Origin of the sequence: Noviherbaspirillum aridicola, from assembly GCF_019656455.1 — a bacterium.
GTDB classification, from domain to species: Bacteria; Pseudomonadota; Gammaproteobacteria; order Burkholderiales; family Burkholderiaceae_D; genus Noviherbaspirillum; species Noviherbaspirillum aridicola.
Genome location: NZ_BPMK01000011.1, coordinates 1 through 55,803 on the forward strand (window position 1 = coordinate 1; position 55,803 = coordinate 55,803).

The following is a 55,803-nucleotide window of genomic DNA, read 5'->3' on the forward strand; positions in this document are numbered from 1 at the left end:
CCCTGGCGCTGCCGTTCTTCGTCTACCCGGTGTTCCTGATGAAGGTGCTGTGCTTTGCGCTGTTTGCCTGCGCCTTCAACCTGCTGATCGGCTTTACCGGGCTGCTGTCGTTCGGGCATGCGGCGTTCTTCGGCGGCGCGGGCTATGTGGCCGGCCACATGCTCAAGGTGTGGGGCCTGCCGTTCGAACTCGGCCTGCTCGGCGGGGTGGCGGCGGCCGCGCTGATCGGCCTGCTCATGGGTGCGCTGGCGATCCGGCGCCAGGGCATCTACTTCACGATGATCACGCTGGCGCTGGCGCAGATGCTGTTCTTCGTCTGCCTGCAGGCGCCGTTCACCGGCGGCGAGGACGGCCTGCAGGGCGTCCCGCGCGGCAAGCTGCTGGGCCTGGTCGATCTCGGCAGCGACATGACGATGTACTACGTGGTGCTGGCGATCTTCGTGGCGGGCTTTGCGCTGATCCTGCGCACCGTGCATTCGCCGTTCGGGCAGGTGCTCAAGGCGATCAAGGAGAACGAGCCGCGCGCGGTGTCGCTCGGGTATGACGTGGACAAGTACAAGCTGCTCGCGTTCGTGCTCTCCGCGGGTCTGGCGGGCCTGGCTGGCGCGACCAAGACTGTCGTCCTCGGCTTCGAGACGCTGACCGATGTGCACTGGTCGATGTCGGGCCTGGTGGTGCTGATGACGCTGGTCGGCGGTCTCGGCACGCTGACCGGTCCGGTGGTGGGCGCGATCGTGATCATCGCGCTGGAGAACAAGCTGGGCGACTTCGGCAACATGCTGGCGGCGATCACCGGCATCGAATGGTTCAACACCATCGGCGAGTCGGTCACCATCGTCACCGGCTTCATCTTCATCGTCTGCGTGCTCGCCTTCCGCCGCGGCATCGTCGGCGAACTGGCCGAGTTCGCCAGGCGACGCAAGACCGAGACGGCGCCGGTTCGCCCGACGGTCATCAAGACGGTGGAGGGCTGACGTGAAGGCACTTGCCTGGTTGCGGTTCGCGGTTGGATGTGCGGGAGCGGCCTTCTCGGTCGCGGTATCGGCGGCTGACGAAATCGTGATCGGGCAAGTGGCGCCGCTTTCCGGCGTGCTGGCCGAGACCGGCAAGGACATGGTGCTCGGCGCGAAGATCTACTTCGATCACGTCAATGAGCAGGGCGGGGTCCACGGCAAGCGGATCCGCCACGTGATCAAGGACGATGGCTACAAGGTCGACGAGACCCTGCGGCTGACGCGCGAAGCCATCGACAAGGATGGCGCGCTGGCGCTGATCGGCTTTGCCGGCACCGGCAATGTCGGCGAGCTGCTGGCGCAGAAGGTGCTGGAAAAGGCCGGCATCGCGCTCGTGGCGCCGTACACGGGCGGCGAGATTCTGCGCACGCCTTTCAATCCCTACATCTTCCATATCCGCGCCGGATACGCCGACGAGGCGGAAGGCATCGTCAACCAGCTGGTGATGCTGAACATGAAGCGCATCGGCGTGATGTACCAGGACGACCCCTTCGGCAAGGCGGGGCTCGCCGGCGTCGAGGCGGCGCTGAAAAAGCGGGGGCTGGAGCTGGTCGGCACCGGCGCCTACGAGAAGAACACCGACAAGGTGGAACAGGCGGTGGCGCAGCTGGCCAAGGCCAATCCGCAGGCGATCGTGATGATCTCGGTGAACCGCAGCACCGCCGCGTTCAGCAAGCAGATCCGTGCGGCCTCGACGGTCGCGCAGCTGGTCAACATTTCCGTCGTCAATCCGAAGGAAATCGTGCGTCTGGTCGGTCCGGAGAGCGCGCGCGGTATCGGCGTCGCGCAAGTGATGCCGTATCCGTACACCGCAAACATCCCGGTGGTGAAGGAATACCAGCAGCTGATGAAGAAATACGCGCCGCAGGGCAGCGAAGTGTCCTACACGAGCTTCGAGGAATTCGTCGGCGCCAAGGTGCTGGTCGAAGGCCTGCGCCGGGCAGGGCCGAATCCGACGCGCGAGAAAGTGCTGCGCGCACTGGAGACCCTCAATCCCTATGACGGGGGCGGTTTCACCCTGCGCTTCTCGCCGACCAACCGGGTGGGATCGAATTTTGTCGAGATCACGGTGATCGGCAAGGACGGCCGCCTGCTCAGATAGTTTGTTGTGTTGTGGTAGTGGTTGTAGTTTGTTGTTCCCCAGCAGTTGGGGCCACGCGCGCGTGGCCCCTTTTTTCGTCGGCGGCGAGACATCAGATGCCGGAAGGCCAGGTCTCCGGCGCCTCCTGATCGTGAATCGCGGCGGTGCGCTCGAGCGGATGCAGCGCATGCGTCTCATCGAAATGCACGACGGCGTCGAACTGCTCGGCGAGCGCCGCTTCGAAATAATGACTGAAGCGTTCGGTCTGCGGCAGATAGATCACGCCGATGGCCCGCTCCAGCCGCCGTGGACGCAGCACGTCCCGGGCAGCAGGCGACGCGCGCAGCGGCAGGAAGAAATTGGGCAGCCCGGTGTCGTGGAAGAGCCGCTCGAAACTCTGGTCATGCGACGGGCGCACCTGTTTCAGCTCGGCGGGGCTGTCCCATTCCGAGGCTGCCGTGACCGTGCCGGCATGCGTGGAGAACCCGAGCAGGAAGCAGCGGTCGCGGCCCACACGCTGCCGCACCAGCTGGCCGAGGTTGTGCTGTCCTTCGTCGCCCATCTCGGTGGCGGACGCATCGCCGATGTGCGAGTTGTGCGCCCAGACGATGATGCGCGCCGGACGGCCGCGGCGGCCGCCGATATGTTCCTGCAGCGCCGCCAGCGTGTCGTCCATGTGCGAGTCCCGCAGGTTCCACGAGACGCTTCCGCCCTGGAACATGCTGCGGTAGTAAGCCTCGGCGTTGGCCGCCACGCGTGCGTTCTGCTGCGCATGGAACAGCTCGTCCAGCTCATCCGCGCCGGCGCCGGCCAGCAGGCGGTCGCGGTCGCTGGTCAGCGCCACCAGCTGCCGCACGACCTCGTCTTCGCAATCCTTGCGCATGCCGAAGTTGGCGGCATAGCCATAGCGCTGCGGGTCCTCGGCGAGATGGTCGAAACAGGCATACCGGGCGCGCGCCTGGCGCGCCGCCTCCGGGTCGACCTCCGACAGGTAGCGGATCACGGCGTCGATCGATGCGCGCAGGCTGTACAGGTCCAGCCCGTAAAACCCGATCTTGCCTTCGCGGTCGGTGCGCTGCTTGTTCTGCAGGCGCAGCCAGCTCACCAGCTCCACGATCTCGGTATTGCGCCACATCCATTGCGGAAAGCGCTCGAAACCGTTGAGCGCCTCGTGAGCGCTGTCGGCATTTTCGGCGGGGCGGATATAGCGGTTCACTCTCAGCGCGTCCGGCCAGTCCGCCTCGACGGCGATCGCGTCGAAACCTTTTTCGGTGATCAGCCGTTTTGAAATTTCCGCGCGCAAGCGGTAGAACTCGCGCGTGCCGTGCGTCGCCTCACCGAGCAGCACGACGTCGGCATCGCCGATCGCGTCGATCACGCCATCGACGTCGGTATCGTCGCGCAGAACATGCGCGGCGGCGCGCAGGGTGTCCAGCGCGGCCTGGTTTGCATCGGGACTGTCCATGGCTCGCATCCTCCGTATCGCAGGTTCGGCGGCCGCCGCCGCCGATAGTTCCGGCGCCGATGTCAAAAAAACACTGCACCCCGCGGCGCGGATCTTGTCTACCGAAGAGCAGGGCACCCGGCCCTTCAGACCTCAGACAGGAGAAGATGATGCAGAGAATTGCAGACATAATGACCCGCGACGTGCGCAGCATCGCGCCCCAGGAGACGATACGCCGCGCGGCCGAGATGATGGACGAACTCAACGTCGGCGCCTTGCCGGTGTGCGACGGCGAGCGCCTGGTCGGGATGATCACCGACCGCGACATCACGGTGCGCGCGGTCGCCGCCGGCACCGCGCCGGAAGCGGGGCAGGTGGGCGAAGTGATGTCGGCGCAGGTGCGCTGGTGCTTCGAAGACCAGCCGGTGGACGAAGTGATGGCGCAGATGAGCGACAGCCAGATCCGGCGCGTGCCGGTGGTCGACCAGCAGACCCACAGCCTGGTTGGCATCGTCTCGCTCGGCGACCTGGCGACCAAGCATTCGGCGCAGGTGGACCGGACGCTGGAAGAGATATCGAGTCCTTCCGAACCCGACCGCTCGGGCCTCAATTCCTGAGGAGGCGGCTGGCGCGCGCAGCCGTTCTGATGCGGCGCGCGCGTGCCCGGAAGACGGGCAGGCCGTGCGGCCCGTATCGCGATAGGCAAAAAAGATTGCCGGCGGCCACCGAAACCGCTTCCATTCGCGCTGCAGTTCTGGCTATAATGCGCGCCTTCCCATCGCCCAGATGGCGGAATTGGTAGACGCACTAGGTTCAGGTCCTAGCGGTGGCAACACTGTGGAGGTTCGAGTCCTCTTCTGGGCACCAGATTTTTTCCCTCTTTCGAGAGGGCGCGAGCGGGCCGCAGGCCGCCTGCGCATCCTTCCCGGCGCATCCGGCGTCGGCGGCATTCAAGATTCCAGGCTGATCTCCCGCGACCACGCTGCGTGCGGCCGTGCGGCGATGTCGCTTGATGAAGACAGGCTTCATCCGCCAGCCGTTCCGGCAATAAATTAACCTTGAAGCAGCCCATTCCCCGCTGGTAACATAGCTGACCTGTCACGCCCTCCGCTTCTCCGCTTTTTTATGGACAGAAGAGCGCCGGAAGCGGTTGTTTCTGGATACTTTGCAAGAAGATCGACACCATGACTCCCGATAGCGCCGTCTCTCCCGACCTTTCGCTGCAAACCGAAGTCGCCGAATTGATCGTCGAGGCGCTCAACCTGGAAGTCAGCGCCGACCAGATCAATCCTGACGATCCCCTCTATGGCGACGGCCTCGGCCTCGACTCGATCGACGTGCTCGAGCTGGCACTGGTGGTGTCCAAGCGCTACGGCCTGCAGCTTCGCGCCGACGACGACAACAACCACCGCATCTTCAGCTCCCTGCGCAGCCTGAGCCAGTACATCGGCGAACACCGGGCGTCCTGATGCGGGCACTGGTGCGCCACGCACGCCGGGCCGGCATCCTCGTCCTCGCGCTCGGCTATGCGCTGCTCGCCCACTACACCAACATCCGCGGCACCGAAACCCTCGGCACGCTGGTGGCGCTCGCGCCGCTGATCTTCCTGTCGGTCTCGATGGCCTGGCATGCAGAGCGACGTGGCGTCGCGCTGACATTGCTGGGCGCCGGTTTCGCCGCGCTCGGCGTCGGCTGGGACCACGTGACCCGGCTGTACAGCACCATCTACTGGATCGAACACGCGGGCACCGAACTGCTGCTCTGCCTCGGCTTCGCGCGCACGCTGGGGCCGGGGCGGGAGCCGATGGTGACCGGCTTTGCGCGCATGATGCACGGCGAGCTGTCGCCTGAACTCGCTGCTTACACGCGCAGCGTCACCCGGGCCTGGGTCTGGTTCTTCGGCGCGATGGCGACGCTGTCGACCGCGCTGTTCCTCGCCGCGCCGCTCGTTGTCTGGTCCGCCTTCGCCAATTTCTTCACCGCGCCATTGATCGCGCTGATGTTCGTCGTCGAATACATCGTGCGGCGCCGCCTGCATCCACGGATGCGGCATGCGCACATCATGGACGGGGTCAAGGCCTTCTGGAAAACGCAGGCGCGCTAGCGACGCGGGCAGCGCCGGATTTCTCAATACCATGGCTTCACTTCCCCTGATAACCCATCCCAGCGCCGACAGCATCATCGCCTGGCGCGACGGCGAGCCGGTGACGGCGGCGCAATTCCTGGCCGATGTCGAGCGCCTGCGCGGCCTGCTCCCGGCGGGCGGCCACATGCTCAATGCCTGCGGCGACCGCTACCGTTTCATGGTCGGCCTGTGCGCCGCGCTGCTGTCCGACAAGATCAGCCTGCTGCCCTCGACGCAGACGCCGGAAATGATCCGGCAGATGCTGGCCTACGCGCCCGATGTGTTCTGCCTCACGGATGCGGCGGACTGCGCGATCGCGCTGCCGCAGGTACGGTTCCCCGAAGGCGGCGCGCGGCCTGAACCGACCGCATTCGCCGTGCCGTCGATCAGCGTGGAGCAGATCGTGGCCCAGGTATTCACATCCGGCTCCACCGGCACGCCGATCCCGCACCGCAAGACCTGGGGGGCGCTGGTGCGCAACGTGCAGGCCGAAGCGCAGTTGTGGGGCCTGAACGACGGCCGCCGCCACGCGGTCATCGGCACCGTGCCGCCGCAGCACATGTACGGTTTCGAGTCGACGGTGCTGGTGGTGATGCAGAGCGGCAGCGCCATGGTCGCCGCGCGGTCCTTCTATCCGGCGGACATCGTCCATGCGCTGCAGGCGGTGCCGCGTCCGCGCACGCTGGTGTCGACGCCGGTGCATCTGCGCGCGCTGCTCGCCGCCGGACTCGACCTGCCGGCCGCAGACCTGGTGGTGTCCGCCACGGCGCCCCTGTCGGTCGGCCTGGCGGTCGAGCTCGAGGCGGCTTTCGATGCGCCGCTGCTGGAAATCTACGGCAGCACCGAAACCGGCCAGATCGCGGTTCGCCACACGGCGCGCACGCAGGAGTGGCAGCTCTTTCCCGGCGTGCGCTTCCGCCAGGACGGCGACATGACCATCGCCCACGGCGGCCATGTCGAACAGCCGACCGAGATGCAGGACGTGATCGAACTCGTCGGCGAGGATCGCTTTCTGCTCCACGGTCGGCGCGCGGACATGCTCAACATCGCCGGCAAGCGCAATTCGCTCGCCTATCTCAACCTGCAGCTCACCGCAATTCCGGGCGTGGCCGACGGCGCATTCTTCATGCCGGACGAGCATGACATCGATGGCGTCACCCGGCTCGCCGCCTTCGTGGTGGCGCCGGGGCTGACGGCCGCCGCCGTCTTGCGCGCATTGCGCGACCGCATCGATCCGGTGTTCCTGCCGCGCCCGCTGCACTTCGTCGATGCGCTGCCGCGCAATGCGACCGGCAAGCTGCCGCGCGAAGCCCTGCATGCGCTGCTGCGATCGCTGGTCGCCCAGGCGGACGAGAGCAGGTCATGAGCATGACGCGCGTGGCGCTGGCCGTCGCCGCCGACCATCCCGCCTACGCCGGGCATTTCCCCGGCACGCCGGTGCTGCCAGGCGTGGTGCTGCTCGATGAGGCGCTGTGCGCGATCGGGACGGCCTGCGGTCTGAGCCTCGACCGCTGCCGCATCGCTTCGGTCAAGTTCGCCAGTCCGGTCGCGCCCGGCGAACCGCTGACGGTGGAATATGACGCATCCGCGGGGGCGAATGGCGGCAGGATCGCCTTCACTGTCCTGAGCGGCGACAGGCGCGTCGCCAGCGGCGTGCTGCAGGCCGGACCGGAGTGAGCGGCATGGAAGCGGGCAAGAGCGCAAGCGCGGAATGGGCCAGCCGGCCGGAGCGCAGCAACATGCTGATGCTGCGCATCATGACCTGGATTTCGCTGCATCTCGGGCGCGGCGCCGGCCGCGTGGTGCTGCATCTGATCGCCGGCTATTTTCTGCTGTTCGCGTCGGCGAGCCGCCGCGCGTCCTCCGCGTATCTCTCGCGGGTGCTCGGGCGGCGCGCGCGCTGGCGGGATATCTACAAGCACTTCTTCTGGTTTGCCTCGACCATCCACGACCGGATCTACCTGCTCAACCGGCGCTTCGACCTGTTCGACATCCGCATCCACGGCGAAGAGCTGATGCGCCAGGCGCTGGCGGACGGGCAGGGCGCCTTCCTCATCGGCGCGCACATGGGCAGCTTCGAGGCGCTGCGCGCCATCGGCCGGCGCGACACCTCGCTCAAGGTGGTGATGGCGATGTACGAGGAGAATGCGCGCAAGATCAACGCCATCCTGTCGGCCATCAGCCCGGGCGCCACCCAGGACGTGATCGGTCTCGGGCATCTCGATTCGATGCTGAAGATCCATGAGGCGATGCAGCAGGGGGCGGTGGTCGGCATGCTGGCCGACCGCGGCCTGGCCGACGACAGCAGGGTGGCGGTCACCATGCTCGGCGGCGAGGCGCGGCTGCCGGACGGGCCGTTCCGCATGGCGGCGATCATGCGGCGGCCGGTGCTGTTCATGGTCGGTCTCTACCTCGGCGGCAACCGCTATGAAGTCCGTTTCGAAAAGCTCGCGGATTTCTCGGCGACGCCGGCGGGGCAGCGGCAGGCCGCGATCCGGCAGGCGGTCGAGCGATACGCGCAGCTGATGGAAAACGGCTGCCGGCGAGCGCCCTACAATTGGTTCAATTTCTTCAGCTTCTGGTCCGCGCCGGAAGCCGGACGCCCGACAACGAACGGCTCGCCAGGCGAGCGGGAATCCTGATCATGGACGCCACACCGACGGTCTTCTTCAAGCGAGCGCTGTCCGCGCTTGCGCTTGCCTGCGCCATGCTGCCCGGTGCCGCCGGTGCCGCAGGCTGGGACATCGACCAGCTCATGCAGTCGCTCGCCCAGGCCCGGCCGGGCCGCGCCGCATTCGTCGAAAAAAAATACATTGCCATGCTCGACCGGCCGGTCGAGTCCTCGGGCGAACTCAACTACACCCCGCCCGACCGGCTCGAAAAGCGCACCGTCAAGCCGCGGCCGGAGCGCATGCTGGTCGAGGGCGACACGATGACGCTGGAGCGCGGCCAGCAGAAGCACAGCGTCAGGATGCAGGAATACCCCGAAGTCGCGGCGCTCATCGACAGTATGCGCGGGGCGCTTGCCGGCGACCGCAGACAGCTGGAGCGGGCCTTCCGGCTGCGGCTGGAAGGCGCCCCGGCCAACTGGACGCTCGCGCTGACGCCCACCGACGCGGCGGTCGGCCGCAGCGTCCACCTGATCCGCATCGCCGGCGCCAGGGATGAGTTGCGCAGCATCGAGATCATCCAGACCGACGGCGACCGTACCGTCATGAACATCGATCGAATCGGCGGCAAATGAAGCATGCGGCCTCATCCCGTCGCAGGATCGCGATCGCCGCCTGGCTGACCGGCCTGCTGCTGTGCGGCGTGGTGATCGCGCGCAGCAGCTTCACCGCCGATCTTTCCGCTTTCCTGCCAAAGTCGCCAACCAGGGAGCAGCAGGTGCTGCTGGACCAGCTCAGCGACGGCGTGGTCTCGCGCCTGATGCTGATCGGGCTGGAAGGCGGCGATCCCGCGGCCCGCGCCGGGGTGTCCAGGGGCATGGCCGCGCGGCTGCGGAGGGACCCGGCCTTCGCCGCGGTCAACAACGGCGAGCCGGTGCATGCCGAGAAGGACCGTGCCTTCCTGTTCGACAATCGCTATCTGCTCAGTGCGGCGGTGCGTCCGGAGCGCTTCAGCGCCGAGGGCATGCGGGCCGCGATCCAGGACAGCATCGATCTGCTCGCCTCGCCGGCAGGCATGATGGTCAGGCAGCTGCTGCCGCGCGACCCGACCGGCGAGATGGTGCAGCTGTTCACGCAGCTCAATGCCGGCGGCCGCCCCACCCTGAGCGAAGGGGCGTGGGCATCGCGCGACGGGCAGCGAGCGCTGCTGCTGGTGCAGACGGTCGCCAGCGGCAGCGACACCGATGGGCAGGAACGCGCGCTGGCGAGCGTGCGTGCCGCCTTCGAGGCGGCGGTCGCGGCCTCGCAGCCACGGGCGTCGGCGGTCCGCATGGAAGCCACCGGGCCGGGCGTGTTTTCGGTGATCTCGCGCGCCACCATCGAACAGGAAGTCAAGCGGCTGTCGGTGCTCGGCACCGTGGTCATCGCGGTGCTGCTGCTGCTGGTGTACCGCTCGTTCACCGCGCTGGCGCTCGGCATGCTGCCGGTGGTGTCCGGCGCGTTCGTCGGCGTGGCCGCGGTCAGCCTCGGCTTCGGCATCGTGCACGGGCTCACGCTCGGCTTCGGCACGACGCTGATCGGCGAGGCGGTGGACTACTCGATCTACCTGTTCGTGCAGTCGCGGCAGGCCGACCAGGGCAGCCAGGAAGCATGGGTACGCGATTTCTGGCCCACGATACGTCTCGGCGTGCTGACCTCGATCGCCGGCTTTGCCTCGCTGCTGCTGTCCGATTTTCCGGGGCTGGCGCAGCTCGGCCTGTATTCCATCGCGGGCCTGCTCGCGGCGGCGGCGGTGACCCGCTTCGTGCTGCCGCACCTGCTGCCGGCGGGCTTTCGGGTGCGCGACGTATCCGCCCTCGGCCTGCGGCTGCAGGCGGCCGCGCGCATGGCGCCGGCGCTGCGCCTGCCGGTGCTCCTGCTTGCGCTGGCTTCCTGCGCGCTGGTCTACCACCAGCGCGCCAGCCTGTGGAATCCGGAACTCGCCGCATTGAGCCCGGTGCCGGCACGCGACCAGGCGGTCGACGCCATGCTGCGCGCCGACATGGGCGCGCCCGACGTGCGCAGCATGGTGGTGGCGACCGCCGCAAGCCGGGAAGCGGCGCTGCAGGCCGCCGAGGCGGTAGGCGTTCAGCTCGACAGGCTGGTGGCCGAGGGCCGTCTCGCCGCCTATGAGAGTCCGGCCCGCTATCTGCCGAGCGAGGCCACGCAGCGGGCGCGCCTGGCCAGCCTGCCCGAGATCGCCGGCGACTCCGATCTGCGCGAGGCGATTGCCGGACTGCCGGTGCGCGCCGAAGTGCTCAGGCCGTTTGTCGCCGATCTGGCGGCCGCGCGGGCGGGCGGCCTCATCGACCGGTCCGACCTGGACGGCACCTCGTTCGCGCTGGCGGTCGATTCCCTGCTGTTTCAGCGCGACTCGCGCTGGCTGGCGCTGATGCCGCTGACGGCGGCGGCGGGCAGCGATGCGATCGACGCCCGCGCGGTCAGCGCCGCCATCGCCGCATCGAGTACGCCCGATACCCTGTATGTCGATCTCAAGGTGGAATCGGACCGGCTGTATGCCGGCTACATGAAGCAGGCGGTGCTGCTGTCCCTGGCCGGCGTCGCGGTCATCCTGTTGCTCCTGTGGTGGTCGCTGCGCTCGCTGCGGGCGGTGGGACGGGTGGTGCTGCCGCTGGCGGCGACCGTGGCGGTCGTGCTGGGCATGCTGGTGCTGGGCGGGCACAAGCTCAACATCCTGCACCTGATCGGCATGCTGCTCGTGGTCGCGGTCGGTTCCAACTACGCGCTGTTCTTCAGCGCGCCGGGCGGGGGGCAGGACGCGCATGGCGGCATCGCCGCCAGCCTGCCGCCGGCAACCCTGACCTCGCTCGCTTTCGCCAACTTCACCACGGTGGTGGGCTTCGGGATGCTCGCATTGTCCGAGGTCCCGGTGCTCAATGCCATCGGCAGCACCGTCGGGCCTGGCGCCGTGCTGGCGCTGGTGTTCGCGGCCGCGTTTTCCGGCCGCCGGCCGCGCGGCGGAGGCTAGCGCGATGCGCGTGCTTCACGACCATTTCAGCGGACACGCACGCACGCTCTTCGTGCTGCTGCCCGGCGCGATGCAGCAACCCGAAGACTTGCTGCAGGCGGGCTTCGCGGCCGCGGTGAGGGAGCGGGGCCTGGCCGCGGACGTGGCGCTGGTCGACTTCGGCCTGCCGTTCATCGGCGACGTCAGCAATGGCGTCGCCACCGGGCTGCTGCAGCGGGAACTGCTGGCGACGGCCGCGCAACGCTACGATCGCATCTGGCTGTGCGGCATATCGATAGGCGGGTCGGTGGCGGGGGCGTGCGCCGACGCTTTTCCTGGTGTCGCGCACGGTCTCTGCCTGCTCGCGCCTTACCCGGGCGACAACCTGACGCTGGGCGAGATCCGGCGCGCCGGCGGACCACGGCAGTGGCGTGCGGCGGAAAGCGCGGACGATGCGGAGCGCCGGCTATGGCGCTGCCTGCAGCAGGCCGGCGAGCGGCGGCTGGAAGTACACCTGGCCTATGGCGAGCAGGACCGGTATGCTCCGGCCCTGGCGCTGATGGCCTCGCTGCTCGATGCCCGCTGCACGTACACGATTCCGGGCCGGCACGAGCTGGCGACCTGGGCGCCATTGTGGCGTCACTTCCTCGACCGCATCCCATGCAGACATCCATGAACACAGAGCAGGCGACAGGCACCCCGGCCATGGCCTGGCGCATGCCGGTGCTGGTGCGCATCAGCATCCTGCTCCACGCGGCCGCGCTTCCCGCGCTCGCGCTGGCGCCCTCGCGGTGGGCGATCGTACTGGCGGTCATCGCCGCCAATCATGCGCTGCTGACCTTCGTGGGCCTGTGGCCGCGCAGCACCTGGCTCGGGCCGAACTGGACGCGGCTGCCCGCCGCTTGCGCGGCGCGCCGGGAGATCGCGCTGACCATCGACGACGGACCGGATCCCGACGTGACGCCGCGGGTGCTGGACCTGCTGGACCGCCACGGCGTCAGGGCGAGCTTTTTCTGTATCGGCGAGCGCGCCGCGCGTCATCCGGAACTGGTCCGGGAGATCGTCGCCCGCGGCCACGCGGTGGAAAACCACAGCCAGCATCATCGCCATCATTTTTCCCTGATGGGCCTCGCCGGCCTGCACAAGGAGATCCGCGCGGGGCAGGAGACGCTGACCGCCATCACCGGCCGCCGCCCGCGCTTTTTCCGCGCGCCGGCCGGACTGCGCAATCCCTTCCTCGACCCGGTGCTGGCGCGCCTCGGCCTGCGGCTCGCCGCCTGGACCCGGCGCGGCTTCGATACCCGCCGGGGCGACCCGCGCCAGGTGGCCGACCGGCTGCTCGGCGCCCTGCGCCCCGGCGCGATCCTGCTGCTCCACGACGGCAACTGCGCGCGCACGTCCGCGGGCAAGCCGGTCATCCTGGAAGCGCTGCCCATCGTGCTCGACGCCGCCGCCGCCGCCGGACTCCAATTCATCACCCTCGACGCCGCCCTGCAACCGACCCATGACCAGCCAGTTCGTTAAACAACTCATCGATACCGCTTCCGCTCCCTACCGTGCCGCCGGCAAGTTCGCCTGGCATTTCGCGCGCGGCAAGCTGGGAGGCGACCCCGTTTTCGTCGGCCTGCTCGAGCACGGCCTGATCGGCGAGCGCAGCCGCATCCTCGACATCGGCTGCGGCCAGGGCCTGCTGGCATCCTGGCTGCTGAGCGCGAAGGCTGCGCATGAAAAGGGGCAGTGGCCCGCCCACTGGCCGGCCGCGCCGTCGGCGGTTTCCATACACGGCATCGAGCTGATGCCGCGCGACGTCGCGCGCGCGCAGCGGGCGCTGGGAAACGCCGCCCGCTTCACCGCCGGCGACATGTGCAGCACCGATTTCGGCAAGGCCGACACCGTCGTCATCCTCGACGTCCTGCACTATGTGAGCATCGAAGCGCAGGACGATGTGCTGCGCCGGGTGCGCGATGCGCTCGCGCCGCGCGGGCGGCTCGTGCTGCGGGTCGGGGACGCGGCCGCCGGCCTGCCCTTCCTCGCCAGCGTCTGGGTTGACAGAATCGTCACCTTCGTGCGCGGGCATCGCAACAGCCGCATGTACTGCCGGCCGCTCGCCGACTGGAAAACCGCGCTCGAGAAGCTCGGCTTCCGCGTACGCAGCCTGCCGATGAACAAGGGCACGCCGTTCGCCAACATACTTCTGGTCGCCGATCTGGGCGATTAAGCAACGGAAGGGCGCGCCGCGTTTGCTAGAATCGTGCCCTTATTCAACGCTCACGGACGTATTGAATTGAAACCGCTGCATCTATCGCCGCTGCATCTCGCGCATTTCACCGCCGCCAGCTGCATCGGCCGCGGCCAGGCAGAGATGCTGGAGGCACTGCGCACGCGCCGCAGCGGACTGCGCCACTGCGATTTCGACGATGTCGATCTCGATACCTGGATCGGCGCGGTCGAGGGCGTGGATGAGGTGGCGATGCGCGCCGACGTGCGCGACTACGATTGCCGCAACAACCGCCTGCTGCAAATGGCGCTGGAACTGGACGGCTTCCGCCAGGCGGTGGAGGCCAGCATTGCCAGGCACGGTACGCGCCGCGTCGGCGTCTTCCTCGGCACCAGCACGTCCGGCATTCTCGAAACCGAGCATGCCTATCGGCGCCGCGATCCGGGGACCGGCGCGCTGCCGCCGGACTTCCGTTACCGCCAGACGCACAGCACCTTTTCCGCCGCCGAGTTCGCACGCGCCTGTCTCGGCCTCGCCGGTCCGGCCTTCGTTGTGTCGTCCGCCTGCTCGTCGAGCGCCAAGGCATTTGCTTCCGCGCGCCGCATGATGGCGGCCGGCCTGATCGATGCGGCGATCGTCGGCGGCGTCGATTCGCTGTGCCTGACCACCCTCTATGGCTTCAACTCGCTCGGTCTGACTTCCGCCCAGCCGTGCCGGCCCTACGCGGCCGACCGCAGCGGCATCTCGATCGGCGAGGCCGCCGCCCTGGTCCTGCTGGAGGCCGCGCCGCCGAGCCTGGACGCCGACGCGGTGCTGGTGACCGGGATCGGCGAGTCGAGCGACGCCCATCACATGTCCTCGCCGCATCCCGAGGGCGCGGGCGCGCGGCTCGCGATGGAGCAGGCGCTGCGCGACGCCGGACTGCGGCCGGACCAGATCGACTACATCAACCTGCACGGCACCGCCACGCCGAGCAATGACGCCTCGGAAGGCAAGGCGGTGGCCGGCCTGTTCGGCGCGGGCACGCCCTGCAGCTCGACCAAGGGCGCCACCGGCCATACGCTCGGCGCGGCGGGCGGACTCGAAGCGGTGATTTCCGCGCTGGCGCTGCGACACGGCTTCATGCCGGGCGGGGTAAATACCGCCCAGGTCGATCCGGCGCTGCGGCTCGACTATCTGCTCGCCAACCGCGATCAGCCCCTGCGCCATGTGCTCAGCAATTCCTTCGGGTTCGGCGGCACCAACTGCAGCCTGGTGCTGAGCCGGGCCAACTGACATGGCAAGATTTCACGCATACATCGATGGCATCGGCCTGATCGGGCCGGGATTCCATGACTGGGCCGGCGCCCGCGCCATCCTGACAGGCGGGCAAGACTTTCAGTCGCAGCCCACCGTCATCCCGGCGCCCGCCGCCTTGCCGGCCGCCGAACGCCGGCGCTGCGGCGCCATCGTCAAGATTTCGCTGGCCGCCGGCTACCAGGCAGCCGCGCACGCGGGCGCCGACGTGGCGACGCTGCCGACCGTGTTCACCGCATCCGGCGGCGACGGCGCGAACTGCCATGAGATCTGCCAGATGCTGGCTTCCGACGACCGGCAGATTTCGCCAACGCGCTTCCACAATTCGGTGCACAACGCCGCCTCCGGCTACTGGAGCATCGCCAGCGGCGCCATGGCGCCGTCTTCCGTGCTGTGCGCCTACGACGGCAGTTTCGGCGCCGGCCTGCTGGAAACGCTGGCGCAGGTGCGATGCGAGGACAGGCCGGTGCTGCTGATCGCCGCCGACACGCCGTATCCGGAGCCCCTGCGCAGCACCCGCCCGATTCCCCATGAGTGCGCGGTCGCACTCGTCATCAGCCCGAGCCAGGGCGCGCGATCGCTGGCCCGCATCGAGGCCGAGCTGTGCGATGCCCCGGCCGCCCGCATGGCCGACCTCCGGCTCGAGGCCCTGAGGATGGCGATTCCCGCCGCCCGCGCGCTGCCGATGCTCGGCCAGCTGGCCGCGGGAACGCCGGGCAGCGTCGTGCTCGACTACCTCGACGGCTGCGCCATTGCCGTCGCCATGACGCCATGCAGCTAGACCGCGACTGGATCGCCGCCCGCATTCCCCATCAGCACGACATGCTGCTGCTGGATCGGGTCGAAAGCTGGAGCGGGCAGGGGGTGCGCTGCGCCGCGAGCAGCCACCGCGACAGCGCCAACCCGCTGCGCGCGCGCGGCAGGCTGGCGGCCGTGTGCGGCGTCGAGTATGCCGCGCAGGCCATGGCGGTGCACGGCGCGCTCGATACCCTCGGTGCCCTCGGTGCTGAGAACAGCGCCCGTCCGCGCGCGGGCTACCTGGTCAGCCTGCGCAATGTGCAACTGCACGTCGCCCGCCTCGACGACATCGCGGGCGAACTCGCGATCGAGGTGCAGCGCTTCAGCGGCGACGGCAACAGCGTTCTCTACGATTTCTCGGTGCAGGGCGACGGCAAAGTGCTGCTGGAAGGACGCGCCGCGGTCGTCATCGACGCCGGCCATCTCATCGGCGCATGATCTCCGACCGCTGCCCCGTCCGACGAACCATGAAATGACGACCCACACATGAAACACGCACTCGTTACCGGCGGCAGCGGCGTCCTCGGCGCCGCCATCTGCCACACGCTGGCCGCCGACGGCCATCATGTTTATGTCCATGCCAATCGCAGGCGGGACCAGGCGCAGGCCGTGGTCGACAGCATCCGCGCGTCCGGCGGCCAGGCCGAGGTGCTGGTGTTCGACGTCACCGACGGCGCCCGGGTGAGCGATGTGCTGGCGCCGCTCGTGGACAGCCAGCCGATACAGATCCTCGTCAACAACGCCGGCATTCACGACGACGCGGTGTTCCCGGGCATGCGCGAATCCCAGTGGCAGTCGGTCATCGATGTCTCGCTCAACGGCTTCTTCCACGTCACCCATGCACTGATGATGCCGATGATCCGCAGCCGCTGGGGAAGGGTGATCAACATGTCCTCGGTCGCGGCGCTGGCCGGCAATCGCGGCCAGGTCAATTACGCCGCCGCCAAGGGCGCGCTCAACGCGGCCACCAAGTCGCTCGCCCTCGAGGTGGCCAGCCGCGGCATCACGGTCAATGCGGTGGCGCCCGGCATCATCGACAGCGACATGATCGAGGGCGCGTTCGACAAGCAGGCCATAGAACGCATGGTGCCCATGAAACGCGCCGGCCAGCCGCAGGAGGTGGCCGACCTGGTCGGATTCCTGGCCTCGACGCGCGCCGCCTACATCACCGGCCAGATCATCTCCATCAACGGCGGCCTCGTCTGAGACCGCATTACTCCGGATATCCAACATGAGCATTACAGCCCAGGTCCACGACGCCGTCTCGGTGCACAAGATGGAAACCCTGCTGTTCTTCGTGCTGATACAGCTGACCGTGATCGTGCTCGCCGCCCGCATCGGTACCGCCATCGCCCGGCGCTTCGGTCAGGCTGCCGCGGTCGGGGAAATCATCGTCGGCATCCTGCTCGGGCCGTCGCTGTTCGGCCTGCTGGCGCCCGACACCTTCAACTACGTGTTCCGCTCGGCCGCGCCGGAGCCGATGCAGATGCTGTCGCAGATCGGCCTGGTGCTGCTGATGTTCCAGATCGGGCTGGAGTTCGATTTCGCGCACCTGACGGAGCGCCGGAACCGCAAGGCGGTGCTGTGGGTGTCGGTCGCCAGCCTGGCGCTGCCGTTCGCGCTCGGCCTCGGCGTCGGCTATGCAGCCGCGCCGGTGCTGTCGCCCGGCGTCGATGTCACCGCCTCGGCGCTGTTCGTGGCCACCGCGTTTTCCATCACCGCGCTGCCGATACTCGGCCGCATCATGATGGAGTTCGGCATGACGCGCAGCCAGATCGGCGTGATCGCCATCAGCGCGGCCGCGATCAACGACGTGGTGGGCTGGCTGCTGCTGGCCCTGGTGACCATGCTGACGGTCTCCCGGTTCGACGGCCCCGGCTTCGCCGCCAAGTGCGGCATGGTGCTGGCCTTCCTGCTGTTCTGCTGGTTCGTTGTGCGTCCGCTGCTCAAGCACCTGATGCGGCGTTTCGACGTCGCCCGCAACGGCCTGTCGCACAACCTGCTCGGCATCGTGCTCGCAGTCGTGTTCCTGGCATCGATGACGACCTTCCAGCTCGGCATCTTCGCCATCTTCGGCGGCTTCATGATGGGTGTGATCCTGCATGACGAAAGCGCCTTCGTCGAAGCCTGGAAGGAGCGCATCGGGCCTTTCGTTGTGGTTTTCTTCCTGCCGATCTTCTTCACCTATACCGGCTTGCGGACCAACATCGGCAGCCTCGACAGCATGGCGGCATGGGGCTGGTGCGCGCTGATTCTCGCGCTGGCCACCATCGGCAAGTTCGGCGGCGCCTACGTCTCGGCGCGCGCGGTCGGGCTGAACCGCCATGAAGCCAGCATACTCGGCATCATGATGAATACCCGCGCCCTGATGGAGCTCATCATCATCAACGTCGGATACGACCTCGGCGTGATCTCCCAGCAGATGTTCACCATGCTGGTCATCATGGCGATCGTGTCCACCGTGGTGACCTCGCCCTGCCTGCGCAGCTGGCTGCCGCGCATCGGCATGCCGGTCGCGGGGCGCTGAGGCGGGGACGGCGCGGGGAAGGTCGCGCCGTTCAGCGCAGCTTGCGCAGGGCCAGCAGCGGCAGGCGCACCGCAAATCCGAAGAACAGGCGGGTGTGCATCCAGGTGAGCAGGGCGTTGTCGCGCAGGTAGCGGAAATGGGAGACGCCGCCTTCCTCGCTGCTGAAGTACTGCACCGGGGCGTCGACGTTGACCGGCCTGACCCCGCGCCAGCACAGGCGCACCACCGCCTCCGGATCGAAGTCGAAGCGGCGCATCCAGCGCTGATTGCGCATCACCGCTCGCAGCGGTTCGATCGGATAGACGCGGAAACCGAACAGCGAATCGCCGATGCCCGCCCACAGGGTTTCGAGATTGGCCCACCAGTTCGAGATCTGCCGCCCCTTCACCCGCAGCGCCGGCGCGCTCGCATCGAATACCGGCTTGCCGAGCACCATCGCGCCGGGCTGACGCTGCGACTGCGCCATGAACGCCGGAATCAGCGCGGCCGGATGCTGGCCGTCGGAGTCCATCGTCAGGGCATGCGTGAATCCCTCGGCCGCCGCCACGTCCAGGCCGTGCAGCACGGCCGCGCCCTTGCCCATGTTCTGCGGCAGCACGATCACGCGCAGGCCGGGATCGGCTTGCGCGATGCTGGCGAGCTTTTCGGCGGTGCCGTCGGTACTGCCGTCGACGACGACCCAGACCGGATTCCACACGGCGCGCGCGGCATTGATCGTTTCGAAGACCTTCGGTCCCGGGTTATAGCTCGGGATCAGGACAAGGTGGGTGGTGGATGCTGTGTTCATCAGGAGTGTCGGACATCGGGCAGGACCTCGACCGCGGCGTCCGCGACATCCGTGCCCGGGGCCGCGGCCGGGGCCGGCGCGCACGGGATGCCGCCGCACTCGATGGTCTGCTCCATGAAATAGTGTTCGAGCCTTGCCACCAGGGCAGCGCTGTCGGCGCCGGCCTCGAAGCGCTCGCCGAGGCGGACCCGGTAATGCATGGGAAGGGGCGGTTTTTTCCAGACCGGCCAGCCCTTGGTCAGGAAGGGCGAGTCGGTCTCGATGATGACGGTCTGCACCGCGGCGCCCGAACGGCAGGCGATCACGCCTATGCTGCCGGTGAGCGGATTGACGGGCCGGCGCACGGTGCGGGTGCCTTCCGGGAACAGCAGGATGCGGTCGCCGCGCTTGAGCTCCGCGACCGCCAGACTGATCATCTGGCGCAGGGAGCCGTTGCGGATGTAGCGCGCCAGCCGCGCCCCCGCGCCGAGGAAGATATTGTTGATGACCGCGGCCTTCATCACGCACGCGACGTCGGGCAGGCGCGACACCACCAGCACCGCGTCCCAGAGGGAAGGATGATTCGGCGCGATGATCAGGGAGTCCTCATGCTTGAGCGTGTCCAGGGAGCGCAGATCGAAGCGGAACCGACCCGACGCCTGCAGGAAGGCGAGGAAGCCGCGGAAGGCAAGCATGATCGCGGCGCGCCCGACACGGCGGCCGATGGCGCGCGGCAGCACCGGATACAGCACGACCGCCGCCAGCGTCCAGGCCAGGGCCAGGAGGCCGAAGGCCAGCACCCCGAGATAGAACACGACAAAGTCGTAGAGGCAGAAAAAGGCGCGGGATAGGAACTTCATCGCTTTGTTACCTGGTTCTTCCGACCGGGGACAGCCTGCGGGCGCCGTCGGAAGTCCGGACAGCACCCGCAGCCATGATAAGGGATGCGCACGCGCCCGGAAAGCCGCGCACCCGCTGCGGCTTCCAAAACAACACGGGCGGGACCGGCATCACGCGGCTGCATCATTCATCGGCCATGAACTGCATCGGATGGCCGGCCGTGGCCTCGATCTCCACCAGCAGGTCCTGCCGGCAGATGTCGGCGCGCAGGTACAGGATGCGCGTCGACGCCGGCAGGGCGGCGCGCAGTTCGCGCGCGATCACCGGCACATCCGACGCGCGGCGCACATAGACCTTGTAGCACAGCGCCTCCATCGTGAAGCCGGCCTGCGGCGCCGCGCGGTTCGCCTCGCGGACCATGGCGTCGATATTGGCCAGCGTCTCGCGCACCTGGGCCGCGACATCGCCGACGTGCAGCGACTGATGGCCGACGATGCTCGCCGTCCCCGACAGGAACAGCACATCGGCTTCGCCCAGCCTGGCCACGCTGGCGCGCGAAAAGGTCGGCGCGCGCGGCCCGTACTGCGACGGGTAGTCGTAGGCGCTGACCTGGCGCGGATTCTCGATGGCGAGCGGGCGCTGGCCCCGGCCCGCGAGGAAGTAGACCGTCAGCGGTCCCGGATCGCAGCCGACGGCCGACGCCGCCGGGACCACTTCGCCCCGGACCGCGCGGCCGCTCGCCAGAAAGCCGTCCTGGCGTCCCATGTTGAACTGCCGGTAGCGTTCCATGCCGTGCGACTCGGCGTTGATGTCGGCGATGTAATTCCAGAACCTGAGAACATGCGGGAATGCCAGTTCGTCGAGCAGGCTGAACACTGCCGTGTAGGCTGCCTCGGATGCCAGCTGCAGCGGCGTCTTGCCCGCGCGCGCGGCCGCGGCCGTGTCGAACGACGTCTCGTGCAGCTGCACGGCGCCGAACAGCAGGTCGCGGTTGTAGCCGAAGGCCAGCGGTCCGCGCGTGCCGTAGCGGACCTCGCCTTTGCCGCACCAGATCTCGCTCGCGCAGTCTTCGGCGCCGGCCGCCGCCAGCGCCGGCATCGGCACCCGCACCAGCGGTGCGCCGGCGGGCAGGGCGGCCGTCACTGGAGCGGCGCCGAAGCACATCGCGCCGAGCAGTTCGGACTGCGATGCGGAGGCAAGCGGAGTGGCGCGGTCCAGCCTGAGATAGGCGCACTTCAGGGGCGCCGGCGCGACATCGATCAATTCATGCTCCCGCTCACCGCATCGACGCTGCGGATATTGTTTCTGCGATGGCGCCATGCCGTCACCGTGCGCTTCAGATTCAGTAGCGAGATGGTGTAATACACGCACTTGAATGCGAAGAGCGGCAGGCGGATCGGCGTCTTGCCGAACACGTCGCCGGCGAGCACCGACAGCAGCCCTTCCTGCATCCGCAACAGGTTGCGCGGACCCATGAACAGATTGCGCATGGTCGGGTTCGTCACGCGATAGATGAACCAGGAGAAGCGTTTCGGCCCGACGCGCATCATGCGGTCGAACTGGCGCAGCGCGCGTGGTGCCTCGGCTGGACGGCGCAGGCAGGCTTCCACCGTGTCCGCGCCGACGAAGGCGCTGTTCATCGCCAGCATCACGCCCGACGAGAACACCGGATCGATGAAGGCGTAGGCATCGCCCAGCAGCAGGTAATTCCCGCCGTGCGTGTGATTGCAGGTATAGGAGTAGTTGCCGGTGGCTTCCACGTTCGCCACGATGCGCGCGCCGCGCAACCTCTCGCTCAGCTTGGGGCAGAGCGCGATGGTGTCGAGCAGGAATTCCTCGAGCGGCTTCTTGCGGGTCTTCAGGTAGTAGGGCCAGGTCACCGCGCCGATGCTGGTTCGCCCGTTCATCAGCGGAATGCACCAGAACCAGCCGTGCTCGAACCAGTAGATCGTGATATTGCCTTCGGCCTTGCCCTCGTTGCGCTGCACATTCTCGAAATGCGCATACAGCGCGGTGCTGTTGTGCTTCTCGTTGCGTTCCTTGGCCTTGAAGCGGTTGCCGAGAAAGGTGTCGCGGCCCGAGGCATCCAGCACGAAGCGCGCCCGCCATGTCTTGGTCATGCCGTCGTCCGACTGGGTCTGGGCGATCGCGCCTTCGTCGTTCGGCAGGAACTGCACATCCGTCACCCGGCAGCCTTCGATCACCCGCGCGCCCTTGCGCTGGGCATTGCGGATCAGGATCTCGTCGAACTCCGCGCGCTGCACCTGGTAGGCGTAGGGCATGGACTTGTCGATCGCCTCGCCGAAATGGAAAACCTGCTTGTGCTCATGCCATGGCGAGACGAATTCCGCTGCCCATTTTTCCATGCCGATCGCGCGCACCTCGTCCGCCACCCCGAGTTTCTCCAGCAAGGGCAGGTTCGCCGGCAGCAGCGACTCGCCGATATGGAAGCGGGGATGTCTTGCCTTTTCGACCAGCGTGACGCGAAAGCCTTTTTGCGCCAGCAGGGCGGCCGCGGTGGAACCGGCCGGGCCGCCGCCGATGACGAACACATCGCATTCGTCGGCGTCGACAGGGGGAACTGCACGAGCATTCATACGGAACCGATCAGTGTTGAAACGGCCGTCACTTTATCATTTTCCCCCTGTTAACAGCAGGGGTTTTTCGGCCAAACAACGGGACAGAACGTGCCTTACTCGTCGGCCTCGACCCGCTGCGAGGACTCGCCGAATATCCAGTTGATCGCCACGCCCGCCGCCACCGACTGGTGCTTCAGCACCAGCGGACTGTCCTCGAAGGAGGCGCCCCTCAGGTTGTCATAGCGCAGGAAGGCGCCGACCCAGTAGCGCGGAAAGCGCTTCGACAAGGCGGTGGTGAACTGCGTCCCCGAATAGCCGCCGGATGCCGAATAGGCGGGCCGGTCCGGCAGCGCCTGCGCCGGGCTGACCGAATAGAAGTAGGCGTTGTACTTGCGCGTGCTGAACAGCGGCCCCGCCAGCATGCCGAGCCGCCAGCCCGAGAAACCGGCCGGGTCTTCGATGTCGATATTGAGATTCGGGGAAAACACCCAGCCGATGTGCTTGGGCGAGGATTCGACCGTCACCGCCGCCCGCAGCGGCAGCCGCAGGTCCAGCCGGGTCTTGCCGTTTGCCGACTTCCACAGGTTGATGCTCGCATTGCCGCCCATCTCCACGGTCGGCCGCAGATCCGGCATGCCGCGCCGGGCTTCATTGTCATCGCTGCTCACCGGCAGCGTCGCATTCAGGCTGAGACTGATGTCGACCCGCTCCGAGTCCAGCAGCTCGGCGCGCACGCCATTGCGATCCGCCTTCAGGTGTTCGCCGCGATAGACGAAGTAGGGCGTCGGCAGAACGAAAGCCCGCTCCTGGTCGGAGCCCCGGTATTCCGGCAGAACCAGCGCGCCGACGCCCGCGCCGACTTCCCATAGCGGCAGTGTTTCAGCGGCGGCGTCTCCAACGGTGCCGGCGACCGCGCAGAAGGCCGCCGCCATGGCGAGCGACGGGAATGTGGCCCGCGTGAGTGGAGCGGCCAGGGTAAGGGCACTTGTTTTTGTCATTGATCTTCCTTTTCTTGGTCGGCAAGCTTGCGCTACGCCAAGCAGGAAGGATAGAGCAGGAATCGGTCAATGTGCTGAAGTGCGGCAAGTTGCGCGGCAACGCCGCAACGGTTCGCCTGAGTGCCGGATTGCCCGGATACGGCGCCACCGCGATCGGAACGCCGTCGACCGGCGCCCCGCAGTCGTCATTTGCGCAGTTCGCGCAATCGCTGCCACACGGCATCCACCGTGATGTTTTCCATGCCATTCCCGGCAATGCCCTGCAAGAGGGGGTCGTGACCAAGCGGGCGGGTCGTGCCGAACAGTCCGAGTGCATGCACATTCACCGCCGCCGCGATATTCAATATGCCTGTGTCGTTGCCGATGCAGTAGTCGCACAGGCTCAGCGCCGCGGCCGACTTCAGGACGGACGACTGGCACATGACGACCACCCGATCCGCATACTCGTCGGAGAGCTGCGAAAAGCACTGCTCCGCCTCCTGTCTTTCACTGGGCCCGCCCATGACCAGTACGCTCCCGCCGTCTTCCAGCAGTCGCCTGGTGAGTCTGGCGAAATTCTCCATCCCCCAATTTTTTTCCGGCTTCGACGCACCGACGGCAAGCGCATACAGCGGTCGCTGCAGATGCGCCAGCTTGTCGCCCGCCTCATCCAGTAAGGCTCCGGGAACCGTGAACTTGGGGACCAGCGGCGCATCGACAAAGCCATGCGCGACGGCGAAGTCCGTCGCTTCCGGATAGACCCAGCTCCCTTGCCCCCGGTAGCGCTCGATGTAAGGAGGGCAGTTGAGGAATAATCTCTGCGCTGCGCTGAAACCGAACCCGGCGCGCACCGGAATGCCGGCAAGCAGGCCTATGATCGCGTACCGTACCCGGCCGGAGAAGATGATCATCCGGTCGAAGTTCTGCTTCTTCAGATCGAGACAGAGTCGGGTTTGAGCGAGAAGGCTGCTGTGCTTTCCTTTTTTCGTCTTGTCGCGAGGACGGTGATCGAACTCGATGACGTTCTCGACCCATGGCTTGCCCGACAGGAGATCCGCGGCGCGACATGAGGGCTTCGCCATGACCGTCACCTTGCCATCGTGGCTGGTCGCGGCAATCGCCCGGAAATAAGGAATATGCCAGACCAGGTCGCCAATTCCACTGTGGTGGTGGACTACTAGGGTTTTTTGCATGATGACTATGTTGCCGGCTGCTGCTCAGCGCTGCCGCTGCAAACCGGCGCTGTCCGCATTCTCTCGCAGTAGCGGATGGCGCCGGCCGGGACGGCCAGGCATAACACCAGTGCCTTGGTTCCCGGACTGGTTCCGAACAAGCCTTCCGTCATGGCGAACACGGCCGTGCCGACCAGCACCAACAGGCCGCAAAGCGCGAAGTAGTGTTCTTCCTGGTTGCCCGCCTTCAGATGCGCATGGAAAAAGCGCCACCCGATGATCCAGAACGCGATCACCGCGAGCGCCGAAGGCAGACCACCCAGGGCCAGGCTGGTAATGATCTCATTGTGCAGGTTTGCGTAACCGATGAAGTCCGGCGGCAGTTCGCCGGAATCCACCGCCGCTTTCCGCTCCTCCTCATAGGCTGAAAGTCCCATGCCCGTGAGCGGGTGTTCCATGAACTTCTTGATCCCCCAGTACCACATGCCGAGCCGTACCCCCACCGGCGCCGCATGCGATTTCGGATCGTCTGGCGCCGCGATGAACTGGGTAATTTGCGCCTGTGCCTCGCTGACGCGCGAATGCATGCGGTCGGAAGTGGAAAAGAATACGGTCACGACCCCGAGGATCACGATCAGTGCCAGTCCCCGCGATCTCCTGCTCAGCTGGTCGTTCAGGAAAACGCAGAGCAATACGAGCAGCGGAATGGCAACCCACCCGCCACGGGTTCCGGAGAGCAGGGAAGCGGTCAGGCCGGCGACAACGCCGGCGAATGACAGCAGCAGATGCAAGCGGCGCGGGGCCGGGGCTTCCAGTCCCCGTGGAACCAGTCCGGCGGCGGCAACACAGAAAAAGCCGACAATCAGGGAGAAGTTACCAAAGGGTACGGCGTTCCACCGGTTTCCGAGACCGAAGACCCGTGCATTGCCGAGATAGACGCCTTCATAGACCGCGATGCCGAGTGCCGTGAACGCGCCAAGAAGAGCGGCATAAAAGAGCGTGTTGCGATGAAGGCCGATGCGGCCGATCAGGCAATAGATCAGAAAGCCTGCGAAGAGATGGATGGGCCTGTCGAGGATGTCCGTCTCCCAGCCTGTGATCATCATGTTCCACATGTAGGCCGCCGGCAGAATCATGCAGAACGCCAGGAAATGCCAGTCGATGAACCTGAACCGGCGTTCCGTGGCCAGTGCCGCCAGTCCTGCGAGTGCAAGAACGCCCATGAGCGAGCCGGCAGTCCTTGGAAACGCCATGAGTAATGGCAGCGCAAGAAGTATGCAGATGGACAGTGCCAGGCGGCTCGACGAGGTGCCGGGAATTCGATTCAACATATGTAGGAAGCCTCTCGTGCGGCGAGGCTTGTCACAGCAGAGCGATATTGTATAAAAGAAAAAAGCCGCACATGGCGGCTTTTTTGACTTCTTAACTAATGGTCGGGGCGGCGGGATTCGAACTCGCGACCCCTTGCACCCCATGCAAGTGCGCTACCAGGCTGCGCTACGCCCCGACGAGCCGGCAATTATAGCAGAGGAAACGGAATTGCCAATCCTGTCCACTTGCCCCGGCGCGCCAAAGGCCGAAAAAACGCGCCGCGAATGCCTACAGGCCGAGCAGTTTGGCCAGCAATCCCTTCCTCTGCGGCTGCGCCTGGGCGACCACGGCCGCCGCGACCGGGACTGGCCCGGGTACTGCGACCGGCTGGGGCTGTGCCTGCCCGGCATGCTCCAAATACCATTTTCCGAACCGCAGGTCATGGGTCATGATGTGCCCGATCAGCCACTTGTTCAGGAAGCGACGCAACTCCTGCACCCGTTCTTCAGTCCATGCGTCCCCGCTGCCGAGGAAATCCGCGACGTGTGCGGCGAACTCTTCGTGCAGCTTGAGATGCTGCTCGAAGGCCGGGTATCCGCTCTTTTCCATCAGCGCCTGCTCGTTCGTGAAGTGGACGACGACATAGTCCAGCAGCTCTTCCACCGTGTGCTCGACCGTTGCGAGATCGAGCGCCTTGACGAGCGCGAACAGATGCTGATGTTCTTCGTCCACCTCGGGAATGCTTACCGAGAATCCCTTCCGCCATTCGATGACGAAGGGGGATTTGTGTTCTTCCTGGGTCATGTCGTTTCTCCCGTATGCATGGTTGATGTCGCGGCATCCGACACTGTTGCGTGCGGACTGCCGCCGTCAGAATTTTTTGCTGTGTGGTCTTGTGGTGCGCCGGCGGGGGCGGGGCCGGAGAGATGGTCGAGCAGGGCGTCGACGACGTCGGCGTCGTACAGCGTCCCGCGGCCGTCGATGAGTTCGCGCACACCCTCGTCCGTGCTGCGTGCCGGACGGTAGGGACGGTGCGCGGTGATGGCGTCGAAGACATCGGCGACGGCGATGATTCGTGCTTCCAGACAGATCCGGGCGGCCTGCAAGCGGCGAGGGTAGCCGCTGCCGTCGAGCCGCTCATGGTGCTGCCACACCATTTCCGCAATCGGCCACGGGAATTCGATCCCCTTGAGGATTTCATAACCTGTCTGCGGATGATTGCGGGTGATCTCCACCTCGGGACTGCTCAGGCGCCCGGGCTTGCCGAGGATCTCGATGGGAACGCCGATCTTGCCGATGTCGTGAATGCTGGAGCCGAGCTGCAATCCGCGCCGGCGGTCTTCGTCCAGGCCGAGGCGCGCGCCGATCACATCGCACAGGCGTGAGACCTGGGTCTGGTGCCCGGCCGTGTAGGGGTCGCGCATTTCCACAGCGCGTGCAATGGCTTCTACCGTGTTGCCGAAGGACGATGACAGCCGCTGGCTCTGATCCAGCGCCTTTTCATTGGCGAGCATGAGAGGCGTCAGGTCTTCATGCGCGACGATCGCACTGACCGCGTCGTGGCCTGGAAAGGGCGAAATCGTCAACAGGAACCAGTGCCGCTCGGTCGGTGAATCGCAGGGGTACTCGAGCTGGAATTTGTCCGACTCCCCGTTGAGCACCTGACGCAGGCCTGCGGCCACCCGGGTTGCAATGCTGATGTCGTGCTCGCTCGCGTGAAAGCGCGCGTCGCGTATGGCATCGAGCAGACGCAGATAATTGGTGCCGATGCCGTAGGTGGACTGGCAGTTGCCGTTGGCGTCTGAAAAGCGGCGCCACGCCTTGTTGACCGCGAGGATGGTGCCGGCGCGGTCGACCAGCGCGATATGCGCGGTGAGCGCGTCGATGATCGGCTGGTACGGCAGCTCCTCGTGCGCGCGGGGCGCATGGCGCTGCGGTTCAGGGTGCTTGTAGTGCGTCCACATGGGTCAGGGCTTTTGGCCGGCGGGTTGGCGAGGCGACTTGTCGTCCTGGCTGAGCGAGTCGACCAGGTTTTATTGCTGAGAAACAATAGCCGAAGGACGGCCATACGACGTTTCTTTGCAGAATGAAATTATTGGAAAGTTTGATTCAGAGCAAACGCGCCGGGAGGCCGCGGGCGTTCCATGAGCAGGGTCGGACTTCGGTCGGCGGCGCCGGCCGGCATTCGGCGAAATCCCGGCACAACGAGGATATGCAATGCTCTCGATTACCTACATCAGCGCGGAGGCCGAAAGCTTCAGCGAGGCTGCCCTCACAGAGCTGCTTCATCTCTGCCGTGAGCGCAATCGGCGCGCGGGGGTGACCGGTCTGCTGCTGCACAGGAGCGGCAGCTTCATCCAGACCATCGAAGGCGATGACCACGTGATCCAGGCCCTGTTCGAGAAAATTCACGCCGACAGGCGGCACCGACAGGTGACCGAACTGGCGCGCACACCGATCAGCAACCGGCTTTTTCCGCAGTGGTCAATGGGATTTCAGCGACATTCGCCCGAGGTCGGGCTGGAAGGGTTCGAGGACCTCTTGCAGCACCGGGATCCCGCGGCTTTTGCCGCAAGCGGGCAAGCGGTGCACCGGCTGCATGCGCTGTTCCGGAAGATCGCCTCGCAATGAGAGATTCAGTCGAGCGTCGCGCCGGTACGCCTGATGACGGCGGCCCACTTCCGGGCATCCGATGCGATCAGGGACGCGAATTCCGCGGGGCTGCCGCCGGTCGGCATCAGGCCGGCGCGCTGCAGCCGCTCTGCCACGTCGGGCAGCCTGAGGATGGCATTGATTTCCTGATTGATGCGATGGACGGTCTCGGCCGGCGTGCCGCGCGGGACGAGCAGGCCGTTCCAGGTGATGGCCTCAAAGCCGGGCAGTCCGGATTCGGCCACGGTGGGCAGGTCGGGCAGCAGGGGGAAGCGGCTGGCGCTGCTGACGGCGAGCGCGCGCAGCTTGCCGGCGCGGATCTGAGGCATGACGGCGGCGGGCACGCTGAACAACGCCTGGGTTTCGCCGGCGGCGACCGACATCGCGGCGGGCGGGGCACCGTTATAGGGAATATGGACGATGAAGGCGCCGGTCATGCTCTTGAACAGCTCCATCGTCAGGTGGGAGGACGAGCCATTGCCGACCGAGGCATAGTTGAGCCGGCCGGGTCTGGACTTGGCATGGCGGATCAGCTCGGCGACCGTGCGCACCGGCAGCCCGGCGCTGACCACGAGCACGTTCGGCTGCGCACTCGTCTGTATCACGGGCACGAGGTCTTGCTGCGGGTCGTAGGGCAGGCGGGTGAGGAACTGGGTGTAGGCGAGCGGGCCGTTGAAGGACAGCAGCAGCGTGTGGCCGTCGGCTGCGGCGCGCACGACCTGGGCGCTGGCGATGGTGCCCGACGCCCCGGGCTGGTTGTCCACGATGACCGGCTGGCCGAAGCGCTCCCGCAGATGATCGCCGATCGCGCGCGCGATCAGGTCGAGGGAGGAACCGCCGGGCGCGGCCACCACGATGCGCAGCGGCCTCGACGGCCAGTCGGCGCCATGCGCAAGGGTCCCGGCCACCAGCAGCACGCAGGAAAGCAGGAGTCGGCGTAACATGATCGGCTTCACCTTCGTTTCATGGAGAAACGGAGCATAGCACCGGCGCGCGCCGGACCGCCAACAGCTGGACATCAACATGCCGATCAAGATCAGCGACACTTTCGAAGCAGGCGCCATCGAAGTGCTGAGCGCCGACCATCCCGACAGCATCACACTGGCGCTGCGGCCGGATTCGCACGCCGATGTGCGCCAGTGGTTTTTCTACCGGCTGCAGGGCGCGCGCGGACAGCCGTGCACGATGCGCATCGTTAATGCCGCCGAGGCGGCCTTCGCCGATGGCTGGCGAAATTATTCGGCCTGTGCGAGCTACGACCTCGAGCACTGGTTCCGGGTGCCGGCCAGCTACGACGGCAAGGTGCTGGAAATCCGCCATGCGCCGGAGCGCGACAGCGTTTATTACGCCTATTTCGAGCCGTACTCCTGGGAGCGGCATCTGCGGCTGCTGGCCAGGGTCGATGCCTCCCCGCAGGGAAGGCTGCTCGACCTCGGCGGCACGGTGGACGGGAGGGACATGAACCTGGCCCTGCTCGGCGATGCCGGCGCCCCGTTCAGGATCTGGGTGATCGCGCGTCAGCATCCCGGCGAAACCATGGCGGAATGGCTGGTGGAGGGGATGATCGACGCATTGCTGGACGAAGCCAACCCGGTCGCCCGAAAGCTGCTCGCGGGAGCGGCGCTATACATCGTGCCGAACATGAATCCCGACGGCTCGGTGCGCGGCAACCTGCGCACGAATGCGGCCGGCGCCAACCTCAATCGCGAGTGGATGTCGCCGTCGCCCGAACGCAGCCCGGAAGTCTTCGCCGTGCGCAATATGATGCACGAGACCGGCTGCGACCTGTTCCTCGATATTCACGGCGACGAGAGCCTGCCTTATGTGTTCGTCGCCGGCTGCGAAATGCTGGAAGGCTTCAGCGACGGGGAGCTCGCCCGGCAGCAGGCTTTCGTCGACAGCTTCCGGCGCGCCAGTCCCGATTTCCAGACCAGGCACGGGTATCACGCGAGCAAATACAAGCAGGACATGCTGCAGCTCGCGTCCAAGTACATCGGCCACACCTTCAAATGCGTGTCGCTGACCCTGGAAATGCCATTCAAGGACAATGCGGACTTGCCCGATGCGCGCACGGGCTGGAACGGCGCGCGCAGCGCGCGGCTGGGCGCGGCACTGCTGCAGCCGATGCTCGATGCGGTGGAGAGGGGACGCTGATGGGCGTGGAAATCGAACGAAAGTTTCTCGTGCGCGGCGACGCGTGGAAGACGCTCGCCACAGGCGTGCTGCTGCGCCAGGGCTATCTGTCCTCGCACCCGGAGCGGGTGGTGAGGGTGCGCATCGAAGGAGGCGCCGCGCGTCTCACCATCAAGGGCAAGTCGAGCGGCGCGAGCCGCGGCGAGTGGGAGTATCCAATACCGCTGGCCGACGCACAGGTCTTCCTCGATACCCTGTGCGAGCGGCCGATCATCGAGAAGTACCGCTATCGCATCCCCTGCGGTGGACTGACCTGGGAAGTAGACGAATTCCTCGGCGAGAACGCGGGCCTGATCGTGGCGGAGATCGAACTCGCCTCGGAAGACCAGGCCTTCGAGCGGCCGGACTGGGTGGACGAGGAGGTGACGCACGACGCCCGGTATTTCAACTCCAGTCTGCTGCGGCATCCGTATGCCCGATGGCCCACCGGCGGGGCGGGCGCTTATCTGGACGAGTGAATGCCTTTGTCATCGGACTGGCCCGGAGCCAGTTGCACCAGATTTTCAAGTTCCTCGGTGGCGGCGTGAACACGGTCGGGCCAGCTGCTCTCACTCGGCAAGGTAAAGCTTTCAGCCCTCGGGATTTCAGGCTCTGCTTGCCGCGCGCTTTCCGGAAGTGCCTCACTCCCCATCAATTGCTGCAGGAACGTCGCGAAATCCTCCGGATCGTCTCTTACGGGTCGCGTGGACGCGGAAGAGACGATGTTCCCTTCCGTTCCAGTGTCATCGGTAGGCGGGGCCTGGTGATGAGTAGGCAGTGATTCCGTTCCAATCTCATCGGTCAATGCGGCTCGCTGATGAGCAGTCAGTGCCGCCGCTTCGCCACTGGGGCCGGGGGGAATGCCTCCGTTGTCGATGTTGTGAGGAACCGGTTCGGAAGGCGTCTGTGGGCCGGGTCTCGTATTCCGTCCATACCTGAGCGAAGGCAGTGACAAGGCATTGCGAAGCTGGCCGCTCATATCTGCTCGGCGGACTTTGACTTTCTCACGCGGCGCCCCCGTTTCGCAGATCTCTGAACGAGGGGAAGTCGGACTAGAGGATGTGCTGCCACCGACGAAAAAACGGCGGATGAGGGTGGCGGTTGGGGATCTGCGCTGGCCGGGTGGGGTGCGTTGCTCGCAGGTTTCGCGACTGGTCGTCCCCGAAGGGCCGGCCGATCGCGCGTTTCGTCCGTTCTGGCTGTCGGGGCTGCCCGGCCCGGTCGTGCGGCGCGAAGCGCCCGCAGTACCGGTAAACAGAGAGGGGACTCGAAATGGAAATCGCATACTGACCGTTTCTGAAAAAGAAAACGGTGAGTGGTGCCGGTGCGAAAAGATATCCGTCCCTCGCGCAGCGATCGGGACCGCATCGAGTCGGGCGAGAAGGCATGCCGCCGCTTTGCAGTGGATGCCGCCGCGACGCCTCTCGATGTCAGTGAAAATGCCCGGTGCTGGTCGGCACGTCCTCGGGCATTTCGGCATGCACGAGTTCTGCATCGGCATCCGGATAGAGCGGTGCGCCGCAGTCGTCGCAAAACTCCATCGGAAAATGCTCGGTATGACGTTTGATATGGGTGACGCCGCAGGCGCGCAGCAGGGCGACGATTTCCTCGACCGGGGTGCGCAGCTCGGTCTCCAGCACTTCCGGCGCGGTCAGCCCCTCGAAACTGTTGGCGGCCGTTTCCTCGTCGTCTTCCTGGCCGTACAGCGGCCACACCACGCCGTAGATCACTTCCGGATTCTGCCGCAGGGTGAAGCCGACGCGGTATTCGTCCACGCGCTCGCCGTCCTCGCTGAATCCGCCGATGATCGCCCGCAGGCCGCTCGCATCGATGCCGATCGCATTCGTCAGGAAGTGCACCGCGGCCCGGATGGAGATCGGGCGGATCTGCCGGTCTGCCTCGCGGCAGGCGATGTAGTAGGCCTCGGGCATCAGCAGCTCGATGCCGCAGCCCGGCAGCAGGGTGCCGATGTTGGGCGCGGCCTGCTTGCGCCAGCGCTCCAGCGCCTGGTCGCGTCCGGCGGGGTTGAGATCGGCCTGCCAGACAAACATCGGCTTGCCGGCCGGGGCCGCCACCGCCGCCAGCAGGTAACGGGTATCGGCGAGGAAGGGCGCCGTTTCCTGGCCGCTGGCCGGCGCGCGCAGCGCGGTGCCCTTGACCGCAGCCTGCGCCATCCGGTGGACGAGGCTGTAGGTTTCGGCATGGGTACGCGGCAGCTGGTCGATCGAATACAGGGTGGGGGCGAGTGCCAGCCGGGCGCCATCGGCCAGCAGGTGGCCGTGCAGATGGGCGTTCAGCGTGGTACGCATCTCCTCGCCGATCGGACCGGAAGCGATCGAGAATCGCGTCCAGGCAAGAATGGGGGCGGCGATCAGCAGCACCTGCCAGGTTTCGCCTTCATGTTCGACGGTGCAGGATTCGCTGCCGGCCTCGATCGCTTCCATCAGTGCATCGTAGGCGGCCAGGTCGGTGCGGTAGAGGTGGTCCAGCGCGGCGTCCAGCGACTCCTGGTGGCTGCCCTTGAGGGTCTTGTGCAGCAGCGAGTCGAGCGCGTGTTCCCACAGCCTCTCCTCGACGCGGCTGGCGGATTGCACCATGCCTTGCGCGGCCGAAACCATGCGTTGGCTGTCTGCGGACAGTCTGTTGGAAGAGCTTTTTGAAGAACGGCGCATGTCGAAGCTGTGAATTTCAGAAGAATCGTATTGTAGTTGATTCAACTGAGGGGCGACATGAAGCGGGTCGAACCGGCGGAGGCAAAGGACGAAAAAAAGCCGCACGGCGTCGGCCGTGCGGCTTCATTGTCCCGAGCGAGCTTACTTGGATTGCGGCTCGGCAGGCGCTGCGGGAGCGGCAGGGGCGGCAGGAGCGGCGCCGGGGGCGGCCGGCGCTGCGGGCTCCTCATGCTTGGCCGAATCGGTGGGCAGGCCGTGGCCTGCCTCGCCCTGCATGTCCACCTTGTCGCCTGCCTTCAGAATGACAAACAAGGCCACTGCTGCAAATACGAGGAAGCCTGCAAAAATTTTCCACATGATGTGTCTCCAGATCGTTATATCGGGCAAATATCGGAAATAACGCCGGCATGCCGGCGTTTATCTTGATGCGGAGGATACCGCCCGATCCTTACACCGGGCTTGCATGGCGCCGCCGCAGGAGGCGGCGCCGCGCATCACGCGGCCAGCAACTGGCGCAGCACGAAGGGCAGGATGCCGCCGTGCTTGTAGTAGTCGACCTCGATCGGAGTGTCGATGCGCAGCAGCACCTTCACTTCCTGGGTGCTGCCGTCCTCGCGGCGGATGACCAGCGTCGCCTGCTGCTGCGGCCTGATGTCGTCGCCGATCCCCTGCAGGTCGAAGCTTTCCTTGCCGGTGATGCCGAGGGACTCCACGCTGTCGTCGCCCAGGAACTGCAGCGGCAGCACGCCCATGCCCACCAGGTTGGAGCGGTGGATGCGCTCGAAGGAACGCGCGACGACGGCCTTGACGCCGAGCAGCTGGGTGCCCTTGGCAGCCCAGTCGCGCGACGAGCCCGTGCCGTATTCCTCGCCCGCGAAAATCATGGTCGGCACGCCGTCGCCGATGTACTTCATGGCGGCGTCGTAGATCGACATCTGCTCGCCGCTGGGCTGGTGCACGGTGATGCCGCCCTCGACCCGCGAACCGTCGGCCTTGGGCGGGATCATCAGGTTCTTGATGCGGACGTTGGCGAAGGTGCCGCGCATCATGACTTCATGATTGCCCCGGCGCGAACCGTAGGAGTTGAAGTCAGCCTTGAGCACGCCATTTTCCAGCAGCCACTTGCCCGCCGGACTGGTTTCCTTGATCGAGCCGGCCGGGGAGATGTGGTCGGTGGTGATGGAGTCGCCGAACACGCCGAGTGCGCGGGCGCCCTGGATCGCGGTCGCCGCCGCCTTCGGCTGCATGTCGAAACCCTCGAAGAAGGGCGGCTCGGCGATATAGGTCGACTTCGGCCAGTTGTAGACGTCGCCTTGGGCGATGCCTTTGATCTTCTGCCAGAGTTCGCCCGGCGCCGCCTGCACCTCGGCATAGTTCTGCTTGTACTTGGTCGGGTTCATTGCGAACTTGGCGACCAGCTGATTGATCTCCGCCGAGGTCGGCCAGATGTCGCCAAGGTAGACGTCGCGTCCACCCTTGCCCTTGCCGACCGGTTCCGTCATCAGATCGCGGGTCACGGTGCCGGCGATCGCGTAAGCGACCACCAGCGGCGGCGAGGCGAGGAAGTTGGCGCGGATGTTCGGATGGATCCGGGCCTCGAAGTTGCGGTTGCCGGAGAGGACGGCGGCGGCCACCACATCGTTCTCGACGATCGCGTCGTTGAGTTCCTGCGTCAGGTCCCCGGAGTTGCCGATACAGGTCGAGCAGCCGTAGGACGTGACGACAAAGCCGAGCTTTTCCATGTAGGGCAGCAGGCCGGCGGACTTGAGATAGTCGGTGACGATGCGCGAGCCGGGGGAGAGCGAGGTCTTGATGTGCGGGGCCACCTGCAGGCCGGCCTCGACCGCCTTCTTCGCCAGCAGGCCCGCGGCCAGCATCACGTTCGGGTTGGAGGTGTTGGTGCAGGAGGTGATGGCCGCGATCAGCACATCGCCATTCTTCAGCGTCACGCCGTCGCGTGTCTTGTATTCGGCGTCGAGGTCTTCCGGCTTCTTGTTGAAGCCGTTCTCCGCGACGGGCCTGGAGAACAGGTCGGCGAAGTTGGACTTCACGTGGCCGATCTCGATCCGGTCCTGCGGGCGCTTCGGGCCGGCCAGCGACGGCGCCACGGTGGCGAGGTCGAGGGTGAGCACCTTGGTATAGTCGATCTCGCCTTCCTTCGGGATGCCGAACATGTTCTGGGCGCGGAAGTAGGATTCGAAGGCATCGATCTCCTGCTTGCTGCGTCCGGTGCCGCGGAAGTAGTCGATCGTGGCTTCGTCGACCGGGAAGAAGCCCATGGTGGCGCCGTATTCCGGCGCCATGTTGCCGATGGTGGCGCGGTCTGTGGTGGACAGCGAGGCCAGGCCTTCGCCGAAGAACTCGACGAACTTGCCGACGACCTTTTCGCGGCGCAGCATCTCGGTGATGGTGAGCACCAGGTCGGTACCCGTCACGCCTTCCCGCAGCTGGCCCTTGAGGTTGACGCCAATGACGTCCGGCGTCAGGAAATACACCGGCTGTCCGAGCATGCCGGCTTCCGCCTCGATGCCGCCCACGCCCCAGCCGACGACGCCGATGCCGTTGATCATCGTGGTATGGGAGTCGGTGCCGACCAGGGTGTCGGGGTAGTACACGTCATCCTTCTTGTGCACGCCGCGCGCCAGGTACTCCAGGTTCACCTGGTGCACGATGCCGAAGCCGGGGGGCACCACGCCGAAGGTGTCGAAAGCCTGCATGCCCCACTTCATGAACTGGTAGCGCTCGTTGTTGCGCTGGAATTCCAGTTTCATGTTCAGATCGAGCGCATTCTTGACCCGCGCATGGTCGACCTGGATCGAGTGGTCGACCACCAGGTCCACCGGTACCAGCGGTTCGATGTTCTTGGGCGTCTTGCCCATTTTCTGGGCCACGCCGCGCATCGCGGCGAGGTCCGCCAGCAGCGGCACGCCGGTAAAGTCCTGCAGCACGACGCGCGCGACGACGAAGGGGATTTCGTCCGTGCGCGAGGCATTGGGCGCCCAGTTGGCCAGCTGCCGCACATGCTCCTCGGTGACTTTCTTGCCGTCGCAATTGCGCAGAACGGATTCAAGGACGATCCGGATCGATACCGGCAGTCTCGAGACGTCCACGCCGAGGGCTTCCCCGAGCGCCGGAAGTGAGTAGAGCCTGCCTTTTTTTGATCCGGAGATCGGGAATTCCTTGAGGGTGTTCAGAGTATTGCGGGACATGTAGTCACTCCTTGTTTATTAGAACTGAACAGCTGTGGTCGAAAAATCATCATGCCGGCGGCGGCCTGTTCCTCCCGGCCGCACCCCGCCGCGTCAGCGCTTCTCCGCCGAGAGCTGCGCCGCCTGCTCGGCGGTGCGGCATTCGTTGGCGAGCTGCTTGCCCTTTTTCGAATCGAGCAGCATGCCCTTGGCCGGGATGCCGATCCAGACCAGGCCATTCTTGCTGTCTTCGAATCGATGGGCGCCGGTCGTGGTGCCGACCCGGCTGAGCTGATGCAGGCGCTTGTTCCAGCGCAGCGAGATCTGCTGATCGTCGCTCGCATTGTTGTAGATGGTGAGTTTGTTGCCGAGTTCGCAATCGTAGGCGACCGGGGTCATGCCGCCGACATCGGGTTCCTTCTCGTCGGCCTTGGCTTCCTCTTCCTTGGCTGCCTGCTTCTTCTTGGCGACGGCCTTCTTGACCGGCTTGGTCTCTTCTGCGAACGCCGGGCCGGTTGCGCAGGTCAGGCCGGCGAGGGCCAGGATGATGGCGGATATGGTTTTCATCGAATGTTTCCTCTGTGGTGCGCCGGACTCGAGCTTCCTGTTCTATGCGCCGCGGTGTTGAAAAAGACTCCCTGATGATTCTGGCAAGGGCATGCCTGCGGCATGCGCGCGCTGCAGAATCATCCAATAGTAGCGGTAACTGGCGCGGTCGTGGAGTCTTCCCTGGTGCTGTATGGGTCCCCACGCCACATCCCTGGCGGCCGACAGGATGGCCGCGGCTTCCGCGATCTCGGCACTGTCGGGCGACATGGCTTTGACGATGCCTTCGATCTGCGACGGATGGATGCTCCACATCCGGGTATAGCCGAACTCCGCCGCCGCGCGTGCCGCGTCCTGTCCGGCGGCCTGCGGATCGCGTATCTCGGTCGTCACGTTGTGCGAGGGCGTCTTGCCGTGCGCATGGCAGGCGGCGGCGATTTCCAGCTTGGCGCGCATGACGAGCGGATGGCTGAACTGCCCGGGGGAGCGCATCGCCGATGCGGGCACGGCGCCGTAGTGGGCGGACACGAAATCCATGATCCCGAACGACAGGCATTCGACCTGAGGCAGGGCGGCGATGCGGTGCACGTCTTCGAGCGCGCCATGGGTCTCGATCAGCACATGGACGGGCAGGTCCGTGCGGCCGGCGGGCAGGGCGTGGCGGTTGACCGTCTCCAGCCCGCGCAGCACGTCGTCCAGGCCCTCGGCCTTGGGCAGTACCAGGTAAGCGAGCCGGCTTGCGGACTCGCCGCAGATGATGGCGACATCCTGTTCGAAGGCGGGATGGGCAAGATCGTGGACGCGGGCGCCGACGCGCTTGAACCGGTTGTCGTCCGAGTTGATCAGCGACGCCACGAGCCGGGCGTGCGCTTCCTCGTTGCCGGCGGCGGCGCCGTCCTCGCAGTCGAAGGTGATGTCGAACACCGGACCAAGGCTTTGCTGCAGGGCGAGCGACCGGCGCATCAGCTTTTCCGAGCCGGCATAGTGGTCGCAGACCGGTATCGAGACCGGCTGCCGTTCGCCCTGGAACAAAACTTCGGACGGATGCATGAGCGTTCAGGTAGCAGGAAAAAGAACGGCGGCTGATGCCGCCGTTCCGTTGCCGGTGTTAGCCGACCAGGTGCTTTACGCCGTCGCGCTCTTCCTGCAGCTCCTTGAGCGTCAGGTTGATGCGCTCCTGCGAGAAGGCGTCGATCTGCAGGCCCTGGACGATCTTGTACTCGCCGTTTTCGGTGGTCACCGGGAAGCCGAACATGATGCCTTCCGGGATGCCGTAGGAACCATCGGACGGGATGCCCATGGTGGTCCACTTGCCGTTGGTGCCGAGCACCCAGTCGCGCACATGGTCGATGGCTGCATTGGCCGCGGAAGCCGCCGAGGACAGGCCGCGGGCTTCGATGATGGCCGCGCCGCGCTTGCCGACGGTCGGCAGGTACACGTCCTTGGTCCAAGCTTCGTCGTTCACCAGCGCCTTGGCGGGCTGGCCGTCGACGGTCGCATGGGTGAAGTCGGCGTACATGGTCGGGGAGTGGTTGCCCCACACGCACAGCTTCTCGATCGAGGTGATCGGCTTGCCGACCTTGGCGGCCAGCTGGGACAGCGCGCGGTTGTGATCCAGACGCAGCATGGCGGTGAAGTTCTTGGCCGGCAGATTCGGCGCCGACTTCATTGCGATGTAGGCATTGGTGTTGGCCGGATTGCCGACCACCAGCACCTTGACGTTGCGCGAAGCGACGGCGTCGAGCGCCTTGCCCTGCACCGTGAAGATCTGCGCATTGGCTTCCAGCAGGTCCTTGCGCTCCATGCCGGGGCCGCGCGGACGGGCGCCGACCAGCAGGGCGACGTCGGCGTCCTTGAACGCCGTCATCGGGTCGCTATGTGCGGTCATGCCGGCCAGCAGCGGGAATGCGCAGTCGTCGATCTCCATCATCACGCCCTTGAGCGCCTTCTGGGCTTTCTCGTCGGGGATCTCCAGCAGTTGCAGGATGACCGGCTGGTCTTTGCCCAGCATATCGCCGTTGGCGATGCGGAACAGCAGGGAGTAGCCGATCTGGCCGGCGGCGCCGGTAACGGCAACGCGCATGGGGGCTTTAGCCATGGTGAATCTCCAAAGTGGGAAGGAAAACGGATGAAGCTGGCGAAATCTGTCTCAACTTCTGGCAAGCCTGTAATGATACCTTTGAAACTCCTCGGGCGTCAGGGCTTGCCGCCAGCAAATCTCGTCGCGAGTGTAGGCCGCGGTGGACAGTATGTCAATGCGCCTCATCTATCTTATATAAGACATAAAACCTATCAGTTTTTGCTAGACGGCAAAGGGGCTTTTGTGGTGAAATCCGGTTCATGTCTACCGCCACGTCCAACCCGTCGAACAACGGCGCTCCCGCAGCAGGGGCAGGCGGTTCCGCTCCCGGAAGTTCTCCCACCTTCAGTCCGCTGTACCAGCAGATCAAGGCCCTGATCACCCAGAGCCTGCAGTCGGGCGAGTGGAAGCCGGGCGAGCTGATTCCGAGCGAAGTCGAGCTTGCCAACCGTTTCAAGGTCAGTCAGGGAACGGTGCGCAAGGCGATCGACGAGCTCGCCGCCGAAAACCTGGTGGTGCGCCGCCAGGGCAAGGGCACCTTCGTCGCCACGCATCACGAAGCGCGTGCGCAATTCCGTTTCTTGCGGTTGATGCCGGATGCCGGCGAGCCGCATTATGCCGACAACAGGATCCTGGAAGTCAAGAGACTGCGCGCGCCCGCAGAAGTGGCGCGGCTACTGGATATCAAGTCGGGCGATTCCGTCATTTACATCAAGCGCGTGCAGGCATTCGATCACGCTCCGACCATCGTCGAAGAGCTGTGGCTGCCCGGTTCCATCTTCAAGGGACTGACCGCCGAACGTCTCGTCGAATACAAGGGGCCGATGTACGGCCTGTTCGAGACCGAGTTCGGCACGCGCATGATTCGCGCCACTGAAAAGATCCGTGCCGTCTCTGCCGACGAGTCGACAGCAGAGTTGCTCAATATCGCGCAAAATACACCGTTGCTCGGCGTCGAGCGCGTGTCCTACACCTACGGCGACCGTCCGGTGGAGGTCAGGCGCGGTTTGTATCTCACCGATCGCCATCATTATCTGAACGAGCTGAGCTGAGCGGCGGGATGAGGGCAATTCGATTTTTCCCCGATTGACAGACGGAATTGATTGCTTTCTGTAAATTTAACAGTTGGTGTGCCGCACAAAAATCGGCGAAAATTACGGGATTTTTATCGCCCTGGGAGGTGTTGTCATGTCTGAAGCCGTGAAGAAAGTCCGGCGCCATGGGGTCATGAGCTTTGCTCAGGCCGTTCAGTACCGGCTGCCGCTGGCCGGTTATATCTCGATCCTGCATCGGATCAGCGGCTTGCTGATGTTCGTGCTTTTGCCGTTCGTGCTCTACCTGCTCGACAAAAGCCTGACGTCGGAAATCTCGTTCGAGTACATGAAGGGCTTCGTCTCGAACTGGTTCGTCAAGCTCGTCATTCTCGGCCTGGTCTGGGCCTACCTGCATCACTTCACCGCGGGCATCCGCCACCTGTTCCTCGACTTCCACTTCGCGCTTGACAAGGACAGCGGCCGCAAGACTTCGGTTGCAGTATTCGCGATCAGCCTGACGCTGACCGCGCTGATCGGCCTGAAACTGTTCGGAGCATTCTAAACATGGCAAACAATAACAATATCGGACCGAAGCGCCTCGTCGTCGGCGCGCATTACGGTCTGCGCGACTGGCTCGCGCAACGGCTGACCGCCATCGTCATGGCGCTGTACACCGTTATCCTGCTGGTGGTTTTCCTGACGGGCAACAACTTCAGCTATGAAGGCTGGGCCGGGCTGTTCGCGCAGCAGTGGTTCAAGATCGTGACCTTCGCTACCTTCGCTTCGATGTTCTACCACGTGTGGGTAGGCATGCGCGACATCTGGATGGACTACATTTCGAACTCGATCGCTCTGCGACTCGCGTTCCATGCTGCCACGATCCTGTGGCTGGTCGGATGCGCCGGTTGGGCCGCACAAATTATCTGGAGAGCGTAATCGTGGTAGCAATCAAACAATCCCTTCCCGTCCGCCGTTTTGACGCGGTGATCGTCGGTGCCGGCGGTTCCGGCATGCGCGCCTCGCTGCAGCTGGCCGAAGCGGGCCTGAACGTCGCGGTTCTGTCCAAGGTTTTCCCGACCCGCTCGCACACCGTGGCTGCCCAGGGCGGCATCGGCGCTTCGCTGGGCAACATGTCGGAAGACAACTGGTACTGGCACATGTTCGACACCGTCAAGGGTTCGGACTACCTGGGCGACCAGGACGCCATCGAATTCATGTGCCGCGAGGCGCCCAAGGTCGTCTACGAGCTTGAGCACTTCGGCATGCCGTTCGACCGCAACCCGGACGGCACGATCTATCAGCGCCCGTTCGGCGGCCATACCGCGAACTTCGGCGAAAAGCCGGTGCAGCGCGCCTGCGCCGCCGCCGACCGTACCGGCCATGCACTGCTGCACACCCTGTATCAGCGCAACGTGCGCGCCCGCACCCACTTCTTCGTCGAGTGGATGGCGATCGACCTGATCCGCGACCAGGACGGCGACGTGCTCGGCGTGGTGGCGCTGGAGATGGAAACCGGCGACGTCATGATTCTCGAAGCGAAGACCACCCTGTTCGCCACCGGCGGAGCAGGGCGCATCTTCGCGGCATCGACCAATGCCTTCATCAACACCGGCGACGGCATGGGCATGGCGGCGCGCGCGGGCCTGCCGCTGCAGGACATGGAGTTCTGGCAGTTCCACCCGACCGGGGTGTCCGGCGCCGGCGTGCTGATCACCGAAGGCGTGCGCGGCGAAGGCGGCATCCTGATCAACGCCAACGGCGAGCGCTTCATGGAGCGCTACGCGCCGACGCTGAAGGACCTGGCGCCGCGCGACTTCGTGTCCCGCTCGATGGACCAGGAAATCAAGGAAGGCCGCGGCTGCGGTCCGAACAAGGACCACGTGCTGCTGGATCTGCGCCACATCGGCGCCGACACCATCAAGAAGCGCCTGCCCTCGATCCTGGAAATCGGCCACAAGTTCGCCAACGTCGACGCCACCAAGGAACCGATCCCGGTCGTCCCGACCATCCACTACCAGATGGGCGGCATCCCGACCAACATCAACGGTCAGGTCGTGGCGCCGAAGAACGGCGCGCAGGAAGTCGTCAACGGCATGTACGCGATCGGCGAATGCGCCTGCGTCTCGGTGCACGGCGCCAACCGCCTCGGCACCAACTCGCTGCTCGACCTGGTGGTGTTCGGCCGTGCCGCCGGCAACCACATCGTCGCGTCCAACCTCAAGCAGAAGAGCCACAAGCCGCTGCCCGCCGACGCCGCCGACCGCGCACTCGAGCGCATGGCGCGCCTGGAAAACAGCACCGGTTCCGAGCGCGTGCAGGACGTGGCCAACGCCATCCGTTCGACCATGCAGCAGAACTGCGGCGTGTTCCGCACCGACGAGCTGCTGCAGACCGGCGTCAAGAAAATCATGGAACTCGACGAGCGCCGCAAGCACGTCTCGTTCAAGGACAAGTCCAAGGTGTTCAACACCGCGCGCGTCGAAGCGCTGGAACTGGACAATCTGATTGAAACCGCGAAGGCAACCATCATATCGGCAGCAGCGCGCAAGGAATCCCGCGGCGCGCACGCACACCGCGACTACGAGAAGCGCGACGACGAAAACTGGATGAAGCACACGCTGTTCTTCTCCGAAGGCAATCGTCTGGACTACAAGCCGGTCAATACCAAGCCGCTGACCGTGGAAACCTTCAAGCCTAAAGCCCGTACTTTCTAAGGTAAGAACATGGCACGTACCCTCAAATTCAAGATCTACCGTTACGATCCGGACAAGGACGACAAGCCCTACATGCAGGATCTGACGGTGACGCTGCAGGACACCGACAAGATGCTGCTGGACGCGCTCCAGCGCATCAAGGCCGACGTCGACGACTCCCTCGCGCTGCGCCGCTCCTGCCGAGAAGGCGTGTGCGGTTCCGACGCGATGAACATCAACGGCAAGAACGGCCTGGCCTGCACCACCAACCTGAACGAACTGACCGAGCCGATCGTGCTGCGTCCGCTGCCCGGCCTGCCCGTGATCCGCGACCTGATCGTGGACATGACCCAGTTCTTCAAGCAGTACCACTCGATCAAGCCCTACCTGATCAACGACAGCATTCCGCCCGAGAAAGAGCGTCTGCAGTCGCCGGAAGAGCGCGAGGAGCTGGACGGCCTGTACGAGTGCATCCTGTGCGCCTGCTGCTCGACCTCCTGCCCGTCGTTCTGGTGGAACCCGGACAAGTTCGTCGGCCCGGCCGGCCTGCTGCAGGCTTACCGCTTCATCGCGGACAGCCGTGATCAGGCCACCGGCGAGCGCCTCGACAACCTCGAGGATCCGTACCGCCTGTTCCGTTGCCATACGATCATGAACTGCGTCGACGTCTGCCCCAAGGGCCTGAACCCGACGCGCGCGATCGGCAAGATCAAAGAGCTGATGGTGCGTCGCGCTGTCTAAGCCGCGTCCGGCGGAGAGTCCCAGGGCTTTCCGCCTATTTCATGAGCCCGCCGGCAGGGGCTGTGCGGGTTCATGAAATAGAGTGAACGGGAAAATATGTCATCCACCCATCAATCCGACCCGGTCAAGCGCGCACGCCTGCGCTGGCGCGCCCGTCGCGGGCTTCTTGAAAACGACCTGATCATCACGCGTTTTCTCGATGCACATGAAGCCGAACTGACCGACGAGGAGGTCGACGCGTTCTCGCGCCTGATGGACCTGGCCGACAACGATTTGATGGACTTGCTTCTGGCGCGTAAGGAACCTACGGGCGATGTGGATCTTCCGCATGTCCATGCGTTGCTGACGAGACTGCGCGCCGCCTGAAACAGCCGGCCACAGGCTGATACGGCGTTTGTACTTCGGTTTTTTTACAATCGACTCACCCCTCCTCACTAGAAGGAAGAGACATGACCAACTCAGAAACCAAAGCAACCCTATCGTTCTCCGACGGCTCGCCGTCGCTGGAACTGCCCATCTACAAGGGCTCCATCGGTCCGGACGTCATCGACATCCGCAAGCTGTATGGCGCCACGGGCAAGTTCACCTATGATCCGGGTTTCATGTCGACCGCCGCCTGCAACTCCTCGATCACCTACATCGACGGCGACAAGGGTGAGCTGCTGTACCGCGGCTATCCGATCGAGCAGCTCGCGGTCAACTGCGACTTCCTCGAGACCTGCTACCTGCTGCTCAACGGCGAACTGCCGAACGCGGCGCAGAAGGAGAAGTTCGTCAACACCGTGACCAACCACACCATGGTGCACGAGCAGATGCAATTCTTCTTCCGCGGCTTCCGTCGCGACGCGCACCCGATGTCGGTCCTGGTCGGCACCGTCGGCGCGCTGGCTTCCTTCTACCACGACTCGCTCGACATCAACGATCCGCATCACCGCGAAGTGTCCGCGATCCGCCTGATCGCCAAGATGCCGACCCTGGTCGCGATGGCCTACAAGTACTCGATCGGCCAGCCGTTCATCTATCCGCGCAACGACCTGTCCTACAGCGCCAACTTCATGCGCATGATGTTCGCGACGCCCTGCGCGGAGTACAAGGTCAACGACGTGCTGGTGCGCGCGCTCGACCGCATCCTGATCCTGCACGCGGATCACGAGCAGAACGCCTCGACCTCGACCGTCCGTCTGTCGGGCTCGTCCGGCGCCAACCCGTTCGCCTGTATCGCTGCCGGCATCGCCTGCCTCTGGGGCCCGGCGCACGGCGGCGCGAACGAAGCCGCGCTCAACATGCTGGAAGACATCCAGCGCCAGGGCGGGGTGGAGCGCATCGGCGAATTCATCGCCAAGGTCAAGGACAAGAACTCCAACGTCAAGCTGATGGGCTTCGGCCACCGCGTGTACAAGAACTACGACCCGCGTGCCAAGCTGATGCGCGAAACCTGCCACGAAGTGCTGAACGAGCTCGGCCTCCACGACGACCCGCTGTTCAAGCTGGCGATGGCGCTCGAGAAGATCGCACTGGAAGACGACTACTTCGTCCAGCGCAAGCTGTACCCGAACGTCGACTTCTACTCGGGCATCGTCCAGCGCGCGCTCGGCATCCCGGTCTCGCTGTTCACCGGCATCTTCGCGATGGCGCGTACCGTCGGCTGGATCGCGCAGTGGAACGAAATGATCTCCGATCCGGAGCAGAAGATCGGCCGTCCGCGCCAGCTGTTCGTGGGCTCGCCCAAGCGCGACGTGCCCGCCATGGACAAGCGCGCCTGAGCACCGGCGTGAAGCGATGAAAAAGGCGAGCCCGCAAGGCCTCGCCTTTTTTGTTGCCAAACAAATGTGCTATGCTAACGCGTCCATTTTTGGAACCGCCCTCAGGTCGTCAATAGCCCTTCCCCCACAACTTGATGTGCGATCCGCTAACCGGTCAGGCCGTGTCGCGGAAGGTTAACTCAACCCGCTAATCTCGCGAAACGCGAAGAAAGGTGAGCAAGATGATGCAGCAGTACTTCTCCAACTCCTACCTGTTTGGAGGCAATGCTCCGTACGTCGAAGAACTGTACGAAGCCTACCTCAACAATCCCGGCTCGGTCCCCGACAACTGGCGCGCCTACTTTGACGCGATGCAGCATGTGCCTGCCGTCGACGGCAGCGCAAAGCCCGACGTCGCCCACGCGCCCGTGATCGCCTCCTTCGCCGAGCGCGCGAAGCAGGGCCCGATCCGCACCGTGGTCGCCTCGCAGGATGTGGAGATGGGCCGCAAGCGCGTCGCGGCCACGCAGCTCATCGCTGCTTACCGTTTCCTCGGCAACCGCTGGGCCAACCTGGATCCGCTCCAGCGCCAGGAGCGCCCGGTCATTCCCGAGCTCGAACCGTCGTTCTACGGCTTCACCGATGCCGACATGGACATCGTGTTCAACATCAGCAATACCTACTTCGGCGGCGAGACCGCGACCCTGCGCGATCTGACGCAGGCGCTGCGCGACACCTACTGCCGCTCGATCGGCGCCGAGTTCATGTACATCTCCGACCCTGCGCAGAAGCGCTGGATGCAGGAGCGTCTCGAGTCCGTGCGTTCCACCCCGAATTTCAGCGCCGAGAAGAAGCGCCACATCCTCGACCGCCTGACCGCCGCCGAAGGCCTCGAGCGCTACCTCCATACCCGCTACGTCGGCCAGAAGCGCTTCTCGCTCGAAGGCGGCGAGAGCTTCATCGCCTCCCTGGATGAGACCATCCAGCGCGCCGGCGAGCGCGGCGTGCAGGAGATCGTTATCGGCATGGCCCATCGCGGCCGTCTGAACGTGCTGGTCAACACCCTCGGCAAGATGCCGCAGGACCTGTTCGCGGAATTCGAAGGCAAGCATGCCGACGACCTGCCGGCCGGCGACGTGAAATACCACCAGGGCTTCTCGTCCGACATCTCCACCCCCGGCGGCCCGGTCCACCTGTCGCTCGCCTTCAACCCGTCGCACCTCGAGATCGTCAATCCGGTCGTCGAAGGCTCGGTCAAGGCGCGCATGGACCGTCGCGGCGACAAGGACGGCTCCCAGGTGCTGCCGATCCTGGTGCACGGCGATGCCGCATTCGCCGGCCAGGGCGTGGTCATGGAAACGCTGAACCTCGCGCAGACCCGCGGCTACGGCACGGGCGGCACGGTGCACATCGTGATCAACAACCAGATCGGCTTCACCACCTCCGATCCGCGCGATTCCCGCTCCACCCTGTACTGCTCCGACGTGGTCAAGATGATCGAGGCGCCGGTGCTGCACGTGAACGGCGACGACCCCGAGGCAGTCGTGTTCGCGACCCAGATCGCGCTCGATTTCCGCATGGAGTTCAAGAAGGACATCGTCGTCGACATCATCTGCTTCCGGAAACTCGGCCACAACGAGCAGGACACCCCGGCGCTGACCCAGCCGCTGATGTACAAGAAGATCGGCCAGCATCCGGGCACCCGCAAGGTCTACGCCGACAAGCTGATCGCCCAGGGCACCATTCCGGCCGAGCAGGGCGACGCGATGGTCAAGGCCTACCGCGACGCGATGGACGCCGGCCGTCACACGGTCGATCCGGTCATCTCCAACTTCAAGAGCAAGTATGCGGTCGACTGGATGCCCTTCCTGAACCGCAAGTGGACCGACGCCGCCGACACCGCGGTGCCGATCGCCGAACTCAAGCGCCTGGCGGAACGCATCACCAAGGTGCCGGAAAACTTCAAGCTGCATCCGCTGGTCGAGAAGGTGCTGGCCGACCGCGCCGCGATGGGACGCGGCGAGCTCAACCTCGACTGGGGCATGGGCGAGCATCTCGCCTACGCCTCGCTGGTGGCGTCCGGCTACGCCGTGCGTCTGACCGGCCAGGACGCCGGCCGCGGCACCTTCGTCCACCGTCACGCGGTCCTGCATGACCAGAACCGCGAGCGCTGGGACGCGGGCACCTTCATCCCCCTGCAGAACGTGGCGGACAACCAGGCGCCGTTCACCGTGATCGACTCGGTGCTGTCGGAAGAAGCGGTGCTCGGCTTCGAGTACGGCTATTCGACCGCGGAGCCGAACGCACTGACCATCTGGGAAGCCCAGTTCGGCGACTTCGCCAACGGCGCGCAGGTCGTCATCGACCAGTTCATCAGCTCCGGCGAAGTGAAATGGGGCCGCGCCTCCGGCCTGGTCATGATGCTGCCGCACGGTTACGAAGGCCAGGGCCCGGAGCACTCGTCCGCGCGCATGGAGCGCTATCTGCAGCTGTGCGCCGACAACAACATGCAGGTTGTGCAGCCGACCACGGCCGCGCAGATCTTCCACCTGCTGCGCCGCCAGATGATCCGTCTGTTCCGCAAGCCGCTGGTGATCATGACGCCGAAGTCGCTGCTGCGTAACAAGGATGCCGGCTCGCCGCTGACCGAACTCGCCAAGGGCAGCTTCCAGACCGTCATCGGCGAGGTCGACGAGAAGATCGATCCGAAGAAGGTCAAGCGCGTACTGGCCTGCTCCGGCAAGGTCTACTACGACCTGGTCAACGCGCGCAAGGAACGCGGTGTCTCCGATATCGCCATCATCCGCGTCGAACAGCTCTATCCGTTCCCGCACAAGGCCTTTGCGGCAGAGCTCAAGAAGTTCCCGAACTTCACCGAGCTGGTGTGGACGCAGGACGAGCCGCAGAACCAGGGTGCATGGTTCCAGATCCAGCACAACATCTTCGAGAACCTCGAAGAGGGCCAGAAGCTTGCCTACGCAGGCCGTCCGGCGAGCGCATCGCCCGCCGTCGGCTACTACGACAAGCACTATGCGCAGCAGAAGGCGCTGATCGAAACCGCATTCTCGAAGCTCAAGGGCTTCGTCCTGACGAAGTAAAACAACCGGCGGCGCGCTAGAAGCTGGCGCGCCGTTAGAACAAACCGAAACGGAGTGTTACATGGCAATTATCGAAGTGAAAGTACCGCAGCTGTCGGAATCGGTCGCCGAAGCAACCCTGCTGCAATGGCACAAGAAAGTCGGCGAGGCAGTGGCCCGCGACGAGAACCTGATCGACATCGAGACCGACAAGGTGGTGCTGGAGCTGCCCGCGCCCGACGCCGGCGTGCTGGTGGAAGTCCTCAAGGGTGACGGCAGCACGGTCGTGGCGGGCGAGGTGATCGCGCGTCTGGATACCGAAGCCAAGGCTGGCGCCGCCGCGCCCGCAGCCGCCGCTCCCGCGCCGGCACCGGCCCCCGCGCCGGCGCCCGCCGCAGCCGCCGCACCCGCGGCTGGCGCAATCGCGATGCCGGCCGCCGCGAAGATGCTGGCCGATAACAACATGTCGGCAAGCCAGGTCGCCGGCACCGGCCGCGACGGCCGCGTGACCAAGGGCGACGTCATCGGCGCGCTCGAGAACAAGGCAGCCCCGGCGCCTGCGCCGGCTCCCGCCGCGGCCGCGCGCCCGGCGCTGCAGCAGGTCGCGGCACCGGTGGCCCCGAACCTCGGCAACCGCCCCGAGGAGCGCGTGCCGATGAGCCGCCTGCGCGCGCGTATCGCCGAGCGTCTGCTGCAATCGCAGTCGACCAACGCCATCCTGACCACCTTCAACGAAGTCAACATGCAGCCGGTCATGGACCTGCGCAACAAGTACAAGGACAAGTTCGAGAAGGAGCACGGCGTCAAGCTGGGCTTCATGTCCTTCTTCGTGAAGGCGGCGGTCGCGGCGCTGAAGAAGTACCCGATCCTCAACGCATCGGTCGACGGCACCGACATCGTCTACCACGGCTATTTCGACATCGGCATCGCCGTCGGTTCGCCGCGCGGCCTGGTCGTGCCGATCCTGCGCGACGCCGACCAGATGACCATCGCCGAGATCGAAAAGAAGATCGCCGAGTTTGGCGCCAAGGCCAAGGACGGCAAGCTGACGCTCGACGAACTGACCGGCGGCACCTTCTCGATCTCCAACGGCGGCGTGTTCGGTTCCATGCTGTCGACGCCGATCATCAACCCGCCGCAATCGGCCATCCTCGGCGTGCACGCGACCAAGGATCGTCCGGTCGTCGAAAACGGCCAGATCGTGATCCGCCCGATCAACTTCCTGGCGATGTCCTACGACCACCGCATCATCGACGGCCGCGAAGCCGTCCTCGGCCTGGTGGCCATGAAGGAAGCGCTGGAAGATCCGGCACGCCTGCTGCTGGACCTGTAAGACGCGCAGGCGGCGTCGCGCGGCGGGCAGGTTCCCGCTGCGCGGCGCTGCCCGTCACAGACAATCCGCAGATCAATCCGCTTGCGAGAATAGGGTATTCAAATGTCGAAAAATTTTGATGTGGTCGTCATCGGCGGCGGCCCCGGTGGCTACATTGCCGCCATCCGCGCTGCTCAGCTCGGTTTTTCCACCGCCTGCATCGACGAATGGAAAAACGCAAAGAACGGTCCGGCACCGGGCGGCACCTGCACCAACGTCGGCTGCATTCCGTCCAAGGCGCTGCTGCAGTCGTCCGAGTTCTACGAGCATGCCGGCCACGGCTTCGCCGAGCATGGCATCGACGTCAAGGGTCTGGGCCTGGATGTCGCCAGGATGCTGGCGCGCAAGGACAACGTCGTCAAACAGAACAACGACGGCATCCTCTACCTGTTCAAGAAGAACAAGGTCAGCTTCTTCCATGGCCGCGGCTCCTTCGTCAAGGGCGATGCCTCCGGCTATGAGATCAAGGTCAGCGGCAATGCCGAGGAAACCCTGGTCGCCAAGCATGTGATCGTCGCCACCGGCTCCAATCCGCGTGCACTGCCCGGCGTGGCGTTCGACGAGAAGCTGGTGCTGTCGAACACCGGCGCGCTGGCGATCGACGCCGTGCCGAAGAAGCTGGGCGTGATCGGCGCCGGCGTGATCGGCCTCGAAATGGGCAGCGTCTGGCGTCGCCTCGGTGCCGAAGTCACCGTGCTGGAAGCCCTCCCGGCGTTCCTCGGCGCGGTCGACGAGCAGATCGCCAAGGAAGCGTTCAAGTACTTCACCAAGCAGGGCCTGTCGATCAACCTCGGCGTGAAGATCGGTGCGATAACCCCGGGCAAGAAGGATGTCACCGTCGAATACACCGACGACAAGGGCAATGCGCAGAAGGTGGTGTTCGACAAGCTGATCGTCTCGATCGGGCGTGTTCCCAACACCATCGGCCTCAACGCGGAAGGCGTCGGCCTCAAGCTCGACGAGCGCGGCTTCATAGCCGTGGACGCGGACTGCAAGACCAGTCTGCCGAACGTGTGGGCGGTCGGCGACGTGGTGCGCGGCCCGATGCTCGCGCACAAGGCGGAAGAAGAGGGCGTGGCGGTTGCCGAGCGCATCGCGGGCCAGCATGGGCATGTGAACTTCAACACAATCCCCTGGGTCATATATACGTCCCCGGAAATCGCCTGGGTCGGCAAGACCGAGCAGCAGCTCAAGGCCGAGGGCGTCGCCTACAAGGCCGGCACCTTCCCGTTCATGGCCAATGGCCGCGCGCGTGCGCTTGGCGATACCTCGGGCATGGTGAAATTCCTCGCCGACGCCAAGACCGATGAAATTCTGGGCGTGCACATCGTCGGCCCGATGGCTTCCGAGCTGATTTCGGAAGCGGTCGTCGCAATGGAGTTCCGTGCGTCGGCGGAAGACATCGCCCGCATCTGCCACGCTCACCCGTCGCTCTCCGAGGCAACCAAGGAAGCCGCTCTCGCGGTCGACAAGCGCTCGCTCAACTTCTAGGAGTCCTCATGCGTCACCTGATCCTGCTGGTCCCGTTTGCATTAGCCGCATGCGCGACCACCGGGTCGGGTGGCGGCGGCATGACGATCGAGACGGTATCGCGCGGTGAGCAGATCACCGGCGCGAGCTGCGCGGTAAGCACCAATGCCGGCACCTGGAACGTCGTCACGCCGGCCACGGTCGAGGGTGTTACGCCGAACGGCAATCTCCGGGTGGTTTGCAACAAGCCGGGCTATCGCACTTCCGAAGTGATCCAGGGGCCCTCCAACCCGCTCGGTTCCAGCGTCGGACTGGGAGTCGGCGGAGGCGGCGGCAATGTCGGCGTCGGCGTAGGTCTCAACTTCCCCATCCGGGTCGGCGGCGGCAACTATCCGTCCCGCGTGACGGTGGAACTCAATCCCCTGTAGACTTTCTGCGGTTGCCATGCACATTCCGGCGCAAGTACCGGGCGCCGGGCAGCGCGGCCGCGGCAGGGCGTCGCCGCAACAGCACAAGCCCGATACGGGCAATAAAAGGATATGAACGTCAGGGAGTTCTACGAACACGCGCTGGCAGAGCGCGGCTACCAGTCGGACGAGGCGCAGCTGCGCGCGGTGGAACGCCTGCAGCAGGCGTATGACGACTGGCGCGAATACAAGTCGCAGCGATCGAGCACGCTGCGCCGCCTCCTGAGCCGGCCGGAAGTGCCGCGCGGCGTCTACATGTGGGGCGGGGTAGGGCGCGGCAAGTCCTTCCTCATGGACAGCTTCTATTCGGTCGTGCCGGTGGTGCGCAAGACCCGCCTGCATTTTCACGAGTTCATGCGCGGCGTCCATCGCCAGCTCGATGAACTCAAGGGCGTCGCCGACCCCCTCGATGAAGTCGCGAAGCGGATCGCGAAGAAATACCGCCTGATCTGCTTCGACGAGTTCCATGTCTCCGACATCGCCGATGCGATGATCCTCTACAACCTGCTCAAGGCCCTGTTCGACAACGGCGTGTCCTTCATCATGACGTCCAACTATGTCCCGGACGCGCTCTATCCGGACGGCCTGCACCGCGACCGCATTCTGCCCGCGATTGCGCTGCTCAAGGACCGGCTGGACGTACTGAACGTCGACGCAGGCAACGACTACCGCAAGCGTGCGCTGGCCCAGGTGGAGGCCTACCATGCGCCGCTCGGCGCGGCTGCGGACAAGGCCCTGCGCGATGCATATGCGAAGCTGGCCGACACCGGAGACGAGGACCCGCGCATTCATATCGAGGCGCGCGAGATCCGTGCACTGCGGCGCGCGGGCGGCGTGGTCTGGTTCGATTTCGCGACCCTGTGCGGAGGCCCGCGTTCGCAGAACGATTATCTCGAGCTCGCTAGCCGGTTCCACACCATCATCCTGTCATCGGTGCCGCGCATGTCGGCAGCGATGTCGTCCGAGGCCCGCCGCTTCACCTGGCTCGTCGATGTCCTGTACGACCACAAGGTCAAGCTGCTGATGTCGGCCGAGGTCGAGCCCGAGGAACTGTACACGGAAGGCACGCTGTCGAATGAATTCCATCGGACGGTTTCGCGTATCATCGAGATGCAGTCTCATGAATACATGGAAAGCGAGCGGCGCGACGTCGCCGGCTCCATCGCCTGACTTATGAACAAGCCATCCACGATCTTCACCGCGGCCCGCGCGGCCATCCTGATGCTGGCCGCCGGCGCCGCCTGGGCACAGACCCCCGCAGCGCAGGACGCCGCCGAACTGGCCGCGCGTTACCCGAAGGGCAGCATCGACTCGGTCGAGGCCGCCGACAAGGCCCTGGAAGAAGTGGCGCGCGTGCGCGGTGCAATCAATGCCCGTTTCGAGCAGGAAGAGCAGGCCTGCCTGCCCAAGTTCTTCGCCACATCATGCATCGACAAGGCCAAGGACAAGCAGCGCGAGGACTTGAAGCGCCTGCGTCCGATCGAACTGGAATCCAACACGATCAAGCGCCAGGCGCGGGTTGAGAAGCGAGACGCGGATCTCGCCGACCGGCAGGAAAAGGCCGAGGCGAAACGCCAGGAAGCCGAGGCCATGCCACCGGCAGCGCCGCGCCAGCCGAAGCTTGCCGCGCCCGAGAAGTCCGCGCCGGCAGGCCGGCCGCAGACCACCGAGGAGCGTGTCGCCGAGCACGAGGCCAGGCTCAGGGCACGGGAGGCCAAGGAACAGGCCGAAGCGCCGGAGCGGGCCGCACGGGCTGCCGCCTACGAGCGCAAGGTGCAGGCATCGAAAGCGCGCCAGGAAGAGGTGGCCCGGCGCAAGGCGGAAAAGGAAGCCAAACGCCGAGCCAGGGAAGAAGCGGGTGAATCCGCTTCGCCAGCAGCGGTGGTCCGGCCCTGAGCCCGACCGGCTGCGTCAGATGGCCCGACGCATTTTTCCGATGTTGAATTCCTTCGAGGGCTCCACCTCGACAAGCTTGATGACGGCCAGCGTGCAGTTGTCGGCATCCTTTTCGGCGGCCCGTTCGCGCGCCTTCCCGATCAAGAGTTCCGAGGCCTGGCGCGGGCTGTTCATCGCAAGCGCCGCACCCAGCTCGGCATCCTCGAAATAGGGCCACAGGCCGTCGGTGCATAGCAGGAAGGCATCGCCGCCGCGCAGGCCGTGTTGCCGACCGACCGCTATTTCCGGCTCCTGCTCGGGCGAGCCGAGCGCGCTGACGAGCACGTTGGCCAGACGGTGTTCCCTTGCCTGTTCGGGTGTCAGACGACCCTCGCGCACGAGTTTCTCCACGTAGGAATGATCGATGGTGCGCTGCGCGCAGTTCGGGCCGCGGAAGCGGTACAGGCGGGAATCGCCGACGTGCGCCCATACCGCGTTGCGTTCGGGCGTCAGGACAAGCGCGACCATGGTGCTGTGCGGTTTTTTCTCGGACGAGATGGAGATGAGCTTGATGACCGTATGTGCCTCGTGCGCTATGTCTCGCAGCATCTTCTCGACATCGTCCGTCTGCGGCGAGAAGAGGTCGAAAGCCTGCTTGGCGGTGCGGATGACCTGCTCGGCGGCGAGCGCGCCGCCGCTCATGCCGCCCATGCCGTCGGCGACGACGGCCATCAGGTAGCCGGGCGCGCGGGGCGCCGTAAACAGGGCGACGCGGTCCTGCTGCTCGCTGCGGTCGCCGATATGCTGACCGGTCCCTGCTTCGATCTTGTATTGGCTCATGTGAGGCTCTGGATTAAACTGCCGGACGGCGAAAATTATTGCACATGGGAATTCCTGCCGCCGATGCTGTTTGCATTTGTTACACCTGTGCCAACCCCTGTTGCCGCCCGGTCTCATGCTACACCTGTTCGGCGTTCCCTCTTAAAATACGGCTATTGCAGAAACGCGACTCATCATGATCCCCCAGGAAGACATTCGGCGTCGCATCGTCGAGCTCGAAGTAGAACACCGCGATCTCGACGCGGTCATTGACTTGCTGACGCAAGACGCCACGCATGACGAGCTGCAGGTCCGGCGCCTCAAGAAGCGCAAGCTGCAATTGAAAGACCACATTACTTTGCTGAAGATGCAACTCATCCCGGACATTCCGGCCTGAGCTGCGCCACGGCGGCATCTACCCCTCCAGATTTTGCAGCTTTGACCGAACCTTCCCCCATAACGCCCGCAGAGGGTGCGCACGACGACGAAATAGAGCAGCTGTTCGGCACGGACGGTCCGATGGGCGCGTCGATCCAGGGCTTCCGCCCGCGGCGGTCGCAGACCGAGATGGCCAAGGCGATCGCGTCGGCCATTGCCGCGCAGCGCACGCTGGTGGCCGAGGCGGGCACCGGAACCGGCAAGACCTATGCGTACCTGGTGCCCGCGCTCCTGTGGGGCGGCAAGGTCATCCTGTCCACCGGCACGAAGAACCTGCAGGATCAGCTCTACCTGCGCGATATTCCCACCGTGCGCAAGGCCCTCAACGCGCCGGTATCGGTCGCGCTGCTGAAGGGGCGCGCCAACTACGCCTGCCATTTTCACCTGGAGCGCACGCTGCAGAACGGCCGGCTGACCTCGCGCGAGGACGTCGGGTATCTGCGCGAAATTTCCCGTTTCGTCAAGACCACTAGCTCCGGCGACAAGGCCGAGCTGTCGCGCGTCCCCGAATCCGCGCCCGTCTGGAACCTGGTGACGTCCACCCGGGAAAACTGCATGGGCGCCGAGTGCCAGTACTACCAGGACTGCTTCGTCATGAAGGCGCGCAAGGAGGCGCAGCAGGCGGATGTCGTCGTGGTGAATCACCATCTGTTCTTCGCCGACGTCGCGCTCAAGGACACCGGGGTAGCCGAACTGCTGCCGTCGGCGAACACCATCATCTTCGACGAAGCGCACCAGCTTCCCGAGACGGCGACACTGTTTTTCGGCGAGACCGTGTCGACCTCGCAGGTGCTCGAACTCTGCCGCGACGTCCTCGCCGAGGGACTCGCGCATGCGCGGGACGGCGCGGACTGGCCGAAACTGATCGCGCCGGTCGAGCGGGCGGCGCGCGATCTGCGGCTGGCCTTCCCCCAGGACATGGTACGACTCGCCGCGCACCAGATCGCGCCCTCCAGCACCTTTTTTCCCGCGCTGGAAAAACTCATCGACGAGATGCAGGCG

52 protein-coding genes, 2 tRNA genes and 1 pseudogene (1 of these 55 only partly in view) are annotated in these 55,803 nt (G+C 65.4%); 36 read left to right on the forward strand and 19 right to left on the reverse strand.

What is annotated here, in order from left to right; all coding sequences use genetic code 11:
* The first annotated feature begins 2 nt into the window (after positions 1-2).
* The gene (locus NCCP691_RS12985) at positions 3-974 is read left to right on the forward strand and encodes a branched-chain amino acid ABC transporter permease (RefSeq protein WP_220808951.1); all 972 of its coding nucleotides are present in this window, start codon (positions 3-5) and stop codon (positions 972-974) included.
* Position 975: 1 nt separating this feature from the next.
* Positions 976-2,115: an ABC transporter substrate-binding protein gene (locus NCCP691_RS12990; protein WP_220808953.1), complete on the forward strand. Its 1,140-nt coding sequence runs from the start codon at positions 976-978 to the stop codon at positions 2,113-2,115.
* A gap of 91 nt (positions 2,116-2,206) precedes the next feature.
* Here the strand turns inward: NCCP691_RS12990 and NCCP691_RS12995 are convergent, their stop codons facing one another.
* Entirely contained in the window at positions 2,207-3,559 is a 1,353-nt protein-coding gene (locus NCCP691_RS12995) for an erythromycin esterase family protein (protein ID WP_220808956.1), read from the reverse strand.
* Positions 3,560-3,708: 149 nt separating this feature from the next.
* On the opposite strand from NCCP691_RS12995, the gene NCCP691_RS13000 reads away from it, so the two are divergent.
* The 16 genes and pseudogenes from NCCP691_RS13000 (at position 3,709) to NCCP691_RS13075 (ending at position 18,118) form a co-directional block, all read left to right on the forward strand.
* Positions 3,709-4,155: a CBS domain-containing protein gene (locus NCCP691_RS13000; protein ID WP_220808958.1), complete on the forward strand. Its 447-nt coding sequence runs from the start codon at positions 3,709-3,711 to the stop codon at positions 4,153-4,155.
* 163 nt (positions 4,156-4,318) lie between these two features.
* Positions 4,319-4,405 (forward strand) — tRNA-Leu (locus tag NCCP691_RS13005).
* A gap of 317 nt (positions 4,406-4,722) precedes the next feature.
* Positions 4,723-5,007 carry a phosphopantetheine-binding protein gene (locus tag NCCP691_RS13010; protein ID WP_220808959.1) on the forward strand — a complete coding sequence of 95 codons (285 nt, stop codon included), beginning with the start codon at positions 4,723-4,725 and terminating at the stop codon, positions 5,005-5,007.
* On the forward strand, positions 5,007-5,642 hold the full coding sequence (locus tag NCCP691_RS13015) for a COG4648 family protein (protein WP_220808961.1): 636 nt from the start codon (positions 5,007-5,009) through the stop codon (positions 5,640-5,642). The genes NCCP691_RS13010 and NCCP691_RS13015 overlap by 1 nt, the downstream gene beginning before the upstream one ends.
* A gap of 31 nt (positions 5,643-5,673) precedes the next feature.
* A pseudogene (locus tag NCCP691_RS13020) lies at positions 5,674-7,340 on the forward strand (AMP-binding protein).
* 5 nt (positions 7,341-7,345) lie between these two features.
* Positions 7,346-8,305, forward strand: coding sequence for a lysophospholipid acyltransferase family protein (locus NCCP691_RS13025; RefSeq protein ID WP_220808963.1), 960 nt, complete (start codon positions 7,346-7,348; stop codon positions 8,303-8,305).
* Positions 8,306-8,307: 2 nt separating this feature from the next.
* Positions 8,308-8,907, forward strand: a complete 600-nt coding sequence (locus tag NCCP691_RS13030) for a LolA-related protein (RefSeq protein ID WP_238482420.1) — start codon at positions 8,308-8,310, stop codon at positions 8,905-8,907.
* A complete protein-coding gene (locus NCCP691_RS13035; RefSeq protein ID WP_220808965.1) occupies positions 8,904-11,300 on the forward strand; it encodes an MMPL family transporter in 2,397 nt (798 codons plus the stop codon). The genes NCCP691_RS13030 and NCCP691_RS13035 overlap by 4 nt, the downstream gene beginning before the upstream one ends.
* Positions 11,301-11,304: 4 nt before the next feature.
* The gene (locus NCCP691_RS13040; protein ID WP_220808967.1) at positions 11,305-11,955 is read left to right on the forward strand and encodes an alpha/beta fold hydrolase; all 651 of its coding nucleotides are present in this window, start codon (positions 11,305-11,307) and stop codon (positions 11,953-11,955) included.
* Entirely contained in the window at positions 11,952-12,803 is an 852-nt protein-coding gene (locus tag NCCP691_RS13045) for a polysaccharide deacetylase family protein (protein ID WP_220808969.1), read from the forward strand. Before NCCP691_RS13040 ends, NCCP691_RS13045 begins: the two co-directional genes overlap by 4 nt.
* The gene (locus tag NCCP691_RS13050) at positions 12,784-13,497 is read left to right on the forward strand and encodes a class I SAM-dependent methyltransferase (protein ID WP_220808970.1); all 714 of its coding nucleotides are present in this window, start codon (positions 12,784-12,786) and stop codon (positions 13,495-13,497) included. Before NCCP691_RS13045 ends, NCCP691_RS13050 begins: the two co-directional genes overlap by 20 nt.
* Before the next feature lie 66 nt (positions 13,498-13,563).
* The gene (locus tag NCCP691_RS13055; protein ID WP_238482421.1) at positions 13,564-14,772 is read left to right on the forward strand and encodes a beta-ketoacyl-[acyl-carrier-protein] synthase family protein; all 1,209 of its coding nucleotides are present in this window, start codon (positions 13,564-13,566) and stop codon (positions 14,770-14,772) included.
* Between the two features lies 1 nt (position 14,773).
* Entirely contained in the window at positions 14,774-15,574 is an 801-nt protein-coding gene (locus tag NCCP691_RS13060; RefSeq protein WP_220808972.1) for a beta-ketoacyl synthase chain length factor, read from the forward strand.
* Positions 15,565-16,029 (forward strand): ApeP family dehydratase, encoded by a 465-nt coding sequence (locus NCCP691_RS13065; RefSeq protein WP_220808974.1) that lies wholly within the window; start codon positions 15,565-15,567, stop codon positions 16,027-16,029. Before NCCP691_RS13060 ends, NCCP691_RS13065 begins: the two co-directional genes overlap by 10 nt.
* A 48-nt stretch (positions 16,030-16,077) precedes the next feature.
* Positions 16,078-16,797 carry a 3-oxoacyl-ACP reductase FabG gene (fabG, locus tag NCCP691_RS13070; protein ID WP_220808976.1) on the forward strand — a complete coding sequence of 240 codons (720 nt, stop codon included), beginning with the start codon at positions 16,078-16,080 and terminating at the stop codon, positions 16,795-16,797.
* A gap of 25 nt (positions 16,798-16,822) precedes the next feature.
* Positions 16,823-18,118 carry a cation:proton antiporter gene (locus NCCP691_RS13075; protein ID WP_220808978.1) on the forward strand — a complete coding sequence of 432 codons (1,296 nt, stop codon included), beginning with the start codon at positions 16,823-16,825 and terminating at the stop codon, positions 18,116-18,118.
* Between the two features lie 31 nt (positions 18,119-18,149).
* Here the strand turns inward: NCCP691_RS13075 and NCCP691_RS13080 are convergent, their stop codons facing one another.
* From NCCP691_RS13080 to NCCP691_RS13125, 10 genes are all read right to left on the reverse strand, one after another.
* Positions 18,150-18,905 (reverse strand): glycosyltransferase family 2 protein, encoded by a 756-nt coding sequence (locus NCCP691_RS13080; RefSeq protein WP_220808980.1) that lies wholly within the window; start codon positions 18,903-18,905, stop codon positions 18,150-18,152.
* Positions 18,905-19,744 (reverse strand): lysophospholipid acyltransferase family protein, encoded by an 840-nt coding sequence (locus NCCP691_RS13085; protein ID WP_220808982.1) that lies wholly within the window; start codon positions 19,742-19,744, stop codon positions 18,905-18,907. The genes NCCP691_RS13080 and NCCP691_RS13085 overlap by 1 nt, the downstream gene beginning before the upstream one ends.
* A gap of 163 nt (positions 19,745-19,907) precedes the next feature.
* A complete protein-coding gene (locus NCCP691_RS13090; protein WP_238482422.1) occupies positions 19,908-20,987 on the reverse strand; it encodes a chorismate transformation FkbO/Hyg5 family protein in 1,080 nt (359 codons plus the stop codon).
* Entirely contained in the window at positions 20,984-22,321 is a 1,338-nt protein-coding gene (locus tag NCCP691_RS13095) for an NAD(P)/FAD-dependent oxidoreductase (protein WP_220808984.1), read from the reverse strand. Before NCCP691_RS13095 ends, NCCP691_RS13090 begins: the two co-directional genes overlap by 4 nt.
* Before the next feature lie 95 nt (positions 22,322-22,416).
* The gene (locus NCCP691_RS13100) at positions 22,417-23,301 is read right to left on the reverse strand and encodes a MipA/OmpV family protein (RefSeq protein ID WP_220808986.1); all 885 of its coding nucleotides are present in this window, start codon (positions 23,299-23,301) and stop codon (positions 22,417-22,419) included.
* Positions 23,302-23,486: 185 nt separating this feature from the next.
* Entirely contained in the window at positions 23,487-24,473 is a 987-nt protein-coding gene (locus NCCP691_RS13105) for a glycosyltransferase family 9 protein (protein ID WP_220808988.1), read from the reverse strand.
* A 5-nt stretch (positions 24,474-24,478) separates the two neighbouring features.
* On the reverse strand, positions 24,479-25,783 hold the full coding sequence (locus NCCP691_RS13110) for an O-antigen ligase family protein (RefSeq protein WP_220808989.1): 1,305 nt from the start codon (positions 25,781-25,783) through the stop codon (positions 24,479-24,481).
* A 99-nt stretch (positions 25,784-25,882) separates the two neighbouring features.
* A tRNA-Pro gene (locus NCCP691_RS13115) sits at positions 25,883-25,959 on the reverse strand.
* 92 nt (positions 25,960-26,051) lie between these two features.
* Positions 26,052-26,567 carry a bacteriohemerythrin gene (locus NCCP691_RS13120; protein WP_220808991.1) on the reverse strand — a complete coding sequence of 172 codons (516 nt, stop codon included), beginning with the start codon at positions 26,565-26,567 and terminating at the stop codon, positions 26,052-26,054.
* Positions 26,564-27,727 carry an HD-GYP domain-containing protein gene (locus NCCP691_RS13125; protein ID WP_220808992.1) on the reverse strand — a complete coding sequence of 388 codons (1,164 nt, stop codon included), beginning with the start codon at positions 27,725-27,727 and terminating at the stop codon, positions 26,564-26,566. The genes NCCP691_RS13120 and NCCP691_RS13125 overlap by 4 nt, the downstream gene beginning before the upstream one ends.
* A 253-nt stretch (positions 27,728-27,980) precedes the next feature.
* Between NCCP691_RS13125 and NCCP691_RS13130 the strand changes: the two genes are divergently transcribed.
* Positions 27,981-28,394, forward strand: coding sequence for a BLUF domain-containing protein (locus tag NCCP691_RS13130; RefSeq protein ID WP_220808994.1), 414 nt, complete (start codon positions 27,981-27,983; stop codon positions 28,392-28,394).
* Positions 28,395-28,399: 5 nt separating this feature from the next.
* Here NCCP691_RS13130 and NCCP691_RS13135 read toward each other — a convergent pair whose 3' ends face one another.
* A complete protein-coding gene (locus tag NCCP691_RS13135; protein WP_220808996.1) occupies positions 28,400-29,359 on the reverse strand; it encodes a Bug family tripartite tricarboxylate transporter substrate binding protein in 960 nt (319 codons plus the stop codon).
* A gap of 79 nt (positions 29,360-29,438) precedes the next feature.
* Between NCCP691_RS13135 and NCCP691_RS13140 the strand changes: the two genes are divergently transcribed.
* A complete protein-coding gene (locus NCCP691_RS13140) occupies positions 29,439-30,569 on the forward strand; it encodes a M14 family metallopeptidase (RefSeq protein ID WP_220808998.1) in 1,131 nt (376 codons plus the stop codon).
* Positions 30,569-31,066, forward strand: coding sequence for a CYTH domain-containing protein (locus NCCP691_RS13145; RefSeq protein WP_220809000.1), 498 nt, complete (start codon positions 30,569-30,571; stop codon positions 31,064-31,066). The genes NCCP691_RS13140 and NCCP691_RS13145 overlap by 1 nt, the downstream gene beginning before the upstream one ends.
* Positions 31,067-32,017: 951 nt before the next feature.
* On the opposite strand, the gene NCCP691_RS13150 is transcribed toward NCCP691_RS13145, so the two are convergent.
* From NCCP691_RS13150 to NCCP691_RS13175, 6 genes are all read right to left on the reverse strand, one after another.
* On the reverse strand, positions 32,018-33,259 hold the full coding sequence (locus NCCP691_RS13150; RefSeq protein WP_220809001.1) for a DUF2863 family protein: 1,242 nt from the start codon (positions 33,257-33,259) through the stop codon (positions 32,018-32,020).
* Positions 33,260-33,400: 141 nt separating this feature from the next.
* The gene (locus NCCP691_RS13155; protein WP_220809002.1) at positions 33,401-33,616 is read right to left on the reverse strand and encodes a hypothetical protein; all 216 of its coding nucleotides are present in this window, start codon (positions 33,614-33,616) and stop codon (positions 33,401-33,403) included.
* A gap of 137 nt (positions 33,617-33,753) precedes the next feature.
* Complete coding sequence (gene acnA, locus NCCP691_RS13160) at positions 33,754-36,468, reverse strand: aconitate hydratase AcnA (protein ID WP_220809003.1); 2,715 nt, start codon at positions 36,466-36,468, stop codon at positions 33,754-33,756.
* A 93-nt stretch (positions 36,469-36,561) separates the two neighbouring features.
* The gene (locus tag NCCP691_RS13165; protein WP_220809004.1) at positions 36,562-37,014 is read right to left on the reverse strand and encodes a hypothetical protein; all 453 of its coding nucleotides are present in this window, start codon (positions 37,012-37,014) and stop codon (positions 36,562-36,564) included.
* A 42-nt stretch (positions 37,015-37,056) separates the two neighbouring features.
* Positions 37,057-38,043: an HpcH/HpaI aldolase/citrate lyase family protein gene (locus tag NCCP691_RS13170; RefSeq protein ID WP_220809005.1), complete on the reverse strand. Its 987-nt coding sequence runs from the start codon at positions 38,041-38,043 to the stop codon at positions 37,057-37,059.
* 58 nt (positions 38,044-38,101) lie between these two features.
* Complete coding sequence (locus NCCP691_RS13175; RefSeq protein ID WP_220809006.1) at positions 38,102-39,091, reverse strand: malate dehydrogenase; 990 nt, start codon at positions 39,089-39,091, stop codon at positions 38,102-38,104.
* Positions 39,092-39,333: 242 nt separating this feature from the next.
* Between NCCP691_RS13175 and NCCP691_RS13180 the strand changes: the two genes are divergently transcribed.
* The 13 genes from NCCP691_RS13180 to NCCP691_RS13240 all read left to right on the forward strand — a co-directional run bounded on the left by NCCP691_RS13180 (position 39,334) and on the right by NCCP691_RS13240 (position 53,565).
* Positions 39,334-40,125, forward strand: a complete 792-nt coding sequence (locus tag NCCP691_RS13180) for a GntR family transcriptional regulator (protein WP_220809007.1) — start codon at positions 39,334-39,336, stop codon at positions 40,123-40,125.
* A gap of 136 nt (positions 40,126-40,261) precedes the next feature.
* Positions 40,262-40,669 (forward strand): succinate dehydrogenase, cytochrome b556 subunit, encoded by a 408-nt coding sequence (gene sdhC, locus NCCP691_RS13185; RefSeq protein WP_220809008.1) that lies wholly within the window; start codon positions 40,262-40,264, stop codon positions 40,667-40,669.
* A gap of 2 nt (positions 40,670-40,671) precedes the next feature.
* A complete protein-coding gene (sdhD, locus tag NCCP691_RS13190) occupies positions 40,672-41,043 on the forward strand; it encodes a succinate dehydrogenase, hydrophobic membrane anchor protein (RefSeq protein ID WP_220809009.1) in 372 nt (123 codons plus the stop codon).
* Between the two features lie 2 nt (positions 41,044-41,045).
* Positions 41,046-42,821 (forward strand): succinate dehydrogenase flavoprotein subunit, encoded by a 1,776-nt coding sequence (gene sdhA, locus NCCP691_RS13195; RefSeq protein ID WP_220809010.1) that lies wholly within the window; start codon positions 41,046-41,048, stop codon positions 42,819-42,821.
* Between the two features lie 9 nt (positions 42,822-42,830).
* Complete coding sequence (locus NCCP691_RS13200; protein ID WP_220809011.1) at positions 42,831-43,541, forward strand: succinate dehydrogenase iron-sulfur subunit; 711 nt, start codon at positions 42,831-42,833, stop codon at positions 43,539-43,541.
* Positions 43,542-43,637: 96 nt separating this feature from the next.
* Entirely contained in the window at positions 43,638-43,907 is a 270-nt protein-coding gene (locus NCCP691_RS13205) for an FAD assembly factor SdhE (protein WP_220809012.1), read from the forward strand.
* Positions 43,908-43,990: 83 nt separating this feature from the next.
* Positions 43,991-45,304 (forward strand): citrate synthase, encoded by a 1,314-nt coding sequence (gene gltA / locus NCCP691_RS13210; protein ID WP_220809013.1) that lies wholly within the window; start codon positions 43,991-43,993, stop codon positions 45,302-45,304.
* A gap of 221 nt (positions 45,305-45,525) precedes the next feature.
* Positions 45,526-48,381: a 2-oxoglutarate dehydrogenase E1 component gene (locus tag NCCP691_RS13215; protein WP_220809014.1), complete on the forward strand. Its 2,856-nt coding sequence runs from the start codon at positions 45,526-45,528 to the stop codon at positions 48,379-48,381.
* 61 nt (positions 48,382-48,442) lie between these two features.
* Entirely contained in the window at positions 48,443-49,693 is a 1,251-nt protein-coding gene (gene odhB, locus NCCP691_RS13220; RefSeq protein WP_220809015.1) for a 2-oxoglutarate dehydrogenase complex dihydrolipoyllysine-residue succinyltransferase, read from the forward strand.
* A gap of 102 nt (positions 49,694-49,795) precedes the next feature.
* On the forward strand, positions 49,796-51,223 hold the full coding sequence (gene lpdA / locus NCCP691_RS13225) for a dihydrolipoyl dehydrogenase (RefSeq protein ID WP_220809016.1): 1,428 nt from the start codon (positions 49,796-49,798) through the stop codon (positions 51,221-51,223).
* Positions 51,224-51,231: 8 nt separating this feature from the next.
* Complete coding sequence (locus NCCP691_RS13230; protein ID WP_220809017.1) at positions 51,232-51,630, forward strand: hypothetical protein; 399 nt, start codon at positions 51,232-51,234, stop codon at positions 51,628-51,630.
* A gap of 111 nt (positions 51,631-51,741) precedes the next feature.
* Positions 51,742-52,839 (forward strand): cell division protein ZapE, encoded by a 1,098-nt coding sequence (gene zapE / locus NCCP691_RS13235; RefSeq protein ID WP_220809018.1) that lies wholly within the window; start codon positions 51,742-51,744, stop codon positions 52,837-52,839.
* A gap of 3 nt (positions 52,840-52,842) precedes the next feature.
* Positions 52,843-53,565, forward strand: coding sequence for a hypothetical protein (locus NCCP691_RS13240; RefSeq protein ID WP_220809019.1), 723 nt, complete (start codon positions 52,843-52,845; stop codon positions 53,563-53,565).
* 15 nt (positions 53,566-53,580) lie between these two features.
* On the opposite strand, the gene NCCP691_RS13245 is transcribed toward NCCP691_RS13240, so the two are convergent.
* Positions 53,581-54,384: a PP2C family protein-serine/threonine phosphatase gene (locus NCCP691_RS13245; RefSeq protein ID WP_220809020.1), complete on the reverse strand. Its 804-nt coding sequence runs from the start codon at positions 54,382-54,384 to the stop codon at positions 53,581-53,583.
* 175 nt (positions 54,385-54,559) lie between these two features.
* Here NCCP691_RS13245 and NCCP691_RS13250 point away from each other — a divergent pair, with 175 nt between their 5' ends.
* Together NCCP691_RS13250 and yoaA are read left to right on the forward strand one after the other, a co-directional pair.
* Entirely contained in the window at positions 54,560-54,760 is a 201-nt protein-coding gene (locus NCCP691_RS13250) for a YdcH family protein (protein ID WP_220809021.1), read from the forward strand.
* Positions 54,761-54,882: 122 nt separating this feature from the next.
* A protein-coding gene (yoaA, locus tag NCCP691_RS13255; protein WP_220809022.1) for a DNA repair helicase YoaA crosses the window boundary here: on the forward strand, positions 54,883-55,803 show its beginning. Its footprint extends 1,011 nt past the window's final position; 921 of the gene's 1,932 nt are visible here — the first part of the coding sequence; the start codon lies at positions 54,883-54,885; its stop codon lies off the right edge, out of view.

What these genes read in the sequence shown, in the direction of transcription:
- NCCP691_RS12995 (WP_220808956.1), bottom strand. Translation starts at nt 3,559, where the DNA reads ATGGACAGTCCCGATGCAAACCAGGCCGCGCTGGACACCCTGCGCGCC.
- NCCP691_RS13000 (WP_220808958.1), top strand. Translation starts at nt 3,709, where the DNA reads ATGCAGAGAATTGCAGACATAATGACCCGCGACGTGCGCAGCATCGCG.
- NCCP691_RS13010 (WP_220808959.1), top strand. Translation starts at nt 4,723, where the DNA reads ATGACTCCCGATAGCGCCGTCTCTCCCGACCTTTCGCTGCAAACCGAA.
- NCCP691_RS13015 (WP_220808961.1), top strand. Translation starts at nt 5,007, where the DNA reads ATGCGGGCACTGGTGCGCCACGCACGCCGGGCCGGCATCCTCGTCCTC.
- NCCP691_RS13025 (WP_220808963.1), top strand. Translation starts at nt 7,346, where the DNA reads ATGGAAGCGGGCAAGAGCGCAAGCGCGGAATGGGCCAGCCGGCCGGAG.
- NCCP691_RS13030 (WP_238482420.1), top strand. Translation starts at nt 8,308, where the DNA reads ATGGACGCCACACCGACGGTCTTCTTCAAGCGAGCGCTGTCCGCGCTT.
- NCCP691_RS13035 (WP_220808965.1), top strand. Translation starts at nt 8,904, where the DNA reads ATGAAGCATGCGGCCTCATCCCGTCGCAGGATCGCGATCGCCGCCTGG.
- NCCP691_RS13040 (WP_220808967.1), top strand. Translation starts at nt 11,305, where the DNA reads ATGCGCGTGCTTCACGACCATTTCAGCGGACACGCACGCACGCTCTTC.
- NCCP691_RS13045 (WP_220808969.1), top strand. Translation starts at nt 11,952, where the DNA reads ATGAACACAGAGCAGGCGACAGGCACCCCGGCCATGGCCTGGCGCATG.
- NCCP691_RS13050 (WP_220808970.1), top strand. Translation starts at nt 12,784, where the DNA reads ATGACCAGCCAGTTCGTTAAACAACTCATCGATACCGCTTCCGCTCCC.
- NCCP691_RS13060 (WP_220808972.1), top strand. Translation starts at nt 14,774, where the DNA reads ATGGCAAGATTTCACGCATACATCGATGGCATCGGCCTGATCGGGCCG.
- NCCP691_RS13065 (WP_220808974.1), top strand. Translation starts at nt 15,565, where the DNA reads ATGCAGCTAGACCGCGACTGGATCGCCGCCCGCATTCCCCATCAGCAC.
- fabG (WP_220808976.1), top strand. Translation starts at nt 16,078, where the DNA reads ATGAAACACGCACTCGTTACCGGCGGCAGCGGCGTCCTCGGCGCCGCC.
- NCCP691_RS13075 (WP_220808978.1), top strand. Translation starts at nt 16,823, where the DNA reads ATGAGCATTACAGCCCAGGTCCACGACGCCGTCTCGGTGCACAAGATG.
- NCCP691_RS13080 (WP_220808980.1), bottom strand. Translation starts at nt 18,905, where the DNA reads ATGAACACAGCATCCACCACCCACCTTGTCCTGATCCCGAGCTATAAC.
- NCCP691_RS13085 (WP_220808982.1), bottom strand. Translation starts at nt 19,744, where the DNA reads ATGAAGTTCCTATCCCGCGCCTTTTTCTGCCTCTACGACTTTGTCGTG.
- NCCP691_RS13095 (WP_220808984.1), bottom strand. Translation starts at nt 22,321, where the DNA reads ATGAATGCTCGTGCAGTTCCCCCTGTCGACGCCGACGAATGCGATGTG.
- NCCP691_RS13100 (WP_220808986.1), bottom strand. Translation starts at nt 23,301, where the DNA reads ATGACAAAAACAAGTGCCCTTACCCTGGCCGCTCCACTCACGCGGGCC.
- NCCP691_RS13105 (WP_220808988.1), bottom strand. Translation starts at nt 24,473, where the DNA reads ATGCAAAAAACCCTAGTAGTCCACCACCACAGTGGAATTGGCGACCTG.
- NCCP691_RS13110 (WP_220808989.1), bottom strand. Translation starts at nt 25,783, where the DNA reads ATGTTGAATCGAATTCCCGGCACCTCGTCGAGCCGCCTGGCACTGTCC.
- NCCP691_RS13120 (WP_220808991.1), bottom strand. Translation starts at nt 26,567, where the DNA reads ATGACCCAGGAAGAACACAAATCCCCCTTCGTCATCGAATGGCGGAAG.
- NCCP691_RS13125 (WP_220808992.1), bottom strand. Translation starts at nt 27,727, where the DNA reads ATGTGGACGCACTACAAGCACCCTGAACCGCAGCGCCATGCGCCCCGC.
- NCCP691_RS13130 (WP_220808994.1), top strand. Translation starts at nt 27,981, where the DNA reads ATGCTCTCGATTACCTACATCAGCGCGGAGGCCGAAAGCTTCAGCGAG.
- NCCP691_RS13135 (WP_220808996.1), bottom strand. Translation starts at nt 29,359, where the DNA reads ATGTTACGCCGACTCCTGCTTTCCTGCGTGCTGCTGGTGGCCGGGACC.
- NCCP691_RS13140 (WP_220808998.1), top strand. Translation starts at nt 29,439, where the DNA reads ATGCCGATCAAGATCAGCGACACTTTCGAAGCAGGCGCCATCGAAGTG.
- NCCP691_RS13145 (WP_220809000.1), top strand. Translation starts at nt 30,569, where the DNA reads ATGGGCGTGGAAATCGAACGAAAGTTTCTCGTGCGCGGCGACGCGTGG.
- NCCP691_RS13150 (WP_220809001.1), bottom strand. Translation starts at nt 33,259, where the DNA reads ATGCGCCGTTCTTCAAAAAGCTCTTCCAACAGACTGTCCGCAGACAGC.
- NCCP691_RS13155 (WP_220809002.1), bottom strand. Translation starts at nt 33,616, where the DNA reads ATGTGGAAAATTTTTGCAGGCTTCCTCGTATTTGCAGCAGTGGCCTTG.
- acnA (WP_220809003.1), bottom strand. Translation starts at nt 36,468, where the DNA reads ATGTCCCGCAATACTCTGAACACCCTCAAGGAATTCCCGATCTCCGGA.
- NCCP691_RS13165 (WP_220809004.1), bottom strand. Translation starts at nt 37,014, where the DNA reads ATGAAAACCATATCCGCCATCATCCTGGCCCTCGCCGGCCTGACCTGC.
- NCCP691_RS13170 (WP_220809005.1), bottom strand. Translation starts at nt 38,043, where the DNA reads ATGCATCCGTCCGAAGTTTTGTTCCAGGGCGAACGGCAGCCGGTCTCG.
- NCCP691_RS13175 (WP_220809006.1), bottom strand. Translation starts at nt 39,091, where the DNA reads ATGGCTAAAGCCCCCATGCGCGTTGCCGTTACCGGCGCCGCCGGCCAG.
- NCCP691_RS13180 (WP_220809007.1), top strand. Translation starts at nt 39,334, where the DNA reads ATGTCTACCGCCACGTCCAACCCGTCGAACAACGGCGCTCCCGCAGCA.
- sdhC (WP_220809008.1), top strand. Translation starts at nt 40,262, where the DNA reads ATGTCTGAAGCCGTGAAGAAAGTCCGGCGCCATGGGGTCATGAGCTTT.
- sdhD (WP_220809009.1), top strand. Translation starts at nt 40,672, where the DNA reads ATGGCAAACAATAACAATATCGGACCGAAGCGCCTCGTCGTCGGCGCG.
- NCCP691_RS13200 (WP_220809011.1), top strand. Translation starts at nt 42,831, where the DNA reads ATGGCACGTACCCTCAAATTCAAGATCTACCGTTACGATCCGGACAAG.
- NCCP691_RS13205 (WP_220809012.1), top strand. Translation starts at nt 43,638, where the DNA reads ATGTCATCCACCCATCAATCCGACCCGGTCAAGCGCGCACGCCTGCGC.
- gltA (WP_220809013.1), top strand. Translation starts at nt 43,991, where the DNA reads ATGACCAACTCAGAAACCAAAGCAACCCTATCGTTCTCCGACGGCTCG.
- NCCP691_RS13215 (WP_220809014.1), top strand. Translation starts at nt 45,526, where the DNA reads ATGATGCAGCAGTACTTCTCCAACTCCTACCTGTTTGGAGGCAATGCT.
- odhB (WP_220809015.1), top strand. Translation starts at nt 48,443, where the DNA reads ATGGCAATTATCGAAGTGAAAGTACCGCAGCTGTCGGAATCGGTCGCC.
- lpdA (WP_220809016.1), top strand. Translation starts at nt 49,796, where the DNA reads ATGTCGAAAAATTTTGATGTGGTCGTCATCGGCGGCGGCCCCGGTGGC.
- NCCP691_RS13230 (WP_220809017.1), top strand. Translation starts at nt 51,232, where the DNA reads ATGCGTCACCTGATCCTGCTGGTCCCGTTTGCATTAGCCGCATGCGCG.
- zapE (WP_220809018.1), top strand. Translation starts at nt 51,742, where the DNA reads ATGAACGTCAGGGAGTTCTACGAACACGCGCTGGCAGAGCGCGGCTAC.
- NCCP691_RS13240 (WP_220809019.1), top strand. Translation starts at nt 52,843, where the DNA reads ATGAACAAGCCATCCACGATCTTCACCGCGGCCCGCGCGGCCATCCTG.
- NCCP691_RS13245 (WP_220809020.1), bottom strand. Translation starts at nt 54,384, where the DNA reads ATGAGCCAATACAAGATCGAAGCAGGGACCGGTCAGCATATCGGCGAC.
- NCCP691_RS13250 (WP_220809021.1), top strand. Translation starts at nt 54,560, where the DNA reads ATGATCCCCCAGGAAGACATTCGGCGTCGCATCGTCGAGCTCGAAGTA.